Source organism: Thermus albus (assembly GCF_022760855.1).
Lineage (GTDB): Bacteria > Deinococcota > Deinococci > Deinococcales > Thermaceae > Thermus > Thermus albus.
This window is the reverse complement of record NZ_JAKTNR010000002.1, coordinates 1-54,397: the sequence shown is the minus strand read 5'-3', so window position 1 is coordinate 54,397 and position 54,397 is coordinate 1. Positions and strand designations below refer to the sequence as shown.

The window sequence follows — 54,397 nt, the reverse complement described above, 5'->3', positions numbered from 1 at the left end:
GGGCCATCGGTTTCCAGGACCAGCTCCCCTTCCAGTATGCCCCAACGCCCCTCGTGGAACCGGAGGATCTTCATGCCCTAAAGCTACCATCTTCCCCTAAGGATTTGCAGGCCCCTGAGCCCCACCAAAAGGGCCGCCAGGAAAGCCCCCAGCCTGCCCTCGGGGGAAGCCAGGAGCAAAAGGGCCAGGTACCCGAAGATGGCCCCAAAGGGAATGGGGTAGATGCCCCTCCGGCGCCTCCCCCAGTAAAGAAGGTGGTAGACCCCCGCCACCCCCAGGCCCAAGGCCGTGGCCAGGAAGGTTTCCCCGGGAAGCCAGGCCAGGAAGTAGCCCAAGGAGGGCGCAATCCCACCCCCGCCCCGGAAGCGGAAGAAAAGGGGCCAGTTGTGCCCCGCCACCACGGCCCCCGCCGCCCAGGCCCGCCACTCCGGCGGGGTCAGCCAGGCGGCCAGCGCCCCTTTCCCCAGGTCAAAAACCACCACCAAAAGGGCCGCCAAAGGGCCCTTTCGGCGGTAAACCCCAGAGCCCCCGGGAAGGTCCTTGGCCCGCACCTCGGGGAAGAAGAGGAGGCCTCCCACCAAGGAACCCAACAGGTACGCCCACAGCACATAGGCCATGCTCCCATTCTTGCAAAGGGCCGGGGCTTGCCCTATCCTAAGGATGGAAGTTTCCATGAAGCGCTTCCAGCGGTAGGATCGTCCGACCATGAGAAGGAAAAAACCCACCATCCTCGAGGTGGCCGCCCGGGCCGGGGTGGGCCTGGGCACCGTGAGCCGGGTGCTCAACAACCACAAGGCGGTGCGGCCGGAAACCCGGGCCCGCGTGCTGCAGGCCATGGAGGAGCTGGGCTACACCCCCAACCCCCATGCCCGGCGCATCGCGGGAGGGAGAAGCTACACGGTCTCGGTCCTCCTTCCCTTTGTGGCCACGGAGTTTTACCGCAGGCTTGTGGAGGGCATTGAGAGCGTGCTCTTGGAAAAGCGCTACGACCTGGCCCTCTTTCCCATCCTCTCCCAGGCCCGGCTTAGGCGCTATTTGGAAAGCTCCACCCTGGCCTTCCTCACCGACGGCCTCATCCTGGCCTCCTACGACCTCAGCGAACACTTTGAAGGGGGCCGTCTACCCACCGACCGTCCCGTGGTGCTGGTGGACGCCAAAAATCCCCGCTACGACTCCGTTTACCTGGACAACTTTCTGGGCGGCCACCTGGCCGGGGAGTACCTGGCCCGCTTCCCCGGGCCCATCTTCACCGTGAAGGTGGAGGAGGAACCCGACCGGGCCTTCCACCACACGGTCTTCGCCGAGCGCCTGGCCGGATTCCGGGAAGCCCTCAAGGCCACGGGCCGCCCCTTTCCCGAGGGGCACCTCTACACCACCCGCCTCTCCCAGGAAGGCGGCAGGCTTGCCCTCCGGTACTTCCTGGAAAAGGCCTCCCCGCCCCTCAACGTCTTCGCCGGCGCCGACCAGGTGGCCCTGGGGGTCCTGGAGGAGGCGGAGAGGCTGGGCCTTACCCTGGGCAAGGAGGTGCGGGTCCTGGGCTTTGACGGGCATCCCTTCACCGAGGAGGTGGGTCTTTCCACCATCGCCCAGCCGGTGGAGGCCATGGGGGCCCGGGCGGCGCAACTCCTCCTGGAAAGGATGGAAGGCTATGCCGGGCCACCCCGGGGGGTGCGGTTCGAGCCCCTCCTGATAGAACGGGCCTCCACCCGCACCTCCCCCACGGCCCCCTACCTGCCTTAGAATGCGCCCATGCGCCCGGAGACCCTGGTCTACCCCTTGCGTTGGCTCATGCTTTTGCCCGTGGTGGGCATGCTCCTCGGGGCCTTCTACTTCGCCTGGCATGCCCTCGAGGAAACCCTGGTGGCGGTGAAAAAACCCCTGGACGAAGCCCTTCCCGTCCTGGTGGGCGCCGTGGACCTGGCCCTTTTGAGCGCCGTCTTCCTCATCTTCAGCCTGGGCCTTTTTGAGCTTTTCATCCGCAAGCTGGAGCTCCCCTTGGAAAACGTCCTCACGGTGGAAAGCCTGGCCGACCTAAAGGGCAAGCTGGGCCAGGTTATCGTGATGATTCTGGTGGTGAAGTTCTTTGAGAAGGCCTCGGCCTTCAAGCCCCAGACCTCCTTGGACTTCCTCCTCTTCGCCGGGGGGGTGGCCTTCCTGGCCGCCTCCCTTTGGCTGGCCAAGGCCAAAGAATAGCCCTTGCTGGTCTATCTGGACCAAAACTACGCCAGCCGCATGGCCAAGCACCTCTTGGGCCAGCGGGGGCACGAGGTTTTCGGGGAGCTGTACCTGGCCCTTAAGGGCCAGGTCCTGGCCCCACCCAGCCCCTTCCACGTGCTGGAAACCCTCTACCCCATCCGGGGCCCTGCGGAAAAGGCCGGTTACCTCCTACCCGCCCTGGAGCGCCTTTTCGCCGAGCTTTCCCAAGGCTACTGGGTGCGCCCCTGGCAGGAGGTGGCCGTGCGCCAGGAGGGGGGGCTTTCCCGGGAGGATTTCCTCTGGAGGGGAGGAAGCTGGGAAGCCCCTGCGGACCTCTCCCCCTTCCGGGGCCTGCCCGAAAGCCTCCGGGGTCTGCCCTACCGGGAGGCCCTCGAGGAGGCCCTCAGGGAGATCAGGGCCCGCACCGGGCTTAAGGAGGTGCCCTTCGTGCGCCTTCTGGCCGAGCTTCTCGCCCGCATGGCCTCGGATACCCTCCGCAAACCCCGCCCCTCCGACCTTTTGGATGCGGTCATGGCGGCCACCCTCTACCCCTATGTGGACCTGCTTCTCACCGACCGTTACCTGCGGGGCCTCTTGCCGGGAAAGAGCGTAGGGGGTAGGCGAAAGGAAGTGGAAGCCCTAGTCGGGCGGTTCCGAAAGGGGGTAGACTCCTTGGCGTGAAGGGCATCCGGGACCCCAAGCTTTGGCCCATCGCCGAGAAGGTGGAAGCCGGCGAGCGGCTCACCTTCGCCGAGGGGCTCGTCCTCTACCAGACCCCAGACCTCCCAAACCTCATGCGCCTGGCCAACCGGGTGCGGGAGAGGAAGCACGGGCACAAGACCTATTTCGTGCATTCCATCCGGGTCTCCCAGACCAACATCTGCTACGTGGGCTGCACCTTCTGCGCCTTCCAAAGGAAGTTTGGCGAGGAAGGGGCCTGGGACTGGGACGTGGAAGAGGTGGTGGCCTGGGTCAGGGAGCGCTACCAGCCCGGCCTCACGGAGATCCACATGACGGCAGGCCACCACCCCAAAAGGCCTTTTCAGTACTACCTGGATCTGGTACGGGCCCTAAAGGAAGCCTTCCCCGGGGTCCAGGTGAAGGCCTGGACGGCGGCGGAGATCCACCACTTCTCCAAGATCGCCCGTCTTCCCTATAGGGAAGTGCTCCAGGCCCTCAAGGAAGCGGGGCTGGACGCCATGCCCGGAGGGGGGGCGGAGATCTTTGCCGACAGGGTGCGCAAGGAGATCGCCCGGGCCAAGGTTTCCGCGGAAGGATGGCTTTCCATCCATAGGATTGCCCATGAGCTGGGCATCCCCACCAACGCCACCATGCTCTACGGGCACATAGAGACCCTGGAGGAGCGCCTGGACCACATGGACCGCCTAAGGCGCCTTCAGGACGAAACCGGGGGCTTTATGAGCTTCATCCCCTTGGCCTTCCAACCGGACGGCAACCCTCTGGCCAAGAAGCTGGGCCAGCGGGGGTTCACCACCGGCCTGGACGACCTGCGCAACCTGGCCGTGGCCCGGCTTTACCTGGACAACATCCCCCACATCAAGGGGTACTGGGCCACCCTGACCCCGGAACTGGCCCAGGTTTCCCTGGACTGGGGGGTGACGGACATTGACGGCACCCTCATTGAGGAGCGCATCGTCCACATGGCGGGAAGCCCCACCCCCCAGGGACTTTCCAAAAGGGAGCTTGCGGGCATCATCCAGAGGGCAGGGCGCATCCCCGTGGAACGGGACGCCCTTTACCGGGAGATCCGGGTCTGGGACCAGGTGGCGGTTCCCTGGGGGGAAAGGGGCCCTAAAGAGGCCTGATGGTCTACGCCCTAGGGGTTCCCCTCTACGCCAACACCGCCCCCCTCTACCGCTTTCTGGAGCCAGGGAGCTGGCGGCTCTGCTATGGGGTTCCCGCGGAGCTCAACCGCATGGTGCTCTCGGGGGAGGTGGGGCTTTCCCTGGTTTCCAGCTACTTCTACCTGGAACACCAGGAGGAGCTGGGGCTTCTTCCCGACTTTTCCGTGGCCGTCCTGGGGCGGGTGTACTCGGTGAACCTATTCCATAAGGGAAGGCTTGCCAACCTAAGGCGCATTGCCCTCACCACGGAAAGCGCCACCAGCGTGGAGCTCCTAAAGCTCCTCCTTGGGGAACAGGGGGTTTTCCCCCAGTACGAGGCCAAGGAAGGGGGACTGGAGCTCCTTAAGGAGTACGACGGGGTCCTCCTCATCGGCGATAGGGCCATCCAGGCCTACGCCAGCCTCCTAAGCCACCTCCCTGAAACCCCCCACGCCCTCCCCACCCGCTTCGGGGAGGTGGCGGTGGTGGACCTTTCCATGCTCTGGTTTGCACGCACCAGGCTTCCCTTCGTCTTCGCCGTCTGGGCCTACCGCAAGGAAAACCCTCCTCCCTTGGAGGTGGTGCAGGCCTTGAGGAGGGCTCGGCGCCAGGGGCTTAGCCGGCTGGGAGAAGTAGCGGAAGCCGAGGCCAAGCGGCTTGGAATCCACCCGGCCCTGATGGAGCACTACCTTTGGAACTTCCGCTACCACCTGGAGGAGCCCGATCGCTTAGGCCTTAAGGCCTTCGCCCAGGCCCTGGGCCTCCCCTTCGCCCCCCTCTACTATCCCGCCTGACCCCAGACGCCTTGGCCCTACGGGCCGGTGCGCCTTACCGCCAGCCTTCGGGAGCGAACCCCAGGCGGGGGCCTCCCCCCTTGACAGGGTCCTTTCCCTTCCCTATGCTTGGAGGCAATATGCGGACCCTTGGGCGCCACTTCGGCTTTTATTATCCCGCCGGGGGCGCCCTGCGGCCCGCATGAGGCTTTTCCGCAAGAAGGGCGCCCCCAAAAAGGGGGCGCCCAAGGCTTTTCGGAGGGAACCATGCTGATCGTGATGCGGCGAGGACATACGGAAGCGGAGCTGGAAGAGGTCATTGGGGAGATTGAGAAGGTGGGCTACCGGCCCCACGTTTCCCGGGGGGTGGAGACCACCTTGGTGGGGGCCATCGGTCGCGGGCCCACCCCGGAGCTCATGGAGCACTTCCGCGCCCTTCCCGGGGTGGCGGAGGTGATCCCCATCTCCAAGCCCTACAAGCTGGCGAGCCTCGAGGTCCAGCCCTTTCCCACCGTCTTGGAGTTCCCCACGGGCAAAACCGGGGGCGGGCACGTGCTCATCGCCGCCGGGCCCTGCGGGGTGGAGTCCCGGGAGCAGACCCTAAGGGCCGCCCGCTACGTGAAGGCCCACGGGGCGGGGATGCTGAGAGGCGGGGCCTTCAAACCCAGGACCAGCCCCTACGCCTTCCAGGGCCTTGGCCTGGAGGGGCTCAAGATCCTGGCCGAGGCCCGGCGGGAGACGGGGCTTCCCGTGGTCACCGAGGTCCTCTCCCCCGAGCAGGTGGAACTGGTGGCGGAGTATGCCGACGCCCTGCAGATCGGGGCCCGCAACGCCCAGAACTTCGCCCTCCTCCAGGCGGTGGGGGAGGTGAAAAAGCCCGTCCTCCTCAAACGGGGCATGAGCATGACCCTGGAGGAGTTCCTAATGAGCGCCGAATACATCCTCTCCCGGGGGAACATGCAGGTGATCCTGGTGGAAAGGGGAATCCGCACCTTTGAGAAGGCCACCCGCTTCACCCTGGACGTTTCCGCGGTGCCCGTGCTCAAAAGCCTCACCCATCTTCCCGTATGGGTGGACCCTTCCCACCCCGCAGGCCGGCGGGAATGGGTCATCCCCTTAGCCCTGGCGGGGCTGGCGGCGGGGGCGGACGGCCTTATCGTGGAAACCCATCCCGAGCCGGAAAAAGCCCTTTCCGATGCCGCCCAGCAGCTCCATGAGCACGAGTTCGCCGAGCTCATGCAAAAGGCCCGCCGCCTGGTGGAGGCCTTGGACAAAACCCTCTCCGCACCGGTCCTAGGATGAAGCCCCTTTTTGGCAAGGTGGGGATCTTTGGGGTGGGGCTTTTGGGAGGAAGCGTGGCCTTGGGCCTGAAGGAGCGCTTCCTGGCCGAGGAGGTCCATGCCTACGACCAAGACCCCGAGGCCCTGGAAAGGGCCCTTTTCCTGGGGGTGGCCGACCGGATCCACCCCCAGCTAGGGCCCTGGGTGGAAGAACTGGAGCTGGGCATCCTGGCCGCACCCGTGGGGGCCTTGGCGGACCTGGGCCGGGAGCTGGCCCCCTTGGCCCACCCCGAAAGCCTCTGGACCGATGTGGGAAGCGTGAAAGCCAAGGTGGTGGCGGCCCTCGAGGACACCCTCCCCCACTTCCTGGGGGGCCACCCCATGGCGGGAAGCGAGCGGGCCGGGGTGGAAAACGCCCACGCCGGCCTCCTGCAAAACGCCATCTGGGTCCTCACCCCCACGGAAAGGACTAGCCCCCAGGCCAAGGAAAGCCTCCGCCAGCTGGTGGAGGCCTTGGGGGCCTATCCTTTGGAGATCCCCCCAGGGCTCCACGACCAGCTGGTGGCCCGCATCTCCCACCTCCCCTACCTCCTGGCCGTGGCCCTGAACCACCTGGTGGCCCATAGCCCCTACCGGGACCTCCTCATGTTCTTGGCCGCCGGGGGGTTTCGCGACCTGACCCGGGTGGCCTCCGGCTCCCCCCGGATGAGCCGGGACATGGTGGTGGAGAACAAAGAAGCCCTCAAGGAGGCCATAGAGGAGCTAAGGGGGGTGCTAGGGGAACTGGAAGACCTCCTGGACCAGCCCGAGGCCCTTCTCCAAGCGGCGGTTGAGGCCAAGCGCACCCGGGATAGCCTCCCCATCGTGCGCCGCAGCCTCCTGCCCGAGATGCACGACCTGGTGGTCCAGGTACCCGACCGCCCGGGCCAGATCGCCAAGATAGCCACTGCCCTAGGCGAAGCCGGGGTCAACATCAAGGACATCGAGGTCCTCACCATCCGCGAGGAAGCCGGGGCCATCCGGCTGGGCTTTGCCAGCCGGGAGGAGCGGGAAAGGGCCCGGGAAGTGCTCTCCCAGGTGGGGTACCGGGTCTCGTGACGACTCCTCGCTTTGAAGAGCGAGGCTTCTCGGTTCTAGGTTGGAGCACCTATCCCCGGTCAGCCGGAAGGCTATCTTGTAGGCTCCGTCCGAGCCTGGAAAATTCCGTTCCGCGGCAGGCGAGCGCTATGCTCAAGCTCAAGATACGGGCTGCGCCCGTGACCTGCCACGGGTGGACGGTGCTTCTGGTCCACGGGCATATCGTAGCACACCTACCGCAAAATGTGCCGTGTGTCCCTATGGGACACGTGGGGGAGTTCATGTAGCTTCGCTGACCCATGTATCCCCGGTTTGAAAACCGGGGATTATAGCCCCCCACACCCCCCTTTTCTCTAGAGGTCCCGTTCCACCCGGTTCTTTCCCTCCCCCTTGGCCCGGTAAAGGGCCCTATCCGCCCTTTGGAATAGGTCCCGTAGATCTCCTTGGTACACCGCCACCCCAAAGCTTCCCGTGACCCCTAAGCGGCTAAGCCCGGTCCTGAGCCTTTCCGCCACCTGCATCGCCTCCTCCCCCTCGGTCCTAGGAAGGAGGATGGCGAACTCCTCTCCACCCCAGCGCCCCACCAGATCCCCCTGGCGCACGTGGGTCACCAGGTACTGGGCCACCTCCTTTAGGAGCCGGTCCCCCGCCAGGTGACCCTGGGTGTCGTTGACCTTTTTGAAGTCGTCCAGGTCTAGGATCACCAGGCTAAAGGGCTTTTCCCCCCGCTCCACCCGGGCCGCCTCCCGCTCTAGGGCCATCTCCAAGGCCCGGCGGTTGGGAAGGCCAGTGAGGGGGCAGGTTAGGGCTTGCTCCTTCCAAAAGCGCATCTGGCCATGAAGTTCTCGGAACCGGGCCAGGAGGAAGGTGAGGCTGTAGAGGATAGCCTGGCTTACCGCAAAATGGGGCCAAGCGTCCAGGTTCCGGCCCCACACCAGGGGGGCCAGGACCAAGACCCCACCCCAAAAGGCCCCCAAAAGATGCCCCAAGGACCAAGGAGGATAGGCGAACCCGGAAAGCAGGTACAGGGCCGGGGTGAAGAACCCAGCCAAGGGCCAGCCCTCCCCCATCCGCCACATCTCAAAAAGCAGATAGGCACCTAGAGGATGGAGGAGAAGGCGGGGCGCCACCTTGGGGCCCCGGCTCATGGCCCAAAGGGCCCAGAGGACCAGCAAAAGGTGGACGAGAACCTCCAGGCCCTGGGGCGGGAAGCGCCTCACCTGGAGCAAAAGGCCCAGGGCCAACCCCGCCCAGCTGGCAAAGTAGAAGACCCGGCCCCGGCCATCCATGCTTCCAGGGTAGACTCCTTCCTGTCAAAGGCCCGTGAAAATAGACCCGTTAGGGCAGGACCTTGCCCGGGTTCAGGAGCCCCTGGGGATCCAAGGTGGCCTTTACCGTGCGGAAAGCCTCGAGGGTCCCTTCCTCCACCGCTTCCTTCATGAACTCCCGCTTCATGAGGCCAATCCCATGCTCCCCGGAAAGCACGCCGCCATGCCGTAGGGCCACCCGGGCGATCTGGTGGGCCAGCTCCCAGACCCGTTCCTCGCTCTCCCGCCTGGGGTCAAAGAGGATGTTGGGGTGCAGGTTCCCATCCCCAATATGGCCAAACTGGGCCACCACCAGGCCGTAGGCCTCCCCCAAGGCCTGGATCTCCCGCACCACCTCAGGAAGCTGGCTTCTGGGCACCGCGATGTCCTCGTTGACCCGCTTGGGGCGGATGCGGCCCAAGGCGGGGCTCACGCTCCGCCTGGCCCGCCAAAGGGCCTCCGCCTCCTTCTCGTCCCGCGCCTTCTGCACCCTAGCCCCAAGTTCCTGGGCCGTCCTCTCCAGAAGCGAAAGCTCCTCTTGGACCACCTCGAGGTCCTCCCCATCCGTTTCCGCCAAAAGGAGGGCATGCCCTCTTGGAAGCCCCAGGCCCAGGTAGTCCTCCACGGCGTTTACGCAAACGGGATCCAAAAACTCCAGCTTCGCCGGCACCGCCCCCAAGGCGATGGCCCGGGAGACCGCCTCTGCCAGGGCGCCCACGTGGGGAAAGGCCGCCATCAAGGTGGCCCGGTACCGGGGAAGGGGAAGAAGCCGCACCCGCACCCCCGTGATCAGGCCCAAGGTCCCTTCCGAGCCGATAAGCAGGCCAGCCACATCGTAGGCCTCCCGGCCCAGGCGGTGCACCTCCCCCCAGGCGTCCACGAACTCCAGCTCCAAGACGTAATCCCCCGTGACCCCGTACTTGAAGCAGAGGGGCCCCCCGGCGTTCTCCCCCAGGTTGCCCCCCAGGGTGCTGGTGCGCGAGGAGGCGGGGTCAGGGGGGTAGAAAAGCCCGTAGGGCCTGGCCTCCTCCGAGATCCTGGCCGTGGTCACCCCAGGCTCGGCCCAGGCGGTACGCCCTACAGGGTCCAGCTCCAGGCGGGTCATGCGGGTAAAGGCCACCACAATGGCCCCCTCCTCCGGCACCGCCCCCCCGCTCAGGCCGCTTCCCGCACCCCGGGGAACCAGGGGAAGGTGGTACTTCCGGGCCAGGCGCACCAGGGCCTGCACCTCCTCCCGGGACTCCGGCAGGGCCACCGCCAAAGGCTCCGGCCCCACCAGGATGGCGTCGTAGCGGTACACCCCTTTCTCCGCCGGGGAAAGGAGGGCCCTGGAGCCGAAAAGGGCCTTCAGCTCCTCGCGCACCTCCCCGGTCTGCGCTTTTCCCCAAGCCGCCATGCCCTAAGGGTACCAGCCCGGATCGCAATAGGGGGAGGAGTCGGGGATTACCGGGTTGGCCGCCCGCACATAGGGCCCAGCCAAGCCCCCGGTGTGGCCCCGAAGCCAAAGCCTGCGCTCGGGCAAGGGCTCCACGGTGACGCCCTGGGGCCTTAACGCCGCTCCTGAAGGCGAGGCCAGGGAAACCGCCCGTATCCCTCCCGAAGGCGTCACCTCCACAAAGCCCCGGACCTCTCCAGAATATATAGGCCCCCAAAGGGTATAGCGCTCCTCCGGGCGGGCTTGGCTTGGGCTTAGGCCCTCAGGAATCCAGAAAAACTCCAGTCGGTCCAGCCTTCCCTCCAGGCTAAAGCGGAAGTCCACCCGGGTATTGGCAGAGGCGCAGTAGGTGCCTTGCGTTTTCAGCCCCGTGATGCGGTGGCCTGGATAGACCACTTCCAGGGTCAGGGTGCAGGCGGAAAGGAGCCAAAGGAGGGGGAACAAAAGACCCCGCATGCTCCTATCTTCGCGAGATCCTCCCCAAGAAGGTTTTGTCCCCGCTAAAGCCCCCTTTAGACTTGGGCCATGGCCTACTGGCTTCTCAAGTCCGAACCCGAGGTGTATAGCATCCTGGACCTGAAGCAGGAAGGCGGGGCCGTTTGGGACGGGGTGCGCAACTACCAGGCCCGGAACTACCTGATGCGGATGCAGGTGGGGGACCTTTGTTTCTTTTACCATTCGGGCGCCAACCCTCCGGGGATTGCCGGGCTTTGCCAAGTGGTGAGGACCCTGGTTCCTGACCCCACGCAGTTTGACCCTCAAAGCCCCTATTTTGACCCCAAGGCCACCCGGGAAAAGCCCCGCTGGTACACGGTGGAGGTGGCCTTCCTCGAGGCCTGGCCCCTCATCCCCCTGGCCCAGCTCAAGGCCTGCTTTCCCCAAGACCACCCCCTGGTAAAGAGGGGGAACCGGCTTTCCGTGATGCCGGTTCCCCCGGAGGTGGCCGAGAAGCTTATTGCGCGGAAAGGGTGCCGATGATCTTGAAGAGGGGCAGGAACATCCCCGCCACGATCATGCCCACAATCACCCCCAGGAAGATGATCATGAGGGGCTCAATGGCCGCAGTGAGGCTGGCCACCGCCTCGTCCACCTCCCGCTCGTAGAAGTCGGCGATCTTGGAAAGCAAGGTATCCAAGGCCCCTGTTTCCTCGCCGATGGCCACCATGGAGCTCACCATGGGCGGAAAGACGAAGGGGTGCTGGGCCAGGGTAAGGTTCAAGGGTTCCCCTTGTTGCACCTTGAGCTTAGCCATGTCCACGATCTCCTCCACCACGCTATTCCCCGCGGTTCCCTTGGTGATGTCCAAGGACTCCACGATGTTCACCCCGCTGGAAAGGAGCAGGGCCAGGGTGCGGGAAAAACGGGCCACCGCCGTCTTGCGGTTTAGGTTGCCGAAGACGGGCATCCGGAGCTTCACGCGGTCAACCGCCTTCCGCCCCTGGGGGGTGCCATAGTACCAGCGGTAGACGAAGAAAAGGACCACCAATAGCAGCAAAAGGGGCAGGGTGGCCGCCCGGAGGAAGTCCGAAAGGGCGATGAGGAAACGGGTAAGCAGGGGAAGCTCCGAACCCAAGTCCGTGAGGATCTGGGCAAACTGGGGCACGATGCCGGTGAGGAGGAAGTAGGCCACGCCCACGGCAAAGACGAAGACGATGGTGGGGTAGGTCATGGCGCTACGGATCTTGCCCCTCAGCTCCAGGTCCTTCTCCAGGAAGGTGGCCAAGCGGTCCAGGATCACGTCCAAACCGCCCGAGGTCTCCCCAGCCCGCACCAGGTTCACGTAAAGCCGGGAGAAGAGCTTGTGCTTGGCCAGGGCCTCGGAGAAGGCCATGCCGCCTTCTATGTCGGTGCGGACCTTCTTGATGATCTCCCGGAACTTCTTGTTCTCCGTCTGCTTTTCCAGAATGGATAGGGATTGGAGCAGGGTAAGCCCTGCCCCCAGCATGGTGGCCAGCTGCCGGGAAAAGATGGCCAGGTCCTTAAGCCCGGGCCCCCTCTCCAAAGCGGGAAGCCGCACCTCCGCCTGCAAGCCCCTTCCCGGCTCCTTGATCTCGGCCACAAAAAGACCCCGGTCCCTAAGGAGCCTGGCAGCGGTGCGCAGGTCCTCGGCCTCAATGGTGGCCTCCACCAGGCGGCCCTGGCGGTCGCGGGCCTTATACTGGTAGACCGGCATGGTAGAAGTATACCAGAAGGTCCAGGAAGCGGCGGAGACCCTCAAGGATGGGGGCCTGGTGGCCTTTCCCACCGACACCGTCTGGGGGGTGCTGGCCCGGATGGAGGATGAGGCCGCCTGCCGGCGCATCTACGCCCTGAAGGGACGGGGGGAGGAAAAGCCCTTGCAGGTACTGGTGGCGGATCTGGAAAGCGCCTTGGGCCTGGCGGACCTGGGGCCTCTTAAGGGGAAGTTCCTGCGCCTGGTGGAGGCCTTCTGGCCTGGCGGGCTCACCGTGGTGGTGCCGGGGCGAAACATTCCCCCTTGGATCAGCCGGGATGGCTCCGTGGGGCTCAGGATGCCGGACCACGGGCTTCTTAGGGAGCTCCTCCGCCAAGTGGGCGGGTATGCCGCCGCCACCAGCCTCAACAAAAGCGGAGAACCCCCGGTCCGCACAGAGGCCGAGGCCCGGGCCTTCGGCGTAGACTATGTCTTCCCCGGGGAGGCTAAGGGCCTAGCCTCCAGCGTGGTGGACCTGCGCACGGGGAAGGTCCTAAGGGAAGGGTCCATTCCCCAGGAGGCCCTTTGGCCTTACCTGCAAGATGCCTAGCCTAAAGGCCGAGCTTCTAGCGGTCCTCTTCGCTGCGGGCAGGCCCGTGTCCTTACGGGAACTAAAGGCCTTGGGCCATCCGGAGGAGGGGCTCCTGAGGGCGCTCCAGGCCTTGGAGGCGGAACTCAAGGAGGGAGGCCTAGGGGTGGCCCTGGAACGGGTGGCGGGAGGCTGGCGGCTGGTGGTGCACGAGGGAGTTCTAGGAGCCGTGGAAAAGGTCCTCAAGCCCAGCCCGCCTCGGCTCTCCAAGGCGGCCCTGGAGGTCCTGGCCCTCATCGCCTACCACCAGCCCGTGGCCCGGGCGGAGTTGGAGGCCATGCGGGGCAAAAGCGTGGAGGGAGTCCTGGACAGTCTCTTGGAACGGGGGCTCATCCGGGTGGTGGGCGAGAAGGAAGCCCCGGGCCGGCCCAAGCTTTACGGCACCACGGAGCGCTTCCTGGAGGTCTTCGGCCTGGAAAGCCTAGAGGACCTCCCGCCCCTCGAGGACGGCCCACCCCTCCTCTTCCTCCGAGGCTAAGGCCTCCCGCGCCGGGATGGGCAGGGGGCTAAAGAGTTCGTTCTGGCGCACGAAGGCCAGGAGAAAGCGGCCCAATAGCCGCATCTGGGTTCGGTGGGCACGGATGGCCTTTTCCTTAAGCCTCACCTCCTCCTCGCTCAGGGGAAAGCGGCGCCAAGGGAGGCCCCTTCCCCTAGGGGGCGGGTAGAGGGGAAGCCGGGGATGGAGCCCTTTGGGCAGGGGGTACTGGTACCCCCCGTGGATGAGGTAGTACTCCAGCCTCTTCTCCATTCCCAAAGAAGCCGCTACCTGCATGCCGAAGTAGGCGGTGGCCTGGTGGTCCCGATGCGCGTCCAGTGGGCTTGGAAGGAGGATACGGGTGGGCTTGAGGGCAGTGAGAAGCTCCACCAAGGTGGCCTCCAAGGCCTTGCCCGTGTAGGGAAGCCCAGGGCGGTAACAGCCCGGGTAGGCCACCGCCTTAAGCCCGGTGTAGGGGCTTTCGTAGGGCAGGTAGTAGTGGGTGGTGAAAAGGGCGAAAAGCCCTTGGTCGGGAAACCCCAGGAAATAGGCGTTATCCCGGGGAAGGCCCAGGACCTCGAGGCCCCGCCAGGCCTCCACCATGCGCCTTAAGGCCAGCCGGCGCATGGCCTCCTTGGAGGGCAAAGGGCTTCCCGCAGCCAGGTCAAAGGCATCCCCCGAGGTGAGGTAGACCACGCTCACCCGCCCTCCCCTTAGAAGAGTGCGGCGCATCAGACCCGCCGCCGCCAGCACCTCGTCGTCCGGGTGGGGGACCAGGAGGAGGAGGTGCTCCCCCGGCTGGGGTTGCGGATAGGGAGGAAGCCTCCGCACCCGGAAGGAGGTGGTAAGGGCGTGGTAGTAGGCGAAGATGAACCTCCCGTTGATGAAAGCCCAAACCCCCAGGGCCGCCAGGATGAGCCCCACCCGCTCCGCCCAGAGGAGGCCCAGCCAAAGCCTTAAGGCCTCCGCCAAAACCAGGTAGAGGGCCAAAAGGAAGAGGAGCCACTGCCAGGGAGCCAGGCGGCGCACAAGGGGCATTGTACGGGCTAAAGTGGTCCCGTGGCCCTCCTTCGCCTCGCCGAGGAAAAAGACCTCCCCGCCATCGCCCGGCTTTCCCACAGGACCCTCCTCCTGGGGCGGGAAGGCCCTTTGGTCTTCCCCAGCCAGGAGCTTTGGGGGGAGCTCTTCGTAGCCCCTTACCTGAGGCGGGGATGCTGTTCCCGGGTGGCGGAGGAAGAAGGGGAGATCCTGGGCTACATCCTGGGCGCCTGTTCCAACCTCGCCCTCACCCTTTACCTCCTTCCCCGCATGCCACTCCTTCTCCTCAAGCTTCTGCTAGGCTGTTACGGACCACCTCTTCCCCACCTCCGCTACCTCCTGAGGCTCCTCCTCTTCCCAGGCCCTAAGGCCCCCAAGAGCCTTTACCCCGCCCACCTGCACATCGCCGTGGATCCCAAGGCCCAGGGGAAAGGTCTGGGAAAGGCCCTCCTTAGGGATTTTCTGGAGTGCCTAAAGAAAAGCGGGGTAAAAGGGGTGCAGCTTTCCACCACCCGGGCCAACGCCGCCGCCCGGAAGCTCTACGGGAGCCTGGGCTTCCGCCTCTACGCCAAGCGGGCCAGCCCCTTCTGGGCCCCCTACCACGGCCATCCCGTCATCCACGAGGTCTGGGTTAAGGAGCTTTAAGAAAAAGACCGCGGTAAGGCCATAATGGAAGGGTGCTGCCCGAGGCCTTAAGGGGATGGGCTAGCTACCGGGACTGGCTGGAGGCCGACCCGGAGTTCCAAGGGCGCATCGTCTTTGCCCGAACCCTTCCCCAAAATCCCCCCAAAACCGTCCCCTACCAGGGCGCCTTCGCGGGGGTCCTCGAGGCCCTAGGCCTTAAGCCCTTCGCCCACCAAAAGGAAGCCCTTCTGGCGGTGGAAGAGGGAAACAACGTGGTCATGGCCTACTCCACCGCCGCCGGTAAGAGCCTGGTCTTCCAGGCCCCGGTGCTCAAGGCCGCCCTGGAGGGAGAAACCAGCCTCCTCCTCTTCCCCACCAAGGCCCTGGCCCACGACCAACTGCGGCGCCTTAGGGCCATGGCCGAGGCCTTGGGGGTCCAAGGGGTTTATCCCTACGATGGGGACACGCGCGCCGACCTTAGACGGAAGGCTCGCCAAGAGGGCCTGGTCCTCCTCAGCAACCCCGACATGCTCCACTTCGGCCTCCTGCCCCGGCATGGGGAGTGGGCCCCCTTCCTTTCCCAGCTCCGCTACCTGGTGCTGGACGAGCTCCACGCCTACCGAGGGGTCTTCGGCACCCACGTGGCCCTGGTCCTCTTCCGCCTCCTGCGCCTGGCCCGCCACTACGGGGCCAACCCCCAGGTGATCGCCGCCAGCGCCACCATCGGCAACGCCAAGGAGCACGCAGAAGGTCTGACCGGCCTTCCCTTCGTGGAGCTCCGGGAGGAGGTGGCCCGCTCGGAACGGGAGCTTTTGGTGCTCCTTCCCAAGCCCCTGGACGCCAAGGGGGAGAGGCGGCGAAGCCCCCTCCTGGAGGCCGCCTACCTGGCCCGGGCCTTGGCGGAAGGGGGTTTAAGGGGAATCATCTTCACCAACGCCCGAAGGAGCGCCGAGCTCATCGCCCGCTACGCGGCCCACCCCAAGGTGCGCCCCTACCGGGCGGGCTACACCGCCAAGGAAAGGCGCCGCCTGGAGGAGGGCTTGAAGTCTGGGGAGGTGCGGGTCCTGGTCTCCACCAGCGCCTTGGAACTGGGGGTGGACATCGGGGAACTGGACGCCGTGGTCCTGGTGGGCTATCCCGGGTCCATCTCCGCCTTCTGGCAGCGGGCGGGCAGGGCGGGAAGGGGGAGGCGGAGGGCCCTGGTGGTCTACATCCCCCGGGAAGACCCCTTGGACGAATACTTTCTCCACCGGCCCGAACTCCTCCTAAGGACCCCTCCCGAGGTGGCGGTGGCGGATCCGCAAAACCCCGTGCTCTGTCCCCTCCACCTGCACGCGGCCGCCTGGGAGAAACCCCTTGTGCGGGAGGAGATCCTCTGCCCAGAGGCGTTGGCCCAACTTAGGGAAAAGGACGGCCGCTACTACACCCCCAAGCGCCGCCCTCACCGGGACATCTCCCTGAGGGGCCTGGGGTCCACCTTCACCCTAAAGGGCCCGGATGGGGAGGTCCTGGGCTACCTGGACGAGCGCCAGGCCTACTGGGAGGCCCACCCGGGGGCGGTCTACCTGCACGGGGGGGAGAGCTACCTGGTGCGGAACATCGACCCCCAAAGGCGGGAGATCTGGCTTCTTCCCGCCCTCGAGGACTACTACACCGAGCCCCGGGCGGAAACCCACCTGGAAGTCCTCTCCGGGGAAGCCTTGGCCCATGGGGTCTGGGTGGGCCAGGTGGTCTTGCGGGAGCGGGTGGTGGCCTATGCCAAGAAGCGCTTCTTCACAGGAAGCGTCCTGGAAGAAGTGCCCTTGGATTTGCCGGAGATCACCTTCCCCACCGAGGCCCTTTGGTTCCACCCCCCCTTGGTGGTCCCACCCCACCGGATCCCCGGGGGCATCCACGCCCTGGAGCACACCTTGATCGGCCTTTTGCCCCTTTTCGTCCTGGCGGAAAGGCAGGACATTGGGGGGCTTTCCTACCCCTTCTACCCCAAGCCCCTGCCCTCGGGCGGCGGCCCCACCATCTTCATCTACGACGGCTACCCCGGGGGCGTGGGCTACGCCCGCCAGGCGGCCCGCCGCTTCCCCCAGTGGATCCAGGCGGCCTTGGAGCTCCTCAAGGCCTGCCCCTGCCAGGAAGGTTGCCCCCGGTGCGTCCTCTCCCCCAAGTGCGGCAACGGCAACCAGTACCTGGACAAGGAAGCGGCCCTTTTCCTGGCCGCCCACCTCACCCTCTCCCTACCCCAGAGGACCCTGCATTAGACTTTAGCCATGACCCCCAGGGCCACCGCCACCGGCCGCGCCATAGAGGAAAGCCCCGAGGGCTTCTTCGCCCGTTTCCGAGCCCATGGGGTGGAGGCTTACCTGTTCCCCGAACCTTGGGGAAGCCCCTTGCTGGAGGGCCTGGCCCGGGGCCAGGTCTTCTACGCCTTTGACCGGGGTACCCCCCCTGCCCCCACCGGCCCCACCTGGGTGCTCCTGCACGGGATGGTGCGGGAGGCCAAACCCCTCAGAGGGGAGGCCTTCTGGCAACGGGAGGGGGCGTCCTACCGCCTAGGGGGAAAAGCCCTCCCCTTGGACGAGGGCTTTTACTTGCTGGAAAGCCTCCTGCCCCTGGTGGTGTATGCGGAAGATCCCTTGCCGGAGATGGCCGAGGTGCTCCTCTGGCCACCTTTAATGCTCTTCCGGGAGTGAGATGCGCTGCGAATGCGGGCAGAAAAACCCCCCCGAGGCCCGTTTTTGCATGGCCTGCGGCCGGGCCCTGGGGGCCCTTTTGCCCGAGGAAAGGCGGTATGTAAGCGTTCTCTTCTACGATCTGGTGAACTCCAGCCAGCACTTCCAAGCTGGCCTCCAGGTGGCCTACCAGCACCTGCAGGAGGCCCTCGAGGAGGCCGCTCGCGTGGCCCGGGCCAAAGGAGGTTTCGTCCACCGCTTCCTGGGGGATGGGATCCTGGTCCTCTTTGGGGCCCCCAGGGCTCGAGGCAAAGAGCCCTGGCGGGCCCTGGAGGCCGCCTTGGAGATGGTGCGCACCTCCCCTTTGCCCGCCCGGGCCGGGGTGGCCAGCGGGGAGGTGCTTTGGGCCCCCTTGGGAAGCGGCCAGGCAGGCGAACCCACCGCGGTGGGCCCCCCGGTGGTCCTGGCGGAGCGGCTCAGCAAGATGGCCCTCCCGGGAGAGGTGCTCACCGAGTCCCAAACCCTGGCCCTGGCCCGAGGGGTGGAGGCGGAAGGCCTGGGCCTCCGGGAGGCCAAGGGCCTGGGAACGGTGGAGGTGTCCCGGGTGAAGGCGGTCCAGGTGAAGCTTGACCCGGACGGCCAGGCTCTTCTGGCCCTCCTTCAGAAAACCTTCGGTCGTTTCCCCGCCCGCCTGAACCTGGTGGGCCCGCCGGGAAGCGGCAAAAGCCTAATCCTGGAGAAGTTTTTGGAAACCTGGCCCCATCCCGTGGTGGTCCTGGACCGTATGGGGCCCGAGACACCCTTGCGCGCCACCTTGCGCCAGGCGGTGGAGGCAACCTTTGGCCAAGTGGAAAGGTTCCTGGCCCTGGGGAAACTCCCTCCCCAGCTCTCCTTGGCCCTGCGCTACAGCCTGGGCCTCGAGGAAAAGGGCCCCGAAGGGGCTAGGTTGGCTAGGGTGGCCCGTCCCCCCTGGGAGCGGAACGTTCTGGAGCAAACCATCTTTGAAGCTTGGAAAAGGGTTTTGGAAAACCTACCCCATCCCGTGTTTTTGCTGGCCAAGAACCTCCACGCCCCTGATGCCACCCTGCGGCGCCTCCTTGAGCATCCCTTTCCCAACCTCATGCTCCTGGTGGAGAGCCGTAGGCCCATCCTCCAGCCCGTCCTGGAGGTGAGGGGTCTGAAGGCACCCCCGCTTCTCGCCCTTCAGCCCGCCTTGGATGCCCTCCCCCCCGGAGAACGGAACGCCCTCCTCGCCCTGGGAGTGGTGCACGAGGCCCTAATCCCCTCCCCGGAAGATCCTGGGCCCCCCCCTCGCGGTTGGGAAGGCCTAAGGGAGCTTTTAGAGCGGCTTGTGGGCACCTTTTCCCCCAAGCGCTTGGAAGAGGAGGGCCTTGTGGAGGAGGGCACACCCCTGCCCGAGGTCCTACAGGCAGCCCGAGCCCTGGTGCCGGAAAGCCGGGCCAAGGCCTGGCATCTGGAGGCGGCCCAGTTTTACCGGGAAAAGCGGGCCCTATGGCCCATGGCCCAGCACCTGAAGCGGGCAGGGCACGGACGGGAAGCCGCACAGGCCTTCCGGATCCTTGCCCAGGCCGCCTGGCGGCAAGGCCATCCGGAAAGGGCCATACCCCTTTACCAAGAAGCCTTGGAGGCCGCTCCTCCAGACTGGCGGGAACCTCTAGCGAAGGAACTAAAGGACGCCCGGGCCTCCCTTGGCCTGGACCAGGAAGCCAGAGGAGGCCCTAGGTCCCAAGACCCTGTCCTGGAGGCTTTCCGCCAGGCCACACATCCCTTGGACCTCCTCCCCTTGCTTTCCGGCCTCAAACCCTACCCCCTAGAGGAGGCCCAGGCCCGGCTTAGGGTGGCGGGGGCCCTTTGGCGGGCCTTCCAGCCCCGGCAAGCCCTGGAGGTCCTCACCGAACCCCATCCCCTGGTCCCCACCCCCCTCAAGATCCACCGGCAGAGCCTAAGGGCGGGCCTCCTCATGGACCTGGGCCGCTACGCCGAAGCGGAGGCCCTGCTAACGGAGGCACCGCCCGGGGACCTGGAGTCGGAAACCCGCTTCCACGCCACCCGGATCCGCCTCCTTCTGGAAACCGGCCGCCTCCCCCAGGCCCTGGAGGAAGGGGAGGCCGCTTACCGCCAGATGCCCCACCCCTGGCTGGCTGCCGCCCTCCTCTCCGCCTGGACCTTGAGGGGGCGCTTCCGGGAGGATCTTTTCCAAGAAGCCCTGCGGCATCCCGACGGCAAAGGCCTGGCGGTATTGGCCCTGGCCCACCACCGCTGGCAAAAGGGCCAAGACCCCACCCCCCTCCTCAAGGAGGCCTTACGGGAGGCCAGGCGGCTATCCAATCCCTACGTTTACCATCTGGCCCTGACCTCCTTGGCCCTTTACCTGTGGCCCAAGGCCCCAAGAAGGGCCCAGACCCTCTCCCAGTACCTCCTCTACCAGACCCACCGCACGGGGTTCGCCGTGCACCTGGAGGTGGCCAGGCTCTTAAGGTCCCAACTCCTTCTGGAGGAAGGGGAAAGGGTGGACCACCTCCTAAGCTTTGTCCCCTCCGTGCCCCTGACCCAAGTCTGGCACGCGGTCTTGGCGGGGGCCAAGCCGGAAGGCCGCCTCCGGGGTTACGGTATCCTGGGAAGGTGGGTCCTAAGGCTTTGGCGTAAGCGGGGGGTAGGATGGACACCGGTCAAGCGGTAGAGGCCATCAAGCGCCGCCTCTCCCTCAAGGAGGTGGTTTCCCGGTACGTGGCCTTGAAGCCCGCGGGCCGCGGCCGCTGGAAGGGCCTCTGCCCCTTCCACCAGGAAAAGACCCCCTCCTTCTACGTGGACGAGGAGAAGGGGCTCTTTCACTGCTTCGGCTGCAAAGCAGGGGGGGACCTTCTCGCCTTCGTGGAAAAGATTGAGGGCCTGGACTTCCTTGGGGCCTTGGAGCGCCTGGCGGAGGAGGCTGGGGTGGAGATCCCTAAAGCCGGCACGCCCGCCAAACGCCGGGAGCTTTTTGACGTTCTGAAGCTGGCCCAAGCCTACTTCCTGGAGGGGCTAAAGGCCTCCCTCGAGGCCCAGGCGTATCTGGAAAGCCGAGGCCTCAACCCGGAAAGCATAGCCCACTTTGGCCTGGGCTATGCCCCCCCCAAGGGGGATGGCCTCCTCACCCACCTGAGCCGGCACGGCATCAGCCCGGAGGAAGGCCTTAAGGCCGGGGTCCTGGCGGAAAAGGACGGGCGCTTCTACGACCGCTTCCGGAACCGCATCACCTTCCCCATCAAGGACCACCTGGGGAGGATCGTGGCCTTCACGGGGAGGGCCCTGGGGGATGAGGCCCCCAAGTACCTGAACTCCCCGGAAACCCCCCTCTTCCGCAAGCGGGAGGTGCTCTTCGCCTACCCCGAGGCCAAGGCCAAACTGCGCGAGGGGCGGGCCATCGTGGTGGAAGGGCTTTTTGACGCCATCGCCCTCCACCAGATGGGCTTCACCGAGGCGGTGGCGGTTTTGGGCTCGGGGCTTTCCGAGGAGCAGGCCCACCTTTTGGCGATGCAGGAGGTGCGGGAGGTCTACCTGGCCTTTGACGCCGACGAGGCCGGGCAAAGGGCCACCCTGCAGAGCCTGGACCTCTCCTTGGCCCGGAAGTTCCTCTTCTATGCCGTGCGCCTGCCCCGCAAGGACCCCGGGGAGCTCCTTCTCCTCCCTGAGGGTCCGGCCCTCTTCCAAAAGGCCCTGGAGGAGGCCCTCCCCGAGGTGGAGTTCCGCTTCCAGGAGGCCAGCCGGGGCCTGGACCTAACCCGGCCCGAGCACAAGCGGAAAGCCTTGGAAGCCCTCACCCCCAGGATGCTTTCCTCAGAACCCTTTGACCCCGTGGCCGACCGCCTTAAGGCCCTGGTGGTGGAGCGGCTGGGCCTTTCCCCCAGGCAACTGGAGGACTACCTGGCCAGCCTCAAACGGGGCAAGCGCCCACCCCCCCAACCCCCCAAGGCCGAGCCCAAAAACCGGGTCCTCCTCCTGGAGCTGGACGTGATGGCCCTCCTCCTCTCCCTTCCGGAGGAGCGCTTTGCCGAGTGGGTGCACCACACGGCCCTTCACGTATGGCCCCCGGAAGGCTCCCTGCTCTCCGAGTTCTTGGAGCTGGCCAGCCGCGAACCCCGACGGGATTACCTGCGCCAGGTGCTAAGCCGCAAAGAAGCGGGGGGCATCCTTCTGGAAAGGCTGATGCTGGTCCCCTCCATGGACGAGCCCAGGTTCCCAGAACTCCTGGAAAAAACCCTGGCCCGCTTGCGGGAAGCCTATTACCTGGAGCGTCGAGCCAAGCTGAAAGAAGAGCTTCACCGTAACCCCAGCCTGGAGATCCTGCGAGAAATCCAGGAACTGGACCAGGCCATAGAGGCGGAAAGACGCATTTACCGGAGGCTTTAAGGTAAAATCCCCTTGGGCGTAGGCCCAGGGAGGTACAAGATGAAAGGCCCCGTTCGCGTGGCGGTAACCGGCGCCGCAGGCCAGATCGGCTACAGCCTTCTTTTCCGCATCGCTGCAGGGGAGATGCTGGGAAAGGACCAACCCGTGATCCTCCAGCTTCTTGAGATACCCCAGGCCCTGAGAGCCTTGGAGGGGGTCATCATGGAGCTGGAGGACTGCGCCTTCCCCCTCTTGGCGGGGATCGTGGCCACGGATGACCCTAAGGTGGCCTTTAAGGACGCCGACTACGCCCTTTTGGTGGGAGCAGCCCCCAGGAAGGCGGGCATGGAGCGCCGCGACCTCCTGGAGATGAACGGCAAGATCTTCACCGAGCAAGGCCGGGCCCTGGCGGAGGCGGCCAAGCGGGAGGTTAAGGTCCTGGTGGTGGGCAACCCCGCCAACACCAACGCCCTCATCGCCTACAAAAACGCCGAGGGCCTGGATCCCAGAAACTTTACCGCCATGACCCGGCTGGACCACAACCGGGCCAAGGCCCAACTGGCCAAGAAGACGGGTGTTCCCGTGGACCGCATCCGCCGGATTGCCGTTTGGGGCAACCACTCCTCCACCATGTTCCCCGACCTCTTCCATGCGGAGGTGGACGGCAAACCCGCCTTGGAGCTGGTGGACATGGAGTGGTACGAAAAGGAGTTCATCCCCACCGTGGCCCAAAGGGGCGCGGCCATCATCCAAGCCCGGGGGGCTTCCAGCGCCGCCAGCGCCGCCAACGCCGCCATCGAGCACATCCGCGACTGGGCCTTGGGCACCCCTGAAGGGGACTGGGTTTCCATGGCCATCCCTTCCGACGGCTCCTACGGGGTCCCCGAGGGGATCGTCTACTCCTTCCCCGTCACCGCCAAGGATGGGAGGTACGAGATCGTCCGGGGTTTGGAGATCAACGACTTCGCCCGCAAGCGGATGGAGATCACCGCCCAGGAGCTTCTGGACGAGATGGAACAGGTAAAGGCTCTGGGGCTCATTTAGGGCTTTCGCACCCCACCCTGGCCCAAGGCCAGGGTGGCTTACGTTTTCATCCAGGCCTCCGGGGCCCAAGGGTAGACCACCCAGGCCTCCGTGGCCTCGGCGTACACGTCGGGTTGGTCCGGCACCTGGTTCCGGCCGGGCTTGAAGTGCAGGGTGGCCACCAAGGGAAACCCACCCGCCTGGCGCACCCGGAGCTTCACCGCCAGGGCTGTCCGCCCCGAGTCCCACACGTCATCCACCACCAAAACCCTTTTGCCGAAAAGCAAAGGATCCGGGGGAAACTGCAAGAACACCGGCTCAGGAAGAGCCTCCTCCCCCTCGTAGAACACCACCGCTGCCGTTAGGATGTCCCGCATCCCCAAGGCCTGGGCCAGAAGGGCCGTGGGGATGAGCCCGCCCCGGGCGATGCCCAGGATGAGGTCAAACTCCTCCCCCGGAAGCCTCCCAACCAGGTGGCGTACCAGGCGAAGGAGATCCTCCCAAGAGAGGAAGGTCCTTTCCATCAGGGCTTGTCCAGCTCAAAGGCCTGGTGCACCGCCCTTAGGGCCGCCTCGGCATACTGGGCAGGGATGATGACGGAGATGCGCACCTCGCTGGTGGCGATCATCTCAATGTTGGCCCCGGTGGAGGCCACCGCCTGGAACATCTTGGCGGGGATCTCCGGGGCCGAGGCCAACCCCACCCCCACGATGGAGACCTTGGCGATGTCAGGGCGGAGAAGGGCCTCCCCCCCGATCTCGGCCAGGACAGGTTCCAGGGCCTCGAGGGCCTCCTGGGCGAAATCCTTCTTCACGGTAAAGGCCATCTGCTGCCGGGAAGGATCGTGCCCGGGAACCCCTTGGATGATCATGTCCACGGCGATGCCCCTCTCCGCCAAGGCCTGGAAAACCTTGGCGGCAATCCCCGGCTGGTCGGGAATGCCGATAAGCCCAATCTGGGCGTGATCCAGGTCTAGGGCCGCACCCGTCACCACCTTGCCCATTTCCATGTTGACCTCCTTCACCAGGGTACCAGGGTTATAGGAGAAGCTGGAGCGCACGTGGAGCACCACCCGGTAACGCTTGGCATAGTACACCGCCCGAGGGTGGAGGACCCTGGCCCCCAGGGCGGCCATCTCCAGCATCTGGTCGTAGCCGATAACCTCCAGTTTGCGGGCCTCGGGGATCAGGTGGGGATCGGTGGTGTAGACCCCTTCCGTGTCCGTGTAGATCTCGCACTCCTTGGCCCCCAAAGCGGCGGCGATGGCCACGGCGGTGGTGTCGGAACCTCCCCGGCCCAAGGTGGTGATCTCCCCCTCGAGGGTGGTGCCCATGAAGCCGGCGATCACCGCCACATACCCTTGATCCAAAGCCTCCTGAATGCGGGTAGGGTTTACCTCCAGGATGCGGGCATCGCCAAAGCGCCCATCGGTGAGGATGCCGATCTGGTGTTGCACAAACCCCCTGGCCGGGATGCCCATGGCCCATAGCTGCATGGATAGGAGGGCCACGGAAACCTGCTCCCCGGTGGTGGTGAGGAGGTCCAGCTCCCTAAAGGGGGGTCTTGGGTTCACCCGCTTGGCCAAGGCGATGAGCTCGTCGGTGGTGTGGCCCATGGCCGAGACCACCACCGCCAGCCTATGCCCCTTTTCCCGGTAGTGGGCGATGCGCTGGGCCACCTTGTGGATGCGCTCCAGGTCGCCCACGGAGGTGCCGCCATATTTTTGCACGACCAGGGCCACGCTTGCCTCCTTGCCGCCATGGGGGCGGCTTGAAAAGGAATACTATCACATTTGCCCATCCACCCCAAGCCCCGTATCCTGGAGCATTGTGGGCCTGACCCTAGCCGAGTACCACCGCCTCACCCCCTTACCCCGGCCCGGGGGAGCGCTTTACGTGAAGCCGGGGGCCAGGGGGTATCGGGACCCGGTCTTTGAGCTTTTGCAGCGCACCGTGGAACCCTTTGGCGAAAGAGCCCTGGACCTTAACCCAGGGGTAGGCTTGGGAAGCCTTCCCCTGGAAGGCCAGATGCGGGTGGACAGGCTGGAGACCTCCAGGGCCGCCTTCCGGTGCCTCGAGGCCAGCGGCCTAAGGGTCCGCCTCGCCCCTCCATGGGAGGCGGAGGAGAACGCCTACCACCTGGTGGTCCTGGCCCTGCCCGCAGGCCGGGGCACCGCTTACGTGCAGGCCACCCTGGTGGCCGCCGCCCGCGCCTTACGGATGGGGGGGCGGGTGTATCTGGCCGGGGATAAGAACAAGGGGTTCGAGCGCTACTTTAAGGAGGCCCAGGCCCTCTTGGGCTACGGCAAGGTGCTGAAGCGGGAAGGCCCGGTGCGGGTAGCCCTTCTGGAAAAGGAAAAAGAAGCCCCACCCCTACCCGCCCTCTGGCACCGCTTTGCGGCCACGCTTCTCGGAGAGTCCTTCACCTTCTTCCACCTCCCCGGGGTCTTTTCCGCCGGGAAGGTGGACAAAGCCTCGGTGCTTCTTCTGGAGGCCCTGGTGGGGGAGGTAGGCCGGGAAGGCATCTGGGGAAAGCGCATCCTGGACCTGGGGGCAGGCTACGGGGCCCTCACCCTTCCCTTGGCCCACATGGGCGGGGAGGTGACGGCCCTAGAGGACGACCTGGTCTCAGTCCTCTCTTTGAAAAGGAACCTGGTGGAGAACCAGCTCACCGCCCTGGTGCTCCACTCCGATGTGGACGAGGCCTTGACAGAAGGCGAGGCATTTGACATCATAGTTACGAACCCCCCTTTTCACGTGGGGGGAGCGGTTATCCTGGATGTGGCCCAGGCCTTCGTGGAAGCGGCGGCGGCCCGGCTAAAGCCGGGCGGTGGGTTTTTCCTGGTGGCTAACCCCTTTCTCAAGTATGAGCCCCTACTGGAGGAGCGCTTTGGCGCTTTTAGGACGCTTTTGGTGAAGGAGTACAAGGTGCTTTTCGCCCAAAAGGCCAACCGGGGATAGAACCCCCAAGGAGGGAGGTCCGCGTTGAAGAAGACCAAGAACAAGGCAAAGCAGGTTACCGCTGGGGAAGAGGAAAGGATGTCCGTCCAAACCCAAGAACCCACCAACGCCCTAGAGAAATCCTCCAAGGCCTCCCCGGCCAAGGTGAGCCCTGGAGGGGCCGCCTCGGAAAACCGGGGGAAAACCCCTCCCCAGGAGGAAACCGCTCCCGAGGAGATGGCCCCTGCTGCCCAGGATCCCCAGAGGAGCTATCTGGAGGAGGGGCCGGAGGAACCCCAGCTCGAGGCGGAGGAGCCCGACCTCGCCCCCGAGATCTTCCTGGAGGAGCCCCTGGACCCCATGGGGGAGGAGGGTTTCCTGGAGGCCGACGACCTCATTCTCCCCGAGGAAGGGCCTTCCCCGGACTACCTGGGCGAGGAGCTCTTTGAGGAAGAGGAGGAACTGGCCCTTCCCAAGGTTTCCACCTCCGATCCCGTGCGCCAGTACCTGCACGAGATCGGCCAGGTCCCCCTCCTCACCTTGGAAGAGGAGATCGAGCTGGCCCGCAAGGTGGAGGAGGGCATGGAGGCCATTAAGAAGCTCTCCGAAGCCACGGGCCTGGATGGGGATTTAATCCGCGAGGTGGTCCGGGCCAAGATCCTGGGCTCCGCCCGCATCAGCCAGATCCCCGGCCTAAAGGAGAAACTGGACCCCAAGACGGTGGAGGAGATTGACCAAAAGCTCAAAAGCCTCCCCAAGGAGCTTAAGCGCTACCTGCACCTCGCCCGCGAGGGGGAGGCTGCCCGCCAGCACCTCATAGAGGCCAACCTGAGGCTGGTGGTTTCCATCGCCAAGAAATACACCGGCCGAGGGCTCTCTTTCCTGGATCTAATACAGGAAGGCAACCAAGGCCTCATCCGGGCGGTGGAGAAGTTTGAGTACAAGCGGCGCTTCAAGTTCTCCACCTACGCCACCTGGTGGATCCGCCAGGCCATCAACCGGGCCATCGCCGACCAGGCCCGCACCATCCGCATCCCCGTGCACATGGTGGAGACCATCAACAAGCTCTCCCGCACCGCCCGCACCCTGCAGCAGGAGCTGGGGCGGGAACCCACCTACGAGGAGATCGCCGAGGCCATGGGCCCGGGCTGGGATGCCAAACGGGTGGAGGAAACCCTCAAGATCGCCCAGGAGCCGGTCTCCCTGGAAACCCCCATCGGGGACGAAAAGGACAGCTTCTATGGGGACTTCATCCCCGACGAGAACCTCCCCTCCCCCGTGGACGCCGCCGCCCAGAGCCTCCTGGCGGAGGAGCTGGAAAAGGCCCTCTCCAAGCTTTCTGAGCGGGAGGCCATGGTGCTGAAGCTGCGCAAAGGCCTCATAGATGGACGGGAGCACACCCTCGAGGAGGTGGGCGCCTACTTCGGCGTCACCCGGGAGCGCATCCGCCAGATTGAGAACAAAGCCTTGAGGAAACTCAAGTACCACGAGTCCCGCACCCGGAAGCTCCGGGACTTCCTGGACTAAAGGCGAGGTGGGGCCAGGGAAAAGCGGGCCACCTCTTGGAGGTGGCCCTCATCCTCGTCCCGCACCAAGGCCACCTCCCTCACCAAAAAGGAACGGCGGGGTACTGGAGGAAGCCTCTTTGCCAGCTCCTGCGCCTCCTCCTCGCTAAGGCCCAGGGCCAGGGTGATATGGGGTATGTAACTCGGGCCCTCTATTTCCTTTAGGGGAGGCGCCAAAGGCTCTAAGGCATGGTAAAGCCGCCGGAAAGGGCTACCCCCGTAGGCCCTCAGGTAGACCACCCCTTGGGGAAAATAGCCCCAGGCTCCCAGGCGCAGACGAAAGGGGGCATGACCCCGGAGGATGCCCGAAAGGGCGATCTTCAAAGCCTCCTCCTCGTAGGGCCAGTCAAAGGGCTGGCGCAGGTTAAGGTGCGGTGGACCAAAGCCCTTAATGCCGTGAAGGGCCTGAAGCTCCTCCAGAAAAAGCCTCAGGTCCTCCGGCGGCCATACCAGCACCCCGTACACGCCGCCCAGTATACCCGCTACACCCCCCTGGCCCTCGGCTTCACTGAGACCCCTTGCCCCCCCAAGGCCCATGGGATGTGGGCTAGGACCACAAAAGGTGGCGCCCACGATTTTGCTCAAGGGGGCTCGGCAAAACCCCACCTGTACCCATGCCGTCCTCCTGGCCCCGCTGAAGGCCCTGCAGTAACCGGTAACAATAGCCCTGGCGTCCCACACCCCAGGGCCTTTCGTCTTAACATGTGTGCGTGAAGCGCACCTACCTCTATCGGGGCCGAATCCTTAATCTAGCCTTGGAGGGCCGCTATGAGATCGTGGAGCACAAGCCAGCGGTGGCCATCATCGCCTTAAGGGACGGGAAGATGCTCTTTGTGCGCCAGCCCCGGCCTGCCGTGGGGCTAGCTCCCCTGGAAATCCCCGCTGGCCTTATGGAACCGGGGGAAGACCCCTTGGAGACAGCCCACAGGGAGCTGGCCGAGGAAACGGGCCTTGCGGGAGACCTTACCTTTCTCTTCAGCTACTACGTTTCCCCAGGCTTCACCGATGAGAAGACCCACGTCTTCCTGGCGCAAAACCTTAGGGAGGTAACGGCCAACCCCGACGAAGACGAGGCCATAGAGGTGGTCTGGCTGGAGCCGGAAAAGGCCTTAGAGATGCACCACAAAGGCGAGGTGGAGTTTTCCGCCACCGGTCTGGTGGGCGTACTTTACTACCATGCTTTTCTCCGAGGTCGCTGACGTTCCCAAAGGGGCCAAGGTGGTGGCCGTGGGCTCCTTTGATGGGGTGCACCTGGGCCATCAGCACCTTTTGCACCTGGCCCATGCCGAGGCCAAGAGCCTTCACCAGCCCCTTTTGGTCTACACCTTTGACCCTCCCACCAAGGTCTTCACCCGGGGGGAGGGGTTCCTGATGGACCTTACGGAAAAGGTGGAGGCCTTAAGGGCTCTAGGGGTGGAGCTCATCCTGGCGGTAGCCTTCAACGAGACCTTCGCCCAGAGGGAGGCGGAGGAGTTCCTGGAGGACCTAAAGCGGCAGGGAGCCAGCCGCATCTATGTGGGGGAAGACTTCCGTTTTGGCAAGGGAAGGGCCGGGGGGCCCGAGGACTTGGCCCGGGTGGCCCCAGTGCGCACGGTTCCCCTTCTGACCCTGGGTGGGGAACCGGTGAAAAGTAGCCGCATCCGCGCCCTTTTGCAAGAGGGCCGGGTGGAGGAGGCCCGCCACCTTTTGGGCCGGCCCTACGGGGCCTATGGGGTGGTGGTGGAAGGGGAAAAGCTGGGGAGGAAACTGGGCTTTCCCACCGCCAACCTGGCCATTCACCCGCAAAAGGTGCTCCCCCCCGGGGTTTTCGCGGTGGAGGCCCACGGAGCCTTTGGCCAGTACAAAGGGGTGGCCAACGTAGGCACAAGGCCTACCCTAGGCGGTACGGAACGGCGCCTCGAGGTGCACCTCTTGGGCCTTGCCCAGGAGATCTACGGGGAGGAGATGCGGCTAAATTTTCTAAAACGCCTTCGGGAGGAAAGGCGGTTTTCCAGCCTCAACGAACTCAAGGCCCAAATCGCCCAGGACATCGCCGCCGCCAGAAGATACTTTGGCCTCTGATACCACCCCGGCCTGAAGGGAGGCAAGGCGGCGTTGGGTACATTCCTCCCCGTGGCAACAGGGTAGCTTATACCCGTGGACTGCACACGCCTGGCCGAGGCCTTGGCGGAAGCCCGGGGACGGCAAGAGGTCTTCCGCCGGGCCCTTACCGCCTTGGAAGAGGCTGGGGTGATCCGGTGCGGGGAAGCCTACTGGGTGGACGAAGGCGTATCCCTCTTCCAAATGCAGGCCTGCCGATCCACTTGCCCCTTGGTGGCCCGTTCCCGCCTCCTAGCCCAGGAGGCACTTAAACGTGGCACCCCGTTGCAAGAAGATTCCTTTGTTGCCCTTCCGGTGCGACAAGGGGAGAAAACCCTGGCTGTGGTGGTGCTGAGCCTGAAGGAGGGGCAAGCCATTCCTGAGGCCCTGCCCGCCCTCCTCCTCCTGGCCTTGAAGCGCCCGGGGTTGGAGCTGGCGGGGAGGCTGCTTATTGCCCAGGAGGAGGAAAGGCGCCGGGTGGGCCGGGAGCTCCACGACGGGGTGGGGAGCCTTCTCACCGCTGCCCTCCTCACCCTGAAGGTGGCCGAAAAGCGCCCCGAGAAGCTTCCCGAGGCCCGCAAGCAGGTGGCCGAAGCCCTGGAGGAGGTGAGGAAACTCTCCCGGGAGCTCCGCATGTCCCTTTTAGACGATCTGGGCCTGAAGGAGGCCCTTTTGCGCTACCTGGAGGAATACCGCAAGCATGGCCTCGCGGTGGAGGTTCAGCTGGACCTACCCCCCCTTCCCAAGGAGAAGGAAATCGCCCTTTTCCGGGTGGTGCAGGAGGCCCTGACCAACATCCTGCGCCACGCCCAAGCCCAGCGGGTATCCGTGCGCCTCTGGCCGGAAGGGGACCGGCTTTTTGGCCGGGTGGAGGACGACGGCAGGGGCTTTGACCCGGAAAGAACCCCTGCCTCCGTGGGGCTTTTGGGAATGCAGGAGCGGATCCAAAACCTAGGGGGAAGCCTCATCCTCCATAGCCGACCCGGCCAGGGCACCCGGGTGGAGTTCGGGGTACCCCTATGAGGGTGGTGCTGGTGGAGGACCACCACCTGGTGCGCAAAGGGCTCCGCCTGCTCCTGGAGGAAACCGGCCACCAGGTGGTGGCGGAGTTTGCCCGGGCGGAGGAGGCCTTGGCCACCCCCTGGGAGGCAGACCTGGTCCTTTTGGACCTTAACCTGCCGGGCATGGGGGGCCTCGAGGCCCTGCCCCCCTTAGCGCAACGGGCCAAGGTGTTGGTGGTCTCCATGCACGACGAACCCGCCTATGTGGCCCGGGCCTTCGCCTTGGGAGCCAAGGGGTACCTGCCCAAACACGCCCTGGACCAGGACCTGCTGGAGGCCATGGACCGCCTGGCAAGGGGGCTTCGTTACCTCCATCCCAGCCTGACGGAGGCCCTCCTCGAAGGCCAGGCGGAGCCCGGGCCCGAGGCCCTTTCCGAAAGGGAACGGGAGGTGGTGGCTCTCCTGGCCCAGGGGTATACCCTTTCCCAGGTGGCCCACCGGTTGGGCATCTCGGTGAAGACCGCCTCCACCTACAAGGAAAGGGCTCTCAACAAACTGGGCCTCGAGGATACCCCCCAGTTGGTGCGCTGGGCCCGGGAGCACGGCCTGGCCTAGGTGAGGGCGCGCCCTAAATGGGGCCCCCTTCTCCAGGACATTTGCCTTAGGAAACTCTCCGACAGGAATGGGTAAAACCCTCCGTCTTGTGAAAGAGGGAGCAAGCTTTAACTTGGGCCCAGGAGGTGAGGGATGGAACTCTTGGGCTGGGTCACGGCAAGCCTCTTCTCCCCACCAGGGGAAGCCCTCTTCCGGGAACTCCACGCGGGCACCCTGGAGGAGGCTTTGGAGGAGCTCACGGGCCATCCCGTGGCCCTGCCCAGGGTGCCCCCCCAGGAGCTCCAAGCCGCTTACACGGCCCTATTCGTCTCCCATCCCCACGGCCTCCCCGCCCCCCCCTATGCGGGCTATGCCTTGGACGGGGAACTTTTCGGCCCCTCCTTCCACCGGCTCCAGGAGCTGTACCGGGAAGGAGGCCTGGAGGTGCGGGCCAGCTGGCGGGACCTCCCCGACCACATCGCCGCCCTTGGGGAGGCCATCGCCTTGTTGGCAGGCAAAAACCCCCATTTAGCCCAAAGGCTTGTCCGGGAGTTCCTCAAGCCCTGGCTGGACCGCTTTGCCCCCCAGGTGAAAGCCCACGACCCCACGGGCTTCTATGCCACCCTGGTGGACCTCTTGCAGGAGGGTATCTATGCAAAGACGGGACTTTCTGAAGCTTAGCACCCTGGCCGCAGGCGCCCTGGCCCTAAGGGGGGGTACCCCTGCCAAGGCGGTGAGGGCCCCGTGGTACCAGGGGGACGTGCGGAGCGTCTTCCAGATCTGTGAGGGCTGCTTCTGGCGCTGCGGCATCGTGGCCCACGCGGTGGGGAACCGGGTCTACAAGGTGGAGGGCTATGAGGCCAACCCCAAAAGCCGGGGCCGACTCTGCCCCCGGGGGCAAGGAGCCCCCCAGACCACCTACGACCCCGACCGGCTCAAGCGCCCCCTGATCCGGGTGGAGGGAAGCCAACGGGGCGAGGGCAAGTACCGGGTGGCCACCTGGGAGGAGGCCTTGGACTACGTGGCCCATAGGATGCTCAAGATCCGGGAGGAACATGGCCCCGAGGCCATCGCCTTCTTCGGCCACGGCACTGGGGACTACTGGTTCGTGGACTTCCTCCCCGCCGCCTGGGGCAGCCCCAACGCCGCCAAGCCCTCGGTCTCCATCTGCACCGCCCCCCGAGAAGTGGCTGCCCAATGGGTCTTCGGCCGGCCCATCGGCGGCCACGAGCCCATAGACTGGGAAAACGCCCGCTACATCGTCCTGATCGGCCACCACATCGGGGAGGATACCCACAACACCCAGCTCCAAGACTTTGCCCTAGCCCTCAAGCGGGGAGCCAAGCTGGTGGTGGTGGACCCCCGCTTCTCCACCGCCGCCGCCAAGGCCCACCGGTGGCTTCCCATCAAACCGGGAACCGACACCGCCTTGCTCCTGGCCTGGATCCATGTCCTCATCTACGAGGACCTTTACGACAAAGAGTATGTGGCCAAGTACACCACGGGCTTTGAGGAGCTCAAGGCCCACGTGAAGGACTTCACCCCCGAGTGGGCGGAGAGGCACACGGAGATCCCCGCCGAGACCATCCGCCAGGTGGCCCGGGAGATGGCGGCCCACAAGCCCCAAGCCGTGCTGCCCCCCGGCCGGCACACCGTGTGGTATGGGGACGACACCTACCGGATGATGGCCCTCTACTACGTGAACGTCCTCCTGGGGAACTATGGCCGCAAGGGAGGCTTTTACATCGCCCAAAGCCCTTATCTGGAGAAATACCCTACCCCACCCCTACCTTTGGAACCCGCGGCCGGGGGATGCGCTGGCCCAGCTGGAGGCGACCACGAGCCCGAGGGCTTCAAACCCAGGGCCGATAAGGGGAAGTTCTTCGCCCGCACCACCGCCATCCAGGAACTCATAGAGCCCATGATCACCGGGGAGCCCTACCCCATCAAGGGGCTCCTCGCCTACGGGATCAACCTCTTCCATTCCATCCCCAACGTCCCCCGCACCAAGGAGGCCCTGAAGGAGCTAGACCTGTACGTGGCCATTGACGTGCTGCCCCAGGAACACGTGATGTGGGCCGATGTAATCCTGCCCGAGGCCACCTACCTGGAGCGCTACGACGACCTGGTGACCGTGGCCCACAAAACCCCCTTCATCCAGCTTCGGGTTCCAGCCCACGAACCCCTCTTTGACACCAAGCCCGGCTGGTGGATCGCCCGGGAGCTGGGCCTCCGCCTGGGTCTGGGCGAGTTCTTCCCCTGGCAGACCATTGAGGAATACCTGGACACCCGACTCCAGAGCATTGGCTTTGACCTGGAAACCCTAAAGGGGATGGGCACCCTGGTGCAGAAAGGTAAGCCCTGGCTCGAGGACTGGGAGAAGGAGGGCCGGCTTCCCTTCGGGACACCTTCCGGAAAGATTGAGCTCTACTGCCAGGCCTTCAAGGATGCCGGCCACCAACCCTTGCCCGTCTTCATCCCCCCTGAGGAACCTCCCGAGGGCTTCTACCGCCTCCTCTATGGCCGAAGCCCCGTGCACACCTTCGCCCGCACCCAGAATAACTGGGTCCTCATGGAGATGGACCCGGAAAACGAGGTCTGGATCCACCGGGAAGAGGCCAAGAGGCTAGGCCTAAGGGACGGGGACTACGTGGTCCTGGTGAACCAAGATGGGATCAAGGAGGGTCCGGTGCGGGTTAAGGCCACGGAGAGGATCCGCAAGGACTGCGTCTACCTGGTCCACGGCTTTGGCCACAAGGCTCCCCTGATGAAGATAGCCCACGGCCGCGGAGCCTCCGACAACTACCTCCAGACCCGGTACAAGCTGGACCCCATCTCGGGAGGAGCGGGCCTTAGGGTGAACTTCGTCCGGCTGGAGAAGGCGGAAAAACCCAAGCTTCCCAGCCCGGCTTCCCTGGCTAAGCGCCCCTTTGACGAAAGGAGGATGTGATGCCCCGTTACGCCATGGCCATTGACCTTAGCCTCTGCGTGGGCTGTGCCGCGTGCGCGGTGGCCTGCAAGATGGAAAACCAAGTGCCCCCAGGGGTTTTCAACCTCTGGATTCGGGAGCGGGAGCTGGGCACCTACCCGGACCTGGTGGTGGAGTTCCGCCCCGAACAGTGCCTGCACTGCGAAAACCCGCCCTGCGTACCTGTGTGCCCCACGGGGGCTAGCTACCAAACCCAGGACGGTCTGGTCCTGGTGGACCCAAAAAAGTGCATTGCCTGCGGGGCCTGCGTGGCCGCCTGTCCCTACGATGCCCGCTACCTACATCCAGAGGGCTACGTGAGCAAGTGCACCTTCTGCGCCCATCGCCTAGAGCGAGGCCGAGAGCCCGCCTGCGTGGAAACCTGCCCCACCCTTTGCCGTACCTTCGGGGACCTGGACGACCCGGAAAGCCCCGTATCCCGGGCCCTGCGGGAAGCGGGACGGGTGGATGTCCTGAGGCCGGAGCTGGGCACCAAGCCCAAGCTCTTCTACCTAAATGCCCCCTCCAAGAAGGGGCTCACCCAAGAGAGGGAGGTGCGCCATGACTGAGTTCTACGGGCTTCCCAACGCTGGGGAATTCTGGCACTGGACCAATGCACTCCACTTCGTGCTGGTGGGGCTAGCGGGAGGCATGGCCCTTCTAGCAGCCCTCCTACACCTGAAAGGCCTCGAGGAGGCCCGGCGTTACACCCTTTGGGCCCTGGCCCTGATCGCTTTGGACCTCCTGGTGCTTTGGGCAGAGTCCCCGGCTCGCTTTCGCTTCACCCACATCTGGCTCTTCCTCACCTTCCACCCCACAAGCCCCATCTGGTGGGGGTCCTGGAGCCTGGCCCTTTCGTTTCTCTTGGCCGGGCTTCTCTATCTGGGCAAGGGTCCGAGGAAACTTCTGGCCATGGGCCTCCTGGCCTTCAGCTTGGTGGCCTTGGCCTATCCGGGCATGGCCTTGGCGGTGAACCTAAACCGTCCTCTATGGAACGCCCTTTTGGCGGGTCTTTTCCCCCTCACCGCCATGGTCTTGGTGCTGGGCGTGGCCGCCCTCCTGAAGAGCCCCTGGGCCCTATACCCCTTGCGCATCCTCCTGGGGGCCTCCTTGGTCTTGGCCTTCCTCTACCCCTTTACCTTGAGCCTCGAGGCCCGGGAGCACCTTTGGGAGGAAGGCGGGATCCTCTATGGGCTTTTCCTGATCCTAGGCCTCGGGGCCATGTGGAAGGAAAACCTGGCCCCCTGGGCCGCTTTCCTGGCCGCGGCGGGGCTGAGGGCCCTTTTGGTGACCGTAGGCCAGTGGCAAGGACTTGGCCTTTAGGGGAGGGAATCCCCTAGGGAATGAAGGAGGTGCAGCATGAAAGGCATGCGGAAACTGGCTTGGTTCGGGCTTCTTCTGGTCCTACCGGTTCTGGCGCAGGCGACCACCGCCACCTTCTCCGCCATGACGGTGAGGGAGGTGGGGAACTTCCTCGCCACCTTGCCGGCGGACTTCTACGCCATCCAGCCCGCCGCCGCCAAGCAGATGATGGACACCCTGGACGTCTTCATCCTGGACGTGCGGGAACCCTCGGAGTTCAAGGATGGCCGCATCCCTGGGGCGGTTAACATCCCCATCCGGGAGCTGCCCAAGCGGGTGGGCGAGATCCCTAAGGGTAAGCCCATCATCATCTACTGCGGCATCGGGCACAGGGGTGCCATAGGCTTGGTGTTCCTCCGGGGGCAGGGGTACAACGTGAAGAGCATCCTGGGAGGCTTTAAGGCCTGGACCGGGGCTAACCTGCCGGTGGAGAAGTAGGCGCTAGCCAAGGAGCCGGGGAGGGGCTTAGGGCCCCTCCCCTTGCCTCCTCACCCCTGGTCAAAGTAGGTGAGCTTGGGCTGCTTGTTGGCCCGCACCTCATCCAGCCGACGGACGGGGGTGGTGTAGGGGGCCCCTTCCAGCCACTCCCTGGGCTTTTGCAAGAGCTCCCCAAGGGCCTTGGCGAAGGCCTCGAGGGTCTCCTTGCTCTCCGTCTCCGTGGGCTCCACCATCAGGGCCTCCTTGACAATCAAGGGGAAGTACACGGTGGGCGGGTGGAAGCCCAGCTCCAGAAGCCCCTTGGCCAGGTCCAGGGTGCGGAAGCCCGCGGGCGGCTGGGCCACGAACTCGTGCATGCAAGGCCCGTCGTAGGGGATGCGGTAGCCCCTTTCCTTGAGGAGTTCCTTCAGGTAGCGGGCGTTCAGGACGGAAAGGGCTGCGGCCTTCTTAAGACCCTCTAGCCCTAGGGTGCGGATATAGGCCCAAGCCCGCACCAAGGCCAGGAAGTTGCCGTAGAAGCTGCGCACCCGGCCGATGCTCTTGGGGAGGTCAAAGTTTAGGTGGAAGCCCTCCTCTCCCCTTTCCACCGTGGGCACCGGGAGGTAAGGGGCCAGGTGGGCCTTCACCCCCACGGGCCCGGAACCGGGGCCGCCTCCCCCATGGGGCACGGTGAAGGTCTTGTGCAGGTTCAGGTGCACCACGTCAAAACCCATGTCCCCAGGCCGGGCCCAGCCCATGATGGCGTTGAGGTTGGCGCCATCGTAGTAGAGCTGCACCCCCGCCTCCTTGCTCAGGCGGGCGATCTCCAGGATCCGCCTTTCAAAAAGCCCTAGGGTGTTGGGGTTGGTGAGCATGATGGCGGCCACATGGGGGCCCAGCTCCCGCTTTAGGGCCTCGAGGTCCACCTCCCCATCCGGCCCCGAGGGGACCTCCCGCACCTGGTAGCCCGCCATGCTGGCGGTGGCGGGGTTGGAGCCGTGGGCGGAGTCCGGCACCAACACCACCCGCCTCTCCTTCCCCTCCCCCCGGTCCTGGTGGTAGGCGCGGATGATGAGGATCCCGGTAAGCTCCCCGTGGGCCCCGGCGGCCGGCTCTAGGGTGATGGCGTCCATGCCGGTGAGGGCCTTCAGGTACTCCCCAAGCTGCCACATGAGCTCCAAGGCCCCTTGGGCGGTCTTCGGGTCCTGGTAGGGGTGAAGGTCGGCGAAAAGCCGCACCGCCTCCTCATGGAGCTTGGGGTTGTACTTCATGGTGCAGCTGCCCAGGGGGTAGAAGGTGGTGTCCACCCCCACCTGGCGGCGGGAAAGCCCCGTGTAGTGGCGCACCAGGGTGAGCTCGTCCACCTCGGGAAGCCTTGGGGGCTTCTTCCGCAAAAACTTTTCCGGGATATACCGGCTGGCCTCGGGCACCTCCTCCACCAGCCTGAGGCCCCGCCTCCTTGGGCGGCTCCGTTCAAAGATGAGGGGATAGCTCATGCCAACACCTCCCGCATGGCCTCCGTAAGGGCCATAAGGTCCTCTTCCCGGTGAAGTTCCGTGGCGGCGAAAAGGGCCAGGTTCTCCCCATACTCCTTGGGCACTGGGGTAACCGCATGCACACCCCGCTTGGCCAAAGTCGCCCGCACCCCATGGGGATCCTTAGGAAGCCTCAGGGCGAACTCGTTGAAGAAGGGCTTCGGGGTAAAGGGCGCCACCCCGGGGATCTCCAAGAGGAGTTCCCAAAGGCGGTGGGCCATGGCCACGCCCTTTAGGGCCACCTCCTTAAGGCCTTCTGGCCCCAAGGCCGCCAGGTACATGGCCCCCATGAGGGCGGTGAGCTGGGCGTTGGTGGTGATGTTGCTCTTGGCCTTGGCCCGGCGGATGTACTGTTCCCGCGCCTGCAGGGTAAGGATATAGCCCCGCTTGCCCTCGGCATCCACGGTTTCCGAAACCAGCCGTCCGGGAAGCTGGCGCACGAAGGCTTTCTTGGTGGCCAGGTAGCCGAAGTGGGGCCCGCCAAACCCCATGGGCAGACCCAGGGTCTGGCCGTCCCCCACGGCGATGTCCGCCCCGTAGGCCCCGGGCGGCTCCAGAACCCCGAGGGAAAGGGGGTCAGCCACTACCACGAAAAGCGCTCCCACGCGGTGGGCAGCATCGGCTAGAGGGGCCAGGTCCTCCAGGGCGCCCAGATAGTTGGGGTTTTGCGCCACCACCGCCCCCGTGCCCTCGGGTATCTCCCCTAGGGGCGTACGGCCCTCCCGCAAAGGCCAGGTGCGAAGCTCGGCCCCTACGGCGTCCAGGTAGCTTTGGAGGACTTCCCGGTACTCGGGGTGCACCCCTTGGGAAACCACCACCCGCATCCTCCCCGTCTCCCTGAGGGCCAAAAGGACCCCTTCCGCCAAGGCGGTGGCCCCGTCGTACATGGAGGCGTTGGCCACCTCGAGGCCCGTCAGCTCCGCCACCATGGTCTGGTACTCAAAGATGGCCTGCAAAACCCCCTGGCTTACCTCCGGCTGGTAAGGGGTGTAAGCGGTGAGGAACTCCCCCCGGCTTGCCAGGGCCTGGACCACGGGCGGGGTGTGATGGCTTCGTATCCCCCCTCCCAAAAAGGCCTTGAAGGCAGGCTTGTTGTTCGCCGCAAGCCGCTTGAGCTCCTCCAACACCGCCCACTCCGGTAAGGGCTCGGGCAGGGAAATCTCGGGGTTTAGAACCTCTTGGGGCAGGTGCAGGTAGAGGTCCTCGAGGCTTCCCGCCCCCACCCGTTCCAGCATGGCCTGGATCTCCTCCTCCGTATGGGGCGTGTAGTCCATAGGTCCATCCTTAAACAAAACCCCCGGGCCATTTGACCCGGGGCCACAGAAGGGCTCCGCTGCCCGGCTAAGGACATCCGGGCACCCCAAAGCCCAAAGCCCGCCATACCGGCCGCCCTACGCCTCGCTTTCCAGGACCTCCTGGTAGCCAGCGGCATCCAGAAGGTCGTCCAGGTGCCCCATGTCCAGGGGGCGAAGGCGGAAGATCCAACCCTCCCCGTAGGGGTCCTGGTTGATGAGCTCCGGGGTCTTCTCCAAGGCGGCGTTCACCTCCACCACCTCCCCAGCCACAGGGGCATAGATGTCGGAGGCGGTCTTCACACTCTCCACCACGGCCACCGCCTCCCCCTTCTCCACCCTGCGCCCCACCTCGGGGAGCTCCACGTAGACCACGTCCCCCAGGGCATCCTGGGCGTAGTCGGTGATGCCCACTAAAACCGTATCCCCTTCGGGCAGGGCCCACTCGTGGGTCTTGGTGTAAAAGCGGTCCTTGGGTATGTCCATAGCGCCTCCTAACCCCCGCTATTTTAGCGGTACAAAGGGCAAAGGGCTAAGGGAAGCCCCAACCTTCCGTCCCCTGACCTCCACCACAAAAGGTCCCTCCGCCTCCTTCTCCACATAGGCCAAGGCGATGCCCCTTTCCAATAGGGGAGAATAGCCCCCGCTGGTCACCCGGCCCACCGCCCGGTCACCGGAGTACACCCCATACCCCTCCCGGGGAATCCCCACCTCCAACACCAGGCCGATGAGCTTATCCGCGCACGGCGTGGCCAGCATCGCCTCCTTGCCGTAGTACTCCTTCTCCCTCTTCACCACCCAGGCCCAGGGGGTGCACAGGGGGTTGGTGGCGTCGGTGAGCTCGTGGCCGTAAAGGGGAAAGCCGGCTTCCAAGCGCAGGGTATCCCGGGCCCCTAGGCCTGCGGGTTTGGCCCCCGCCGCCAACAGGGCCTCAAAGACCTCTTCGGCATCCCCCGGGGCCAGGAACAGCTCAAAGCCATCCTCCCCGGTGTACCCGGTCCGGGCCAGGCGGGCGGGCCGGCCCGCCACACGAGCGGCGAACACGTCGTTCTTCTTCCTTTGCGAAAGGTCGGCATCGGTCAATCCCTGGAGGAGGGAGGCCGCCTTAGGCCCCTGGAGGGCCAGAAGGGCGGTTTCCTCCGAGACGTCGGTGAGCTCCACGGCAAAGCCCCGGGCAAGCTCCTTCAGGTGGGCAAAGTCCTTGGCGATGTTGGCGGCGTTCACCACCATGAGGTACTCCTCCTCCGCCAGACGGTACAGGTAGATGTCGTCCACCACCCCCCCGCGGGCGTTGGGAAGCATGGAGTACTGGGCCCGGCCCACCCTAAGCTTGGAGGCATCGTTCACCGTGGCCCACTGGAGGAAGGCCAAGGCCCCAGGGCCCCGGATGAGAAACTCCCCCATGTGGCTCACGTCAAAAAGCCCCGCCTCCCGGCGCACGGAAAGGTGCTCCTCCAGGATGGAGGTGTACTGCAAGGGCAGAGCATAGCCGGCAAACTCCACCATGCGCCCCCCGTGGCGCAGGTGGGCTTCATAAAGGGGTGTCCGCTTCATGGCAAGCCCATCCTACTAAAAGAATTCCCGGCGCAAGGCCTCGGCGGAGTTGTCCTCCAAGACCTCCTCCCGCTTGGTGGCCCAGGCGGGGAAGGGAAAGCGCAGGAGAAGGGGCACAGGGATCTCCGGCTGGTGCAGGATCACCGCCCCTTGGGGCAGGATCAGGGCCCGTTGGCGGAAGGAGGTGGGGAGGTAGCGGTACTCGGGCCGCTCGGCCTCGGCGGCATCCAGCCTGCCCACCACCCGGATGGCGGCGTTGCCCACCACCCTCCGCTCCACCTCGCTGGCCGTCTGCTGCGCCCCGATGAGGATGACCCCCAAGGAGCGGCCCCGTTCGGCGATGTCCAGGAGCACGTCCTTGATGGGGCTTTCCTCGTCCCGGGGAGCGTACTTGTTGAGCTCATCCAAGACCACGAAGACCCGCCCCCGGTACTGGCCCCGCTCCTTCTTGGCGAAGAGGTCGGAGAGGAGGCTACCCACCACGAACATCTGGGCCTGGGGGGAGAGCTTGGCCAAGTCCACCACGTGCACCTGATGGCTACCCGAAAGGGGGTCCGGGGGGTTGCCCGGGCGGTCTCCCCGGATCAGGTGGCCCACGTTCTCCACGCTGGAGCGGAGGCGGCGCACAAAGGCCTCGAGGGTCCCCCGGGCCTGGCGGGCCACCCAGGTGCTGTCCCCCTCCCCCTTCCCTCCCTCAGGTCCCAGAAGCTTGTACTCCAGGTACTGCACCAGTTGGGCGAAGCTTTTCAACCGCACCCGGCCCAGGTCGTCAAAGGTGATCTCCTCTGGAAGCTCCGCTCCGGGCCAGTCCGAAACCAGGAGGTGGGGGCCCTTCTGCCCTTCCGCCAGCCGCCTCAGCTTTTCCGTCACGTGGACGATGAGGTAGCCCAGGTTGCTCATCCCCCCCCGGTCGGCAAAGAGGAAGGGAAGAAGCCCCTTCTGGGCAAACTGCACCAGGTCCCAGTAGTAGGCCTTCACCCCCTCCATCCGGGTTTCCACGTTGGGAAGGATCCCCTCCCCCCCCTTCTTGGGCGGGGCCAGGAAGTACACGCTCCTAAAGGGCCCCGGGTCAAGGCCCAGCTTCTCGTAATCCCTTCTGGCCTCCGGGGAAAGGCGCAGGTTGGGCTTGTCCAGGAAGAGGAGGTCTTCCCCCTTCACGTTGAAAAGGAGGACCCGGGCCTGGTGGGCGTCCTCCAGGACCCCGCTTTCCAAGAGGCTCTTCAGGAGGAAGGTGGCGTAGCTGGTCTTGGCCGCCACCCCGCTGATCCCCGAGATGTTGACATGCCCCCCCTTAACCCCGTTCAAAAACTCCAGGTTGAGGTAGGCCACCTCCCCGTTTTTCAGAAACCCTGCGGGAAGCTTGGTGCTTCCCCTTTGGTTTTTCATGGCCTCGTAGTAGAGGGCCAGTTCCAGGTCCTCCCCTTGGGCCAGGTAGACGGCAGAACCTGGGTCTGGGGGGAAAAACTCCTCGGGCACGATGCGGGTCACGCTCACATGGGCCACATAGGCCAGGCTCACGGGGATCTTGCCCTCCACCGCCAAGAAGGTGTCGGTATCGTAGCTTTCTCCCTCATGGGCCTTGGCCACGTGGTCCACCATGCCGAAGTAGCGCACCCTACCCACCTTGGGGTGATAGCCCTCCACCACCACCAGGTCGTCCAGGCGCAAAAGCCCTTCCCCTTCCACCCCCACCCAGAACTCCAAGGGGGTGGCCTCCCGCCGACCCAGCACCACACCGATCCGTTGCCCGTTTTCCGGCCCACCCATCATCCACCTCCCAGATACCGGGCCAGGATGCGGCCCACCAGATCCCGGCTTCCCATCCTACGGGATAGCTCCCGTTCCAGGCTTCCCACGGGCAAGAGGTTCTGGGGGGCCCGGGGGTCTTTAACCGGATGGGAGGCCAGGGCCGGGAAGAGGCTTAGGGAGAGGTCCGCCAGGCCCTTGGCCTCCGGAGAAAGGGGGGTTTCCACCCGCAGGAGGCCGCTTTCGGGAGGCCGTACCCCCTCGGGAGGAAGGGGCAGGCGCAGGTACCAGCTGGCCAGCTCCCGCCCTCCTCGGCGCACGCGGAACATGGGGGTCCGCTCCCCGGGCCTTAGGGTGGGGATGAGGGCCTCCTTGTCCTCAGGGAGGTAGCGGGCCCAGTGGGTTTTGATGTAGCCCAGGACCGGACCCTGGCGCCTAAGGCGCACCGGGCCATCCACGATGAGGAGACCCCCCTCAAGGCCTTTGGCCAGGTCCTCTTCCAAGAGGGCCCGGGCCTTGGCCAAGCCCTCCTGCAAGGCCGTGGGGGAAAGGGGTTCCCCACCCCCTTCCAGGGGCAAGGGCTCATACACCAACTCCCCTAGGCCCAAGGGTTCCCAAAGCCCCACCCCCACCCGGCGCACCCGGGGTTCCAAAAGGCGCATTCCCCCCCCCGCAAACGCCACCGCCCCGGCGGCCACACACCCCAAGAGCACCAGCCTCCGGCCGTCGAAGATCAAGGCCTCGGCCCGCTCCCGCCCATCCACGAAGTAAAGGGGCTCTGGCCAGGGCACGGGCGGGGCCCCCTTGGCCTCCCAAGGCTCCTCCAAAGGGTGGAAGGGGTAGCTCCCCCCTGAATCCTGGAGGTTGGGCGGGTCCTCGCCTGGCCCGGCCAAGGCCTCTGTGCGAAGGGGTTCTAAGGAGTAGAGCCGCCAGGCCATGGCCTTAGATTACCGGGGCTGGGCGGTAGGGGAGGTACTTGGGCTCCCAGAAGCGGCTGCGCACGAACTCCATAAGCCCCTTGAAGGAAAGCCCCTTCACCCGTTCCTCCTCCGCCACGCCCTCCTCGAGGGCCTTCTGCATCACCCGGGCCGCCACATAAGGGGACACCTCCCTAAGGCGGGCCACCGGGGGGTAAAGGAGCTCGGGGAAATGGCTTTGCGTGTAGTCGTAAAGGGCGTAAGCCGCCTCTAGAACCATCCCGTCCGTCACCTCCCGGGCCCGGGCCAATACCGCCCCCAGCCCCAGGCCGGGGAAGATGAAGGCGTTGTTGCCTTGGCCAATGGGAATCGTCCGCCCCATGTACCCCACTGGGGGGAAGGGGCTCCCCGCCGCCACCAAGGCCCTCCCTTCCGTCCAGTAGATGAGATCGTCCGGCAGGGCTTCGGAGGCGGAAGTGGGGTTGGAAAGCGGGAAGATAACAGGCCTTGGGGTATTTTCCAGCATGGCCCGCACCACGGGTTCGGTGAAGCTCCCCCCTTGGCCGGAAAGCCCAAGGAGCACGGTGGCCCTAGCATTGCGGATCGTTTCCAGTAGGTTCGGATACGGGCCTGAAAAGTCCCACCCCGCAACCCGCTCGGGCTTTTGCGCGTAAGGTTGCTTGTAGGGCTCCATGCTGCGCCCTGCCAGGAGCAACCCCTTGGAGTCCAAAACCAGGATCCGGGCTTGGGCCTCCTCCTCCGAAAGGCCTTCCCGTTTTAGGCCCTCCTTCAACGCCCAGGCCACCCCAATCCCCCCGGCCCCAGCCCCGTAGATGACGATGGTCTGCTCCGAAAGCTTCTCCCCCTTCAGGCGGCAGGCGGAGAGCACCCCCGCCAGGGCCACCGCCCCCGTGCCTTGGATGTCGTCGTTGAAGGAGGGCACCACCTTGCGGTAGCGCTCCAGCACGTGGAAGGCCGCTTCCTTGGCGAAGTCCTCCCACTGGATGAGGGCCTTGGGGTAGCGCTTGCGCACCGCCTCCACGAAGCGGTCCAGGAAGCGGTAGTACTCCTCCCCCCTTAGGCGCTTGTGCCGCACCCCCAGGTAAAGGGGGTCCTTGAGGAGGTCCTCCCGGTCCGTGCCCACGTCCAGCTCCACGGGAAGGGTTTTATCCGGGCCCACACCCCCGGCGGCGGTGTAGATGGTGAGCTTTCCGATGGAGATGGCCATGCCCCCATATCCCTGGTCCCCGATGCCCAGGATGGCCGAGGAGTCCGTGGCCACGATGAGGCGGACCTCCTCCAAGGGCACGTTGGCCAGGGCCTGGTCTATGAGGTCAATGTTGCGGGTGCTGGCGGTAAAGCCCCGGGGATACCGGTAGATGTGGGAAAACTCCCGCACCGCCTCCCCCACCGTGGGGGTGTAGAGGATGGGGAGCATCTCCTCCAGGTGGTCCACCAACAGGGCATAGAAGAGGACCTCGTTGCGGTCCTGGAGGTGGCGCAGGTAGATGTGCTTCTCCAAAGGGCTTTGGATAAGGCGGTAGCGGCGGTAGACCCGCTCCTTTTGCTCCTCCAGGGTGTTCACATGGGGAGGAAGGAGGCCCTCGAGGCCCAGGGCTCTTCGCTCCTCCTCGGTGAAGGCCGTACCCTTGTTGAGGAGGGGAAGCCTAAGGAGAAGAAAACCGGAGACATAGGGCTCCAGGTACCGCTCACCCCGTTCGTCCCGTTTGACGTCGTAATAGCGGCTAACCGGCATAGCCCTATTCTTCCACTGCCAAGGCGGCAAGGCTAGGGTGTGGAGTCGTGACGACTCTAACCCCCCTATCTTCCCCAAAGCCAACCGAGCAAAAAGAAGGGGCCCAGCAGGGCCCCTGTCTTGTTTAGCGTCCGCTGGCTACCCTACGGCGAAGCCTGTCATGGAACCCTTTGCCAGGCAACGAGTCTTTGGCCTGGCTTGAACAAGTCGCAAGGGTGAAAAGCAGAAAACCCGGGGTGTGACCCCGGGTTTTTTCCCTTCCCATGGTGGTGGGCGGCGTAGGACTTGAACCTACGACCTCTCGCGTGTGAGGCGAGCGCTCTTCCGCTGAGCTAGCCGCCCCTAAGCCTTTTGCAGGGTAGCACGGGGCCAGGAGGCCTGTCAAGCAAGGGGCCTGACCCTCCTCTGACAAAGAGGGGGCTAGACTGAAGGCATGGCCACGGTCCTTCTGGTGGAGGACGAGCCCGCGGTACGGCTAGGGGTGAGGCTGGCCCTGGAAAAAGCCGGGCACCGGGTGCTGGAAGCCACCACCGTGGGGGAGGCCTGGCGGCTTCTGGAGGAGGCGGAAGCCGTGGTCCTAGACTGGATGCTTCCCGACGAGCCCGGGACAAAGCTTTTGGATCGGATGCGCCAAGGCCCCTTCCCCGAACTGCCCGTTCTGATGCTCACCGCCCGGGCCGAGGTACGGGACCGGGTGGAAGGGCTTTCCCGCGGAGCCGACGACTACCTGGTGAAGCCCTTCGCCACAGAGGAGCTTCTGGCCCGCCTCGAGGCCCTCCTGCGGCGCGCGGGCAAGCGGAAGGTGCTCAAGCATGGGCCCTTGGTCCTGGACCTAGAGCGGAAAGAGGCCAGCCTCGAGGGCCAGCCCCTTCCCCTCACCCGGCGGGAGTTTGAACTCTTGGCCTTCCTGGCCCAGCGCCCGGGCCGGGTCTACTCCCGGGAGGAGCTCCTGGAAGCGGTATGGGGCCACGACTACCTGGGTACCCCCCGGACCGTGGACCAGCACGTGCTCCAGCTACGGGAAAAGCTTTTGGAGGACTCCAAGGCCCCCCGTTTCCTGGAGACCGTGCGGGGTATGGGGTACCGCTTCAAGACACCCACAAGGCCGACCGAGGGGGAAGGGTGAAGGAGCTTTTGACCGAGGCCTGGGAGGAAGCTTTAGAGGGGTTGGTTCTCCACCAAGGGAGGCAGGTCCTCTACCTGAACCCCAAGGCGGCGGAGCTTTTGGAGGTGAAACGGGAAAGGGTGGTGGGCCGCCCCCTCCTCTTGGCCCTCCGGGACCACCGCCTCGAGGCCTTGGCCCTTCACGGAGGGGAGCGCACCCTCCAGGTGCGGGGCCGCACCCTGAGGGCTAAGGCCCTGCCGGGCCGGCTCTACCTCCTGGACGAGACCGAGCTCCATGAGCGCCTCGTGGCCCTAGAGGAAGCCACCCAGGCCCTGGCCCACGAGCTCCGCACCCCTTTGGCGGGGATGGGGCCCCTCCTGGAGGTCCTTACCCCCAAAACCCGGGAGGAGAAGGAGGTGCTGGACCTCCTCAAGGCCGAGGTGGCCCGCCTTTCTCGGCTGGTGCGGGACCTCTCCCTAACCCAACCCGGCCCCAAGCGCACCTTTGTCCTGCAAGAGCTCTGGCCCCGCCTGCAGAAACTTTTCCGGGAAAGGCTTGAGGGAAGGCAACTGGAGGTTCACCTACCCCATACCGTCCACACGGATCCCGAGGCCCTCTTCCAAATCCTCCTGAACCTCTTGGACAACGCCCTCAAGTACGGCCGGGATCCCATCCGCCTCCTCTCCCGGGAGGCGGCGGGACGTTTGCGGGTGGAAGTCCGGGACCAGGGGCCCGAGCTCCCCGATTACGAGGCCCTCTTCCTCCCCCGTCACCGGGGGTTCCAAGGGGGCGCAGGCCAAGGCTTAGGGCTTTACCTGGTGCGGCGGATCGCCCAGGGTCTAGGCGGGGAAGCTTACGCCCATAGGGAGGGAGAGGAAAACGTCTTTGGCGTGGCTCTTCCTCTACACTAGGGAAAGGAGGCGGCATGAGGGAAGTATTGGATAAGGCGCTGAACGAACTCTTGGAAGAAACCCTAAGGATGCTCTCCCTGGTGCGGGAGATGACCCAGGAGGCCACGGAGGCCCTGGTGGAGGGCAACCGGGCCAAGGCGGAGGAGGTCATTGTCAAGGACAGGGAAGTGGATGCCCTGGAGCTGAAGATTGAGAACCAGGCCATCACCCTCATCGCCCGCCACCAGCCGGTGGCCTCGGACCTGCGCCTCATCTTCACGGTGATCAAGGCCCTCACCGACCTGGAGCGGGCCGGGGACTACGCCATGCACGTGGCCGAAGATGCCCTCCTTCTGGCCCAGGACCCACCGCTTAAGCGGTACGTGATCCTCCAGGAGATGGCCAAACGCCTTCTGGAGATGATGGACACCCTGGGCAAGGCGGTGGCGGAAAAGGACCCCGCCCTAGCCCGCCAGGTCCTGGCCATGGACGACCAGGTGGACAGCCTCTACGAGGAGGTCACCCGGGAACTCATCACCTACATGCTGGAAGACCCCCGCACCCTCACCAAGGCCCTAACCCTCATGCGGGTGGCCCGCAGCTACGAGCGCCTAGGGGACCATCTGGAAAACGTGGCGGAAAGGGTCATCTACTGGCTTACGGGCGAGGTCTACAGGTCCCCCGAGGACGTCTACTGATAGGCCGCCAAGGGGTGGGGTCCTACTCGGCCTCCACCTCCTCCACCCCTTGGCGGCGGCCCGCCTTCCACTCCAATCCTGCCCAGATGAGGTCCAGGAGGTCCCCATCCAGGACGTTCTGGGGGTCAAAGCGCATGAGGCCCGTGCGGTGGTCCTTCACGTACTGCTTGTCCAGCACGTAGCTGCGGATCTGGCTTCCCCACTCAATGGGCCGCACCTCACCCCGGAGCTTGCGGAGCTCCTCCTGCTTTTTCTTCCACTCCAGCTCGTAAAGGCGGGAGCGGAGCACCTTCATGGCCAGCTCCCTGTTCTTGATCTGGCTCCGGGTGGCCTGGCTGGTGACGGTGATCCCCGTGGGCAGGTGAACGATGCGCACCGCGCTATCGGTGGTGTTCACCCCCTGGCCCCCATGGCCTTGGGACCGGAAGACATCAATACGCAGGTCCTCAGGCCGGATCACCACCTCCACGGTGTCGTCCACCTCGGGCATCACCTCCACCCCCGCGAAGGAGGTGTGGCGGCGCCCCGAGGCGTCAAAGGGGGAGGGGCGCACCAGACGGTGGACTCCGGCCTCTGGGGAAAGGAGGCCATAGGCGTTCTCCCCCCGCACGATGAGCTGGGCGTAGTCAATGCCGGCCTCCGCCCCCGGGGTCAGGTCCACCAGCTCCACCTGGAAACCCTGGCGCTCGGCGAAGCGGGTATACATCCTTACGAGCATCTCCGCCCAGTCGCAGGCCTCCGTGCCCCCTGCCCCGGGCTGGATGGTGAGGATGGCGTTCTTCTCCGCATGGGGGAAGGAGAGGAGGGTTTCGTGGTAGAGGTCCTCCAGCTTCCTGGCCGCCTCCTCCAGCTCAGGCCTCAAGGCCTCCCGCTCCTCCGCGGGGAACTCCTGCCAGAGCTCAAGAAGGCCCTCCAGATCGCTCTTTAGGGAACGGAAGGTGTCCACCGTGCGCCGTAAGCGCGCGGCCTCCCGGCTCACCCCCCTGGCCTCCTCTGGGTTCTGCCAAAGGGCCGGGTCTTCCAGGCGCTTTTCCAACTCTTTTAGACGAGCTTCCTTACCGGGGATGTCAAAGATACCCCCGGAGGTTTTCCAGACGCAGGGCGAGAAGATCCAGGTCCATACCTTCCCCAGTATAAGGGACTCAGCAGGGAATCACAAGGACCCTTTACATTACCGCGCGCATATTTTATGCTAACTAAAAGGAGGTGAACCGTGGATCTTAAGCGGCTGGCGCAGGAACTCCGTACCCGCTTCCCCCAAGGCTTGGACGGGGAACGGGAGGGCCTGGTGCGCGCCCTGGAGGAAAAAGGCGCCTCCCCCAGCGAGGCCAAGAGGCTGGCCGAGGCCCTGGAGGCCCAAGGCTACGCCCACTACCTTCCCGGGGAAAAAAGCCGGTGGGTCTTCCTCTCCAAGCCCCTGGACCTCACCGCCCTCATGCGAACCCTGGACCAGGAGTACCGGGAGTTTGTGGGGGAAGGGGATGAGGAAGAGGAGGCCTTGGCCTTTCTCACCGCCAAGCTGGAAGGGGATCGGGCCGTGGCCCAGGAGGTTCTGGAGGCCCTACGCCTGGCGGGCTACGTAGAAAAAGGGTACAGCCCCGAGCTGGAGCGGGAGCGGCTCTTCTTCCGCTTCCCTGAAGCCTTGCGCCTTTTTTCCTAAGGCCTTCTCCTAGGACCCCCTAGTCCGCCGCCAGGGCCAAGGGCACCTCCGCCAGGTTCACCCTGGCCCCTAAGGCGACTAGCCGTTCCTCCAGGTGCTCGTAGCCCCGCTCCAGGAAGTACACCCCCTCGATCTCGGAAACCCCTTCCGCCGCCAGGGCGGCCACCACCAGCCCGCCCCCGGCGCGGATATCCAAGGCCTTCACCTGGGCCCCGTGCAAACGCTTCCCGTTCACCAAGAGGGTGCGGTCCCGAAGGTAAAGCTCGGCCCCCATCCGGGCCAGCTCCCCCACGTGGGTGAAGCGATCCGGGTAGACCCGGTCCATGATGGTGCTCTGCCCGGGCACCGTGGCCAGGTAAGCGGTGACGACGGGCTGCAGGTCCGTGGGAAACCCCGGGTACTCCCGGGCCTCCACGGCGAAGGGCTCGGGGTGGGAAGTGGCCTTTAGCCTTACCCAATCCCGGCCCACCTCCACCTTATGCCCGGCCTGTTGCAGCTTATCCAAAAGAGCATCCAGGTGGTCGGGGCGGGCCTCAAAAAGGGTGATGGACCCCCGGGTGGCCGCCGCTGCCAGGAGGTAGGTGCCGGCCTCGATCCGGTCGGGGATGATGCGGTAGGTGCCTCCGCCCAGCCGCCGGGCACCCCGGATGTGCAGGATGGGGCTACCCAGGCCCTGAACCTCCACCCCCAGCATCTGCAAGAAATGCCCCAGGTCCTCCACCTCGGGTTCCACCGCCGCCTGGACCAAGGTGGCCTCGCCCCCCAAGGCCACGGCCAGCATGGCCTGCTCCGTACCTCCCACCGTGGGCAGGTCAAAGACCACCCGCCCCCTTAGGGGCCGGGTCCTACGGGCGTGGAAGGTGCTTTCCTCCTCCACCACCTCCGCCCCCAAGGCCCTTAGGGCCTTCACGTGCTGGTCCACGGGCCGGGCCCCAAAGGCACACCCTCCCGGCAGGGAGATCCGCCCCTCCCCCACCCGGGCGAGGAGGGCCCCCCAGACGATGAAGCTGGCCCGCATCTGGCCCACCAGCTCATAGGGGGCATGGGTGCTCTGGATCTCGGGGGTGTGCAGGTGCAGGGTGCGCCCTTCCCACTGGTAACGGGTGCCCAGGTGAGCTAAGAGCTCCAGCATCACCTCCACGTCCCTGAGCCTCGGCACCTCCAGAAGGGTGATGGGCTCGGGGGTGAGGAGGCTGGCTGCCAGGATGGGCAAAGCGGCATTTTTGGCTGGATAAATGCGCAACTCACCGGAAAGGGGCTGGCCTCCCTCAATCCGCAAGATCCTGCTGCCCCGCCGCGAGTCCTTGAGCATCATACACACCTTACTCAAGGTGAGGATAAAAGGGCTGGTCCACATTGTCAAGGGCATGCGCTCTTTGCTACACTCTTGCAAGGGAAGGTATGCCCAAGAGAGAAAAAAAGCGGCTGCAGGTGGTCATCTCCGAGGAGCAGGACGCCCTCCTCACCCGGGCGGCCTACGCCCTTTCCAGCCCGGAGAGGCTGGTGTCCAAGTCGGAGGTGGTGCGCTTAGCCATCGCTAAGATAGCCCAAGAACTGGAAGGCCGTAAGGAAGAGCTGGCCGAACTCCTAAGGCAACTGGAGCCTGAAGAATAAAATGACAGGCATGGTCTTGGGCGGAAGGTACCGCCTCGAGGCCTCCTTGGGCTCTGGGGGGATGGCCGAGGTGTGGCGGGCGGTGGACGAGCGCTTGGGGCGCAAGGTGGCGGTGAAGCTCCTCCATCCCCGGGCCCTGCCCCCTGAGAGGGAACGGTTCCTCCTGGAAGTGCGGGCCCTTTCCCGCCTCTTCCACCCGGGCATCGTCCAGGTTTTGGACCTGGGGGAGGTGGAAGGGCGCCCCTACTTCGTGATGGAACTGGTGGAAGGGGGCACCTTTGACCGCCTGGGCCCCTTTGAGGAGGGTCCGGAAGGGGAGCGCATCCTGGAAGCCGCCACCCAGGTGATGGAGGCCCTGGCCCACCTCCACGCCCAAGGCATCCTCCACCGGGACCTCACCCCCAAGAATATCCTTCTCACCAAGGAAGGCTACCCCAAGGTGATGGACTTCGGCCTGGCCTACCTCCTGCAGGAAAGCCGCCACCTCACCCGCACCGGCTACACCCTGGGCACCCCCACCTATATGGCCCCGGAACAGGCCAAGGGCCTCCCCCTCACCCCCAAGGCGGACCTTTACAGCCTGGGGGCGGTCCTCTACCGCACCCTCACCGGTAAACCCCCATTTGAGGGGGAAAACGATCAGGCGGTTCTCTTCCAGCATGTCTACGAACCTCCCAAGCCCCCGCAGGATCTGAACCCCGCCATCCCTACCGGGGTGGCGGAGGCAGTCCTATCCCTGTTGGCCAAGCACCCCGAGGAACGGCCCTCCCACCCCGGCCTCTTCCAGGGCCCCCTCCAGGAGCTTCAGGGCCTTCGGCTGTCCACCCCCCGGGCCGGGGCCAGCCGCTCGGGCCACTACCCCCTGGCCCCCGACCCCCGCAGGCTCTCCCTGAAAGGGAAGGTGGAACTGGGAGGGGAGGCGGCTTGGCCTGGGGAGATGGTCCACGCCCAGGGCCGGGTCTACCTGGGAGCAGGACGGGGTTTGGTGGAGGTGGACCTCCTTTCGGGAATGGTGCGCCGGGAAAGCCTTCCCGAGGAGGTCACCGCTCCCCCCGTGGTCCGGGGTGGGGTGTACGTGGCCGCCTGGGACGGCCGGGTACGCCGTTTCCGAGGCCAGGCCTTGGAGTGGAGCGCGGAAACCGGGGCGGAGATCACCGCCGCCCCTTTGGTCTTAGGGGAGCGGGTCTTCGTGGCCAGCCGGGATGGAAGCCTATACGCCTTTGCAAGGGACCGCCTCCTCTACCGCTTCCAAGCGGGGGGACACCTTTCCGCCAGCCCCACCTTCCACCGGGGCCTCCTTTTCCTGGCCTCGGAGGACGGGTTCCTCTACGCCCTGGACCCGGACTCCGGAGCGCTACGCTACAAGGTGAAAACCGGTCCCGTGCACGCCCCCGTGGCCGCCTACCGGGGGGTGCTTTTCATCCCCACCTGGGAGGGGGAGGTTTACGCCTTTGACCCCTTGAGCCGGGAAACCCTCTGGAACACCTCCGCAGAAGGGGAGATCTGGGGGGGAGTGGCCCTGGACGAGGAACGGGTCTACGTGGCCGCTTGGGATGGGATACTAAGGGCCCTGGACCAGGCCACGGGGGAGGAGGTGTGGAGCCTCGAGGTGGGAAAGGTAACCGCAGGCCTTTCCTATGCTGCCGGCCACGTCTATGTGGCCACGGAGGAGGGGCGTTTTTTGGCCGTGGACCAAAGGGGGCAGGTGGTCTTTGAGGCCACGGGCCTGGGGGCGGTCCAGGTACCTCCTTTGCCCTTGGCCCAGGAGGTGTTGGTGGCCAACCTGGCGGGGAAGCTTTTCCGCTTTGGCGTAGGATAGGGGCATGGAAGCGGTCAGCACCGATAAAGCCCCTCAAGCCATCGGCCCTTACTCCCAAGCGGTGCGGGCGGGTGGGCTGGTCTTCGTCTCCGGCCAGATCCCCCTGAGGCCCGACGGCACCTTGGTGGAGGGGGATATCCGCGCCCAGACGGAGCAGGTGATGGAGAATCTGAAGGCCATCCTGGAAGCCGCGGGATCTTCCCTATCCCGGGTGGTGCAAACCACCTGCTTCCTAGCGGACATGGAGGACTTTCCTCCCTTCAACGAGGTCTACGCCCGCTATTTCTCTCCCCCCTACCCCGCCCGGGCCACGGTGGCGGCGAAGGCCCTGCCCAAGGGGGTCCGGGTGGAGGTGGCTTGCCTTGCCCTGGCGGATTAAGGCAAAAAGGCAAAAAAGCGTACAATACCCTCATGACGCCAGGGCAGGAAAACCAAGCCCAAGAGCTCCTGCACCGCTTCCGCCAAGGGGATACCCGGGCCTTGGCCCGGGCCCTCACCCTGGTGGAAGCGGGGCACCCTTTGGGCCAGGAACTCCTAAAGCGCCTACGAGGACAGGGCCAGGCCAAGGTGGTGGGCGTCACGGGAAGCCCGGGGGCAGGCAAAAGCACCCTCACGGACCGCTTGATCCTGGAGGCCAGAAAGCGGGGGGAGCGGGTGGGGGTTTTGGCCGTGGACCCCTCCAGTCCCTTCACCGGGGGGGCCATCCTGGGGGACCGCATCCGCATGATGCGCCACCACCAGGACCCCGGGGTCTACATCCGTTCCTTGGCCTCGAGGGGAGCCCTGGGGGGCCTGGCGGGGGCCACCGTGGCCGCCTTGGCCCTCCTGGAGGCCTTCGGCTTTGACCGCATCTTCGTGGAAACCGTGGGGGTGGGCCAAAGCGAGGTGGACATCGCCCGGGTGGCGGATACCACCTTGCTGGTCCTCACCCCGGCGGCGGGGGATGCGGTGCAGGCCTTCAAGGCCGGGGTGATGGAGATCGCCGACCTTTTCGCCGTGAACAAGTTTGACCTACCCGGGGGGGAGAGGATCATCCAGGAGCTGAAAAGCGCCTTGGAGCTAGCCCCACCCCGCCCCGGGGGCTGGCGCCCCCCCATTTACCCCACGGTGGCGGCCACGGGGGAAGGGGTGGAAGCCCTCTTTGAGGGTCTGGAAGCCCATTACCAGCACCTTCTAGCCCACGGGCTCCTCGAGGCCCACCGTCTGGAGCGGGCCCGGTTTGAGGTGGAAAGCGTCATCCAGGAGTGGGGGCGGAAGAGGACCCAAGGTGCAGAGGACCTGGTAGCCAGGGTGGCCCGGGGGGAGCTTTCCCCGGAAGAGGCCGCCTGGGCCCTCCTGGACCCCAAGGCCCACCCCTAGGCCTCGGGCCCCGGGGAGGAATCCAGCCGGGAAGGGCGCCAACGGGCCAGGGCCTTGCGCAGCATCTCCCGCTCGTTGGGATAAGAAAGCCGTTCCAGAGCTTCGGAAACTGGTAGGAAGAAGGCCGCCTCCACCTCGGAAAGCTGAGGCTTGGGCTCGCCTCCCCGGTAGGCCATGAGAAAATAGTGCACCTCCTTGCTCACCGTAACCGGTTCTCCCCCGTTCCTCACGGTGAAGTAGTAGCGCACCTTGCCCAAAGGGGAAAGCGCCGTCGCCTCCACCCCGGTCTCCTCCCGCACCTCCCGCACCGCCGTTTCCGGGTAGCGCTCCCCGGGCTCCACCTGGCCCTTGGGCAGGGTCACCACCCGTCCCCCCTTCAGGGACACCACCAACACCTCCGGCCCCCTCCCCCGCAGGACCACGCCCCCGGCGGACACCACCCGTTTCCTGGCCACCCGGACCTGTCGCTTCCTTCGCACTCCTCCTCCCGGCAACAAAAAAGGGCGCCCGAAGGCGCCCCCAAAGGACCTAAAAAAGGGGAGAGCAGGGCCTTCATGCTCCTTAGAAAGGAGGTGATCCAGCCGCACCTTCCGGTACAG

55 protein-coding genes and 1 tRNA gene (1 of these 56 cut by a window edge) are annotated in these 54,397 nt (G+C 65.4%); 35 read left to right on the top strand and 21 right to left on the bottom strand.

The window, feature by feature from the left end; all coding sequences use genetic code 11:
* Together L0D18_RS02260 and L0D18_RS02255 are read right to left on the bottom strand one after the other, a co-directional pair.
* Window positions 1-74, bottom strand: partial view of a fumarylacetoacetate hydrolase family protein gene (locus L0D18_RS02260; RefSeq protein ID WP_243027116.1) — the 5' end (the start) only. 721 nt of this gene lie to the left of the window's left edge; 74 of the gene's 795 nt are visible here — the first part of the coding sequence; its start codon is at window positions 72-74; its stop codon lies beyond the left edge, outside the window.
* Window positions 75-83: 9 nt separating this feature from the next.
* Complete coding sequence (locus tag L0D18_RS02255; RefSeq protein ID WP_243027114.1) at window positions 84-617, bottom strand: glycerol-3-phosphate acyltransferase; 534 nt, start codon at window positions 615-617, stop codon at window positions 84-86.
* Between the two features lie 88 nt (window positions 618-705).
* Here L0D18_RS02255 and L0D18_RS02250 point away from each other — a divergent pair, with 88 nt between their 5' ends.
* The 7 genes from L0D18_RS02250 to L0D18_RS02220 all read left to right on the top strand — a co-directional run bounded on the left by L0D18_RS02250 (window position 706) and on the right by L0D18_RS02220 (window position 7,191).
* The gene (locus tag L0D18_RS02250) at window positions 706-1,740 is read left to right on the top strand and encodes a LacI family DNA-binding transcriptional regulator (RefSeq protein ID WP_243027112.1); all 1,035 of its coding nucleotides are present in this window, start codon (window positions 706-708) and stop codon (window positions 1,738-1,740) included.
* A 9-nt stretch (window positions 1,741-1,749) separates the two neighbouring features.
* Complete coding sequence (locus L0D18_RS02245; RefSeq protein WP_243027110.1) at window positions 1,750-2,193, top strand: YqhA family protein; 444 nt, start codon at window positions 1,750-1,752, stop codon at window positions 2,191-2,193.
* A gap of 3 nt (window positions 2,194-2,196) precedes the next feature.
* Window positions 2,197-2,877, top strand: coding sequence for a hypothetical protein (locus L0D18_RS02240; RefSeq protein WP_243027109.1), 681 nt, complete (start codon window positions 2,197-2,199; stop codon window positions 2,875-2,877).
* On the top strand, window positions 2,874-4,022 hold the full coding sequence (gene mqnE, locus L0D18_RS02235) for an aminofutalosine synthase MqnE (RefSeq protein ID WP_243027108.1): 1,149 nt from the start codon (window positions 2,874-2,876) through the stop codon (window positions 4,020-4,022). The genes L0D18_RS02240 and mqnE overlap by 4 nt, the downstream gene beginning before the upstream one ends.
* Window positions 4,022-4,834, top strand: a complete 813-nt coding sequence (locus tag L0D18_RS02230) for a menaquinone biosynthetic enzyme MqnA/MqnD family protein (RefSeq protein WP_243027107.1) — start codon at window positions 4,022-4,024, stop codon at window positions 4,832-4,834. Before mqnE ends, L0D18_RS02230 begins: the two co-directional genes overlap by 1 nt.
* A gap of 246 nt (window positions 4,835-5,080) precedes the next feature.
* On the top strand, window positions 5,081-6,115 hold the full coding sequence (gene aroF, locus L0D18_RS02225) for a 3-deoxy-7-phosphoheptulonate synthase (RefSeq protein ID WP_243027106.1): 1,035 nt from the start codon (window positions 5,081-5,083) through the stop codon (window positions 6,113-6,115).
* Window positions 6,112-7,191, top strand: a complete 1,080-nt coding sequence (locus tag L0D18_RS02220) for a prephenate dehydrogenase (RefSeq protein ID WP_243027105.1) — start codon at window positions 6,112-6,114, stop codon at window positions 7,189-7,191. Before aroF ends, L0D18_RS02220 begins: the two co-directional genes overlap by 4 nt.
* A 332-nt stretch (window positions 7,192-7,523) precedes the next feature.
* Here the strand turns inward: L0D18_RS02220 and L0D18_RS02215 are convergent, their stop codons facing one another.
* From L0D18_RS02215 to L0D18_RS02205, 3 genes are read right to left on the bottom strand one after another with little or no spacing between them, the layout of a single operon-like run.
* Complete coding sequence (locus L0D18_RS02215) at window positions 7,524-8,459, bottom strand: GGDEF domain-containing protein (RefSeq protein ID WP_243027104.1); 936 nt, start codon at window positions 8,457-8,459, stop codon at window positions 7,524-7,526.
* 49 nt (window positions 8,460-8,508) lie between these two features.
* Window positions 8,509-9,873, bottom strand: a complete 1,365-nt coding sequence (locus L0D18_RS02210) for an FAD-binding oxidoreductase (protein WP_243027103.1) — start codon at window positions 9,871-9,873, stop codon at window positions 8,509-8,511.
* Between the two features lie 3 nt (window positions 9,874-9,876).
* The gene (locus L0D18_RS02205) at window positions 9,877-10,368 is read right to left on the bottom strand and encodes a hypothetical protein (RefSeq protein ID WP_243027102.1); all 492 of its coding nucleotides are present in this window, start codon (window positions 10,366-10,368) and stop codon (window positions 9,877-9,879) included.
* A 69-nt stretch (window positions 10,369-10,437) separates the two neighbouring features.
* Between L0D18_RS02205 and L0D18_RS02200 the strand changes: the two genes are divergently transcribed.
* Window positions 10,438-10,890: an EVE domain-containing protein gene (locus L0D18_RS02200; protein ID WP_243027101.1), complete on the top strand. Its 453-nt coding sequence runs from the start codon at window positions 10,438-10,440 to the stop codon at window positions 10,888-10,890.
* Here the strand turns inward: L0D18_RS02200 and pilC are convergent.
* On the bottom strand, window positions 10,865-12,085 hold the full coding sequence (gene pilC, locus L0D18_RS02195; RefSeq protein WP_243027100.1) for a type IV pilus assembly protein PilC: 1,221 nt from the start codon (window positions 12,083-12,085) through the stop codon (window positions 10,865-10,867). The two genes, L0D18_RS02200 and pilC, sit on opposite strands and share 26 nt — an antisense overlap.
* Between pilC and L0D18_RS02190 the strand changes: the two genes are divergently transcribed.
* Together L0D18_RS02190 and scpB are read left to right on the top strand one after the other, a co-directional pair.
* Window positions 12,084-12,674 (top strand): L-threonylcarbamoyladenylate synthase, encoded by a 591-nt coding sequence (locus L0D18_RS02190; RefSeq protein ID WP_243027098.1) that lies wholly within the window; start codon window positions 12,084-12,086, stop codon window positions 12,672-12,674. The two genes, pilC and L0D18_RS02190, sit on opposite strands and share 2 nt — an antisense overlap.
* Entirely contained in the window at window positions 12,667-13,191 is a 525-nt protein-coding gene (gene scpB, locus L0D18_RS02185; protein ID WP_243027097.1) for an SMC-Scp complex subunit ScpB, read from the top strand. The genes L0D18_RS02190 and scpB overlap by 8 nt, the downstream gene beginning before the upstream one ends.
* Here scpB and L0D18_RS02180 read toward each other — a convergent pair.
* The gene (locus tag L0D18_RS02180; RefSeq protein ID WP_243027096.1) at window positions 13,135-14,217 is read right to left on the bottom strand and encodes a PIG-L deacetylase family protein; all 1,083 of its coding nucleotides are present in this window, start codon (window positions 14,215-14,217) and stop codon (window positions 13,135-13,137) included. The two genes, scpB and L0D18_RS02180, sit on opposite strands and share 57 nt — an antisense overlap.
* Window positions 14,218-14,247: 30 nt before the next feature.
* On the opposite strand from L0D18_RS02180, the gene L0D18_RS02175 reads away from it, so the two are divergent.
* The 6 genes from L0D18_RS02175 to L0D18_RS02150 are packed head-to-tail and all read left to right on the top strand — an operon-like array spanning window position 14,248 to window position 22,949.
* Entirely contained in the window at window positions 14,248-14,871 is a 624-nt protein-coding gene (locus L0D18_RS02175; RefSeq protein WP_243027094.1) for a GNAT family N-acetyltransferase, read from the top strand.
* A gap of 32 nt (window positions 14,872-14,903) precedes the next feature.
* Complete coding sequence (locus L0D18_RS02170; RefSeq protein ID WP_243027092.1) at window positions 14,904-17,105, top strand: DEAD/DEAH box helicase; 2,202 nt, start codon at window positions 14,904-14,906, stop codon at window positions 17,103-17,105.
* A 9-nt stretch (window positions 17,106-17,114) separates the two neighbouring features.
* Window positions 17,115-17,537, top strand: coding sequence for a hypothetical protein (locus L0D18_RS02165; protein WP_243027090.1), 423 nt, complete (start codon window positions 17,115-17,117; stop codon window positions 17,535-17,537).
* 1 nt (window position 17,538) lies between these two features.
* Complete coding sequence (locus L0D18_RS02160) at window positions 17,539-20,217, top strand: adenylate/guanylate cyclase domain-containing protein (RefSeq protein WP_243027088.1); 2,679 nt, start codon at window positions 17,539-17,541, stop codon at window positions 20,215-20,217.
* Window positions 20,196-21,926: a DNA primase gene (gene dnaG, locus L0D18_RS02155; RefSeq protein ID WP_243027086.1), complete on the top strand. Its 1,731-nt coding sequence runs from the start codon at window positions 20,196-20,198 to the stop codon at window positions 21,924-21,926. The genes L0D18_RS02160 and dnaG overlap by 22 nt, the downstream gene beginning before the upstream one ends.
* A 39-nt stretch (window positions 21,927-21,965) precedes the next feature.
* The gene (locus tag L0D18_RS02150; RefSeq protein WP_243027085.1) at window positions 21,966-22,949 is read left to right on the top strand and encodes a malate dehydrogenase; all 984 of its coding nucleotides are present in this window, start codon (window positions 21,966-21,968) and stop codon (window positions 22,947-22,949) included.
* Between the two features lie 38 nt (window positions 22,950-22,987).
* Here the strand turns inward: L0D18_RS02150 and L0D18_RS02145 are convergent, their stop codons facing one another.
* Entirely contained in the window at window positions 22,988-23,452 is a 465-nt protein-coding gene (locus L0D18_RS02145; protein ID WP_243027084.1) for a phosphoribosyltransferase, read from the bottom strand.
* The gene (locus L0D18_RS02140; RefSeq protein WP_243027082.1) at window positions 23,452-24,669 is read right to left on the bottom strand and encodes an aspartate kinase; all 1,218 of its coding nucleotides are present in this window, start codon (window positions 24,667-24,669) and stop codon (window positions 23,452-23,454) included. The genes L0D18_RS02145 and L0D18_RS02140 overlap by 1 nt, the downstream gene beginning before the upstream one ends.
* Window positions 24,670-24,757: 88 nt before the next feature.
* Between L0D18_RS02140 and L0D18_RS02135 the strand changes: the two genes are divergently transcribed.
* On the top strand, window positions 24,758-25,888 hold the full coding sequence (locus tag L0D18_RS02135; RefSeq protein ID WP_243027081.1) for a class I SAM-dependent methyltransferase: 1,131 nt from the start codon (window positions 24,758-24,760) through the stop codon (window positions 25,886-25,888).
* A 216-nt stretch (window positions 25,889-26,104) separates the two neighbouring features.
* Window positions 26,105-27,394, top strand: a complete 1,290-nt coding sequence (gene rpoD / locus L0D18_RS02130; protein ID WP_423247890.1) for an RNA polymerase sigma factor RpoD — start codon at window positions 26,105-26,107, stop codon at window positions 27,392-27,394.
* On the opposite strand, the gene L0D18_RS02125 is transcribed toward rpoD, so the two are convergent.
* A complete protein-coding gene (locus tag L0D18_RS02125; RefSeq protein WP_243027079.1) occupies window positions 27,391-27,897 on the bottom strand; it encodes a 2'-5' RNA ligase family protein in 507 nt (168 codons plus the stop codon). The two genes, rpoD and L0D18_RS02125, sit on opposite strands and share 4 nt — an antisense overlap.
* A 245-nt stretch (window positions 27,898-28,142) precedes the next feature.
* Between L0D18_RS02125 and L0D18_RS02120 the strand changes: the two genes are divergently transcribed.
* The 9 genes from L0D18_RS02120 to L0D18_RS02080 all read left to right on the top strand — a co-directional run bounded on the left by L0D18_RS02120 (window position 28,143) and on the right by L0D18_RS02080 (window position 35,874).
* Entirely contained in the window at window positions 28,143-28,631 is a 489-nt protein-coding gene (locus tag L0D18_RS02120) for an NUDIX domain-containing protein (RefSeq protein WP_243027078.1), read from the top strand.
* Complete coding sequence (gene ribF / locus L0D18_RS02115) at window positions 28,609-29,493, top strand: riboflavin biosynthesis protein RibF (RefSeq protein ID WP_243027077.1); 885 nt, start codon at window positions 28,609-28,611, stop codon at window positions 29,491-29,493. The genes L0D18_RS02120 and ribF overlap by 23 nt, the downstream gene beginning before the upstream one ends.
* A 75-nt stretch (window positions 29,494-29,568) precedes the next feature.
* Window positions 29,569-30,534 carry a sensor histidine kinase gene (locus L0D18_RS02110; RefSeq protein WP_243027076.1) on the top strand — a complete coding sequence of 322 codons (966 nt, stop codon included), beginning with the start codon at window positions 29,569-29,571 and terminating at the stop codon, window positions 30,532-30,534.
* On the top strand, window positions 30,531-31,127 hold the full coding sequence (locus L0D18_RS02105; RefSeq protein WP_243027075.1) for a response regulator: 597 nt from the start codon (window positions 30,531-30,533) through the stop codon (window positions 31,125-31,127). The genes L0D18_RS02110 and L0D18_RS02105 overlap by 4 nt, the downstream gene beginning before the upstream one ends.
* Window positions 31,128-31,259: 132 nt before the next feature.
* A complete protein-coding gene (locus L0D18_RS02100) occupies window positions 31,260-31,787 on the top strand; it encodes a TorD/DmsD family molecular chaperone (RefSeq protein ID WP_243027074.1) in 528 nt (175 codons plus the stop codon).
* Entirely contained in the window at window positions 31,759-34,056 is a 2,298-nt protein-coding gene (locus L0D18_RS02095) for a molybdopterin-dependent oxidoreductase (RefSeq protein ID WP_243027073.1), read from the top strand. Before L0D18_RS02100 ends, L0D18_RS02095 begins: the two co-directional genes overlap by 29 nt.
* On the top strand, window positions 34,056-34,643 hold the full coding sequence (locus tag L0D18_RS02090) for a 4Fe-4S dicluster domain-containing protein (protein ID WP_243027072.1): 588 nt from the start codon (window positions 34,056-34,058) through the stop codon (window positions 34,641-34,643). Before L0D18_RS02095 ends, L0D18_RS02090 begins: the two co-directional genes overlap by 1 nt.
* Entirely contained in the window at window positions 34,636-35,397 is a 762-nt protein-coding gene (locus L0D18_RS02085; RefSeq protein ID WP_243027071.1) for a polysulfide reductase NrfD family protein, read from the top strand. Before L0D18_RS02090 ends, L0D18_RS02085 begins: the two co-directional genes overlap by 8 nt.
* A 36-nt stretch (window positions 35,398-35,433) precedes the next feature.
* Window positions 35,434-35,874: a rhodanese-like domain-containing protein gene (locus tag L0D18_RS02080; RefSeq protein ID WP_243027069.1), complete on the top strand. Its 441-nt coding sequence runs from the start codon at window positions 35,434-35,436 to the stop codon at window positions 35,872-35,874.
* 50 nt (window positions 35,875-35,924) lie between these two features.
* Here L0D18_RS02080 and gcvPB read toward each other — a convergent pair whose 3' ends face one another.
* From gcvPB to L0D18_RS02040, 8 genes are all read right to left on the bottom strand, one after another.
* Window positions 35,925-37,349: an aminomethyl-transferring glycine dehydrogenase subunit GcvPB gene (gcvPB, locus tag L0D18_RS02075; RefSeq protein WP_243027068.1), complete on the bottom strand. Its 1,425-nt coding sequence runs from the start codon at window positions 37,347-37,349 to the stop codon at window positions 35,925-35,927.
* Window positions 37,346-38,662, bottom strand: a complete 1,317-nt coding sequence (gene gcvPA, locus L0D18_RS02070) for an aminomethyl-transferring glycine dehydrogenase subunit GcvPA (protein WP_243027066.1) — start codon at window positions 38,660-38,662, stop codon at window positions 37,346-37,348. Before gcvPA ends, gcvPB begins: the two co-directional genes overlap by 4 nt.
* Window positions 38,663-38,779: 117 nt before the next feature.
* The gene (gene gcvH / locus L0D18_RS02065) at window positions 38,780-39,166 is read right to left on the bottom strand and encodes a glycine cleavage system protein GcvH (RefSeq protein WP_114312099.1); all 387 of its coding nucleotides are present in this window, start codon (window positions 39,164-39,166) and stop codon (window positions 38,780-38,782) included.
* A gap of 18 nt (window positions 39,167-39,184) precedes the next feature.
* Window positions 39,185-40,234: a glycine cleavage system aminomethyltransferase GcvT gene (gene gcvT, locus L0D18_RS02060; RefSeq protein ID WP_243027064.1), complete on the bottom strand. Its 1,050-nt coding sequence runs from the start codon at window positions 40,232-40,234 to the stop codon at window positions 39,185-39,187.
* A gap of 15 nt (window positions 40,235-40,249) precedes the next feature.
* A complete protein-coding gene (locus L0D18_RS02055; RefSeq protein ID WP_243027063.1) occupies window positions 40,250-42,004 on the bottom strand; it encodes an ATP-binding protein in 1,755 nt (584 codons plus the stop codon).
* Window positions 42,001-42,918 (bottom strand): DNA double-strand break repair nuclease NurA, encoded by a 918-nt coding sequence (locus L0D18_RS02050; RefSeq protein WP_243027061.1) that lies wholly within the window; start codon window positions 42,916-42,918, stop codon window positions 42,001-42,003. The genes L0D18_RS02055 and L0D18_RS02050 overlap by 4 nt, the downstream gene beginning before the upstream one ends.
* 4 nt (window positions 42,919-42,922) lie before the next feature.
* On the bottom strand, window positions 42,923-44,653 hold the full coding sequence (locus L0D18_RS02045; RefSeq protein WP_243027059.1) for an NAD-dependent malic enzyme: 1,731 nt from the start codon (window positions 44,651-44,653) through the stop codon (window positions 42,923-42,925).
* Window positions 44,654-44,920: 267 nt separating this feature from the next.
* Window positions 44,921-44,995 (bottom strand) — tRNA-Val (locus L0D18_RS02040).
* Window positions 44,996-45,086: 91 nt separating this feature from the next.
* Between L0D18_RS02040 and L0D18_RS02035 the strand changes: the two genes are divergently transcribed.
* From L0D18_RS02035 to phoU, 3 genes are read left to right on the top strand one after another with little or no spacing between them, the layout of a single operon-like run.
* Window positions 45,087-45,779, top strand: coding sequence for a response regulator transcription factor (locus L0D18_RS02035; protein WP_243027057.1), 693 nt, complete (start codon window positions 45,087-45,089; stop codon window positions 45,777-45,779).
* Window positions 45,776-46,669 carry a sensor histidine kinase gene (locus L0D18_RS02030; protein WP_243027055.1) on the top strand — a complete coding sequence of 298 codons (894 nt, stop codon included), beginning with the start codon at window positions 45,776-45,778 and terminating at the stop codon, window positions 46,667-46,669. The genes L0D18_RS02035 and L0D18_RS02030 overlap by 4 nt, the downstream gene beginning before the upstream one ends.
* Window positions 46,670-46,683: 14 nt before the next feature.
* Window positions 46,684-47,346, top strand: coding sequence for a phosphate signaling complex protein PhoU (phoU, locus tag L0D18_RS02025; protein WP_243027054.1), 663 nt, complete (start codon window positions 46,684-46,686; stop codon window positions 47,344-47,346).
* Window positions 47,347-47,368: 22 nt separating this feature from the next.
* Here the strand turns inward: phoU and prfB are convergent.
* Window positions 47,369-48,467 (bottom strand): peptide chain release factor 2 gene (prfB, locus tag L0D18_RS02020; RefSeq protein ID WP_243027053.1). Its coding sequence is split into 2 segments (ribosomal slippage): window positions 47,369-48,415 and window positions 48,417-48,467, totalling 1,098 coding nucleotides; the frame shifts between segments, so codons are not numbered across the junction.
* 92 nt (window positions 48,468-48,559) lie between these two features.
* Between prfB and L0D18_RS02015 the strand changes: the two genes are divergently transcribed.
* Window positions 48,560-49,006, top strand: a complete 447-nt coding sequence (locus tag L0D18_RS02015; protein ID WP_243027052.1) for a hypothetical protein — start codon at window positions 48,560-48,562, stop codon at window positions 49,004-49,006.
* 19 nt (window positions 49,007-49,025) lie between these two features.
* Here the strand turns inward: L0D18_RS02015 and murA are convergent, their stop codons facing one another.
* Entirely contained in the window at window positions 49,026-50,321 is a 1,296-nt protein-coding gene (murA, locus tag L0D18_RS02010; RefSeq protein WP_243027051.1) for a UDP-N-acetylglucosamine 1-carboxyvinyltransferase, read from the bottom strand.
* Between the two features lie 86 nt (window positions 50,322-50,407).
* Here murA and L0D18_RS02005 point away from each other — a divergent pair, with 86 nt between their 5' ends.
* From L0D18_RS02005 to meaB, 4 genes are read left to right on the top strand one after another with little or no spacing between them, the layout of a single operon-like run.
* Window positions 50,408-50,620, top strand: a complete 213-nt coding sequence (locus tag L0D18_RS02005) for a transcriptional regulator (protein ID WP_243027049.1) — start codon at window positions 50,408-50,410, stop codon at window positions 50,618-50,620.
* 1 nt (window position 50,621) lies between these two features.
* Window positions 50,622-52,439 carry a protein kinase domain-containing protein gene (locus L0D18_RS02000; protein WP_243027048.1) on the top strand — a complete coding sequence of 606 codons (1,818 nt, stop codon included), beginning with the start codon at window positions 50,622-50,624 and terminating at the stop codon, window positions 52,437-52,439.
* A gap of 4 nt (window positions 52,440-52,443) precedes the next feature.
* Complete coding sequence (locus L0D18_RS01995; RefSeq protein WP_243027047.1) at window positions 52,444-52,818, top strand: RidA family protein; 375 nt, start codon at window positions 52,444-52,446, stop codon at window positions 52,816-52,818.
* A 32-nt stretch (window positions 52,819-52,850) separates the two neighbouring features.
* Window positions 52,851-53,798 (top strand): methylmalonyl Co-A mutase-associated GTPase MeaB, encoded by a 948-nt coding sequence (meaB, locus tag L0D18_RS01990; RefSeq protein ID WP_243027046.1) that lies wholly within the window; start codon window positions 52,851-52,853, stop codon window positions 53,796-53,798.
* Here the strand turns inward: meaB and L0D18_RS01985 are convergent.
* Complete coding sequence (locus tag L0D18_RS01985) at window positions 53,795-54,277, bottom strand: NUDIX hydrolase (protein WP_243027045.1); 483 nt, start codon at window positions 54,275-54,277, stop codon at window positions 53,795-53,797. The two genes, meaB and L0D18_RS01985, sit on opposite strands and share 4 nt — an antisense overlap.
* Window positions 54,278-54,397: the final 120 nt, after the last annotated feature.

Excerpts from the sequence above, each read along its gene's own strand:
- L0D18_RS02230 (WP_243027107.1), top strand. The coding sequence starts at position 4,022 with ATGGTCTACGCCCTAGGGGTTCCCCTCTACGCCAACACCGCCCCCCTC.
- dnaG (WP_243027086.1), top strand. The coding sequence starts at position 20,196 with ATGGACACCGGTCAAGCGGTAGAGGCCATCAAGCGCCGCCTCTCCCTC.
- L0D18_RS02250 (WP_243027112.1), top strand. The coding sequence starts at position 706 with ATGAGAAGGAAAAAACCCACCATCCTCGAGGTGGCCGCCCGGGCCGGG.
- L0D18_RS02005 (WP_243027049.1), top strand. The coding sequence starts at position 50,408 with ATGCCCAAGAGAGAAAAAAAGCGGCTGCAGGTGGTCATCTCCGAGGAG.
- L0D18_RS02080 (WP_243027069.1), top strand. The coding sequence starts at position 35,434 with ATGAAAGGCATGCGGAAACTGGCTTGGTTCGGGCTTCTTCTGGTCCTA.
- L0D18_RS02160 (WP_243027088.1), top strand. The coding sequence starts at position 17,539 with ATGCGCTGCGAATGCGGGCAGAAAAACCCCCCCGAGGCCCGTTTTTGC.
- L0D18_RS02210 (WP_243027103.1), bottom strand. The coding sequence starts at position 9,873 with ATGGCGGCTTGGGGAAAAGCGCAGACCGGGGAGGTGCGCGAGGAGCTG.
- L0D18_RS02205 (WP_243027102.1), bottom strand. The coding sequence starts at position 10,368 with ATGCGGGGTCTTTTGTTCCCCCTCCTTTGGCTCCTTTCCGCCTGCACC.
- murA (WP_243027051.1), bottom strand. The coding sequence starts at position 50,321 with ATGATGCTCAAGGACTCGCGGCGGGGCAGCAGGATCTTGCGGATTGAG.
- phoU (WP_243027054.1), top strand. The coding sequence starts at position 46,684 with ATGAGGGAAGTATTGGATAAGGCGCTGAACGAACTCTTGGAAGAAACC.
- gcvPB (WP_243027068.1), bottom strand. The coding sequence starts at position 37,349 with ATGAGCTATCCCCTCATCTTTGAACGGAGCCGCCCAAGGAGGCGGGGC.
- gcvPA (WP_243027066.1), bottom strand. The coding sequence starts at position 38,662 with ATGGACTACACGCCCCATACGGAGGAGGAGATCCAGGCCATGCTGGAA.
- meaB (WP_243027046.1), top strand. The coding sequence starts at position 52,851 with ATGACGCCAGGGCAGGAAAACCAAGCCCAAGAGCTCCTGCACCGCTTC.
- L0D18_RS02145 (WP_243027084.1), bottom strand. The coding sequence starts at position 23,452 with ATGGAAAGGACCTTCCTCTCTTGGGAGGATCTCCTTCGCCTGGTACGC.
- L0D18_RS02095 (WP_243027073.1), top strand. The coding sequence starts at position 31,759 with ATGCAAAGACGGGACTTTCTGAAGCTTAGCACCCTGGCCGCAGGCGCC.
- L0D18_RS02050 (WP_243027061.1), bottom strand. The coding sequence starts at position 42,918 with ATGGCCTGGCGGCTCTACTCCTTAGAACCCCTTCGCACAGAGGCCTTG.
- L0D18_RS01995 (WP_243027047.1), top strand. The coding sequence starts at position 52,444 with ATGGAAGCGGTCAGCACCGATAAAGCCCCTCAAGCCATCGGCCCTTAC.
- pilC (WP_243027100.1), bottom strand. The coding sequence starts at position 12,085 with ATGCCGGTCTACCAGTATAAGGCCCGCGACCGCCAGGGCCGCCTGGTG.
- L0D18_RS02190 (WP_243027098.1), top strand. The coding sequence starts at position 12,084 with ATGGTAGAAGTATACCAGAAGGTCCAGGAAGCGGCGGAGACCCTCAAG.
- aroF (WP_243027106.1), top strand. The coding sequence starts at position 5,081 with ATGCTGATCGTGATGCGGCGAGGACATACGGAAGCGGAGCTGGAAGAG.
- L0D18_RS02220 (WP_243027105.1), top strand. The coding sequence starts at position 6,112 with ATGAAGCCCCTTTTTGGCAAGGTGGGGATCTTTGGGGTGGGGCTTTTG.
- scpB (WP_243027097.1), top strand. The coding sequence starts at position 12,667 with ATGCCTAGCCTAAAGGCCGAGCTTCTAGCGGTCCTCTTCGCTGCGGGC.
- L0D18_RS02165 (WP_243027090.1), top strand. The coding sequence starts at position 17,115 with ATGACCCCCAGGGCCACCGCCACCGGCCGCGCCATAGAGGAAAGCCCC.
- L0D18_RS02035 (WP_243027057.1), top strand. The coding sequence starts at position 45,087 with ATGGCCACGGTCCTTCTGGTGGAGGACGAGCCCGCGGTACGGCTAGGG.
- L0D18_RS02200 (WP_243027101.1), top strand. The coding sequence starts at position 10,438 with ATGGCCTACTGGCTTCTCAAGTCCGAACCCGAGGTGTATAGCATCCTG.
- L0D18_RS02090 (WP_243027072.1), top strand. The coding sequence starts at position 34,056 with ATGCCCCGTTACGCCATGGCCATTGACCTTAGCCTCTGCGTGGGCTGT.
- L0D18_RS02255 (WP_243027114.1), bottom strand. The coding sequence starts at position 617 with ATGGCCTATGTGCTGTGGGCGTACCTGTTGGGTTCCTTGGTGGGAGGC.
- L0D18_RS02045 (WP_243027059.1), bottom strand. The coding sequence starts at position 44,653 with ATGCCGGTTAGCCGCTATTACGACGTCAAACGGGACGAACGGGGTGAG.
- L0D18_RS02245 (WP_243027110.1), top strand. The coding sequence starts at position 1,750 with ATGCGCCCGGAGACCCTGGTCTACCCCTTGCGTTGGCTCATGCTTTTG.
- L0D18_RS02105 (WP_243027075.1), top strand. The coding sequence starts at position 30,531 with ATGAGGGTGGTGCTGGTGGAGGACCACCACCTGGTGCGCAAAGGGCTC.
- L0D18_RS02085 (WP_243027071.1), top strand. The coding sequence starts at position 34,636 with ATGACTGAGTTCTACGGGCTTCCCAACGCTGGGGAATTCTGGCACTGG.
- rpoD (WP_423247890.1), top strand. The coding sequence starts at position 26,105 with ATGGCCCCTGCTGCCCAGGATCCCCAGAGGAGCTATCTGGAGGAGGGG.
- L0D18_RS02000 (WP_243027048.1), top strand. The coding sequence starts at position 50,622 with ATGACAGGCATGGTCTTGGGCGGAAGGTACCGCCTCGAGGCCTCCTTG.
- L0D18_RS02055 (WP_243027063.1), bottom strand. The coding sequence starts at position 42,004 with ATGATGGGTGGGCCGGAAAACGGGCAACGGATCGGTGTGGTGCTGGGT.
- L0D18_RS02215 (WP_243027104.1), bottom strand. The coding sequence starts at position 8,459 with ATGGATGGCCGGGGCCGGGTCTTCTACTTTGCCAGCTGGGCGGGGTTG.
- gcvT (WP_243027064.1), bottom strand. The coding sequence starts at position 40,234 with ATGAAGCGGACACCCCTTTATGAAGCCCACCTGCGCCACGGGGGGCGC.
- L0D18_RS02100 (WP_243027074.1), top strand. The coding sequence starts at position 31,260 with ATGGAACTCTTGGGCTGGGTCACGGCAAGCCTCTTCTCCCCACCAGGG.
- ribF (WP_243027077.1), top strand. The coding sequence starts at position 28,609 with ATGCTTTTCTCCGAGGTCGCTGACGTTCCCAAAGGGGCCAAGGTGGTG.
- L0D18_RS02150 (WP_243027085.1), top strand. The coding sequence starts at position 21,966 with ATGAAAGGCCCCGTTCGCGTGGCGGTAACCGGCGCCGCAGGCCAGATC.
- gcvH (WP_114312099.1), bottom strand. The coding sequence starts at position 39,166 with ATGGACATACCCAAGGACCGCTTTTACACCAAGACCCACGAGTGGGCC.